The 56269-nt window shown below is 63.1% G+C and carries 53 protein-coding genes and 1 riboswitch (1 of these 54 cut by a window edge); of the genes, 40 read left to right on the top strand and 13 right to left on the bottom strand.

What is annotated here, in order from left to right; all coding sequences use genetic code 11:
• Positions 1-153 precede the first annotated feature (153 nt).
• From MESS4_RS01045 to MESS4_RS01070, 6 genes are all read left to right on the top strand, one after another.
• Positions 154-720, top strand: coding sequence for a sigma-70 family RNA polymerase sigma factor (locus MESS4_RS01045; protein ID WP_006325432.1), 567 nt, complete (start codon positions 154-156; stop codon positions 718-720).
• Positions 717-1385: a hypothetical protein gene (locus MESS4_RS01050; protein WP_006325434.1), complete on the top strand. Its 669-nt coding sequence runs from the start codon at positions 717-719 to the stop codon at positions 1383-1385. The genes MESS4_RS01045 and MESS4_RS01050 overlap by 4 nt, the downstream gene beginning before the upstream one ends.
• Positions 1375-2832: a S8 family serine peptidase gene (locus MESS4_RS01055; protein ID WP_006325441.1), complete on the top strand. Its 1458-nt coding sequence runs from the start codon at positions 1375-1377 to the stop codon at positions 2830-2832. Before MESS4_RS01050 ends, MESS4_RS01055 begins: the two co-directional genes overlap by 11 nt.
• Before the next feature lie 186 nt (positions 2833-3018).
• A complete protein-coding gene (locus MESS4_RS01060) occupies positions 3019-3267 on the top strand; it encodes a hypothetical protein (RefSeq protein ID WP_157385492.1) in 249 nt (82 codons plus the stop codon).
• A gap of 302 nt (positions 3268-3569) precedes the next feature.
• Positions 3570-4586 carry a trypsin-like serine protease gene (locus MESS4_RS01065; protein WP_006325444.1) on the top strand — a complete coding sequence of 339 codons (1017 nt, stop codon included), beginning with the start codon at positions 3570-3572 and terminating at the stop codon, positions 4584-4586.
• A gap of 86 nt (positions 4587-4672) precedes the next feature.
• On the top strand, positions 4673-5029 hold the full coding sequence (locus MESS4_RS01070) for a hypothetical protein (RefSeq protein ID WP_006325445.1): 357 nt from the start codon (positions 4673-4675) through the stop codon (positions 5027-5029).
• A 213-nt stretch (positions 5030-5242) separates the two neighbouring features.
• Here the strand turns inward: MESS4_RS01070 and MESS4_RS01075 are convergent, their stop codons facing one another.
• A complete protein-coding gene (locus tag MESS4_RS01075; protein ID WP_006325446.1) occupies positions 5243-6265 on the bottom strand; it encodes a substrate-binding domain-containing protein in 1023 nt (340 codons plus the stop codon).
• A 27-nt stretch (positions 6266-6292) separates the two neighbouring features.
• Positions 6293-6559: a hypothetical protein gene (locus MESS4_RS33155; RefSeq protein WP_157385493.1), complete on the bottom strand. Its 267-nt coding sequence runs from the start codon at positions 6557-6559 to the stop codon at positions 6293-6295.
• Positions 6560-6628: 69 nt separating this feature from the next.
• On the opposite strand from MESS4_RS33155, the gene MESS4_RS01080 reads away from it, so the two are divergent.
• From MESS4_RS01080 to ugpC, 5 genes are all read left to right on the top strand, one after another.
• Positions 6629-7984: an ABC transporter substrate-binding protein gene (locus MESS4_RS01080; protein WP_006325448.1), complete on the top strand. Its 1356-nt coding sequence runs from the start codon at positions 6629-6631 to the stop codon at positions 7982-7984.
• Positions 7985-8233: 249 nt separating this feature from the next.
• The gene (locus tag MESS4_RS01085) at positions 8234-9247 is read left to right on the top strand and encodes a sugar ABC transporter permease (protein WP_006325449.1); all 1014 of its coding nucleotides are present in this window, start codon (positions 8234-8236) and stop codon (positions 9245-9247) included.
• Position 9248: 1 nt separating this feature from the next.
• Positions 9249-10403 (top strand): carbohydrate ABC transporter permease, encoded by a 1155-nt coding sequence (locus MESS4_RS01090; protein WP_006325456.1) that lies wholly within the window; start codon positions 9249-9251, stop codon positions 10401-10403.
• Positions 10404-10407: 4 nt separating this feature from the next.
• Entirely contained in the window at positions 10408-12072 is a 1665-nt protein-coding gene (locus tag MESS4_RS01095) for an alpha-glucosidase (RefSeq protein WP_006325457.1), read from the top strand.
• Between the two features lie 30 nt (positions 12073-12102).
• Positions 12103-13215 carry a sn-glycerol-3-phosphate ABC transporter ATP-binding protein UgpC gene (gene ugpC, locus MESS4_RS01100; protein WP_006325458.1) on the top strand — a complete coding sequence of 371 codons (1113 nt, stop codon included), beginning with the start codon at positions 12103-12105 and terminating at the stop codon, positions 13213-13215.
• Positions 13216-13307: 92 nt separating this feature from the next.
• Here ugpC and MESS4_RS01105 read toward each other — a convergent pair whose 3' ends face one another.
• Positions 13308-13544 (bottom strand): DUF680 domain-containing protein, encoded by a 237-nt coding sequence (locus tag MESS4_RS01105; protein WP_006325460.1) that lies wholly within the window; start codon positions 13542-13544, stop codon positions 13308-13310.
• Positions 13545-13674: 130 nt separating this feature from the next.
• On the bottom strand, positions 13675-13881 hold the full coding sequence (locus MESS4_RS01110) for a DUF680 domain-containing protein (RefSeq protein ID WP_006325468.1): 207 nt from the start codon (positions 13879-13881) through the stop codon (positions 13675-13677).
• A gap of 507 nt (positions 13882-14388) precedes the next feature.
• A riboswitch (cobalamin riboswitch) is annotated at positions 14389-14593 on the top strand.
• A 112-nt stretch (positions 14594-14705) separates the two neighbouring features.
• Between MESS4_RS01110 and MESS4_RS01115 the strand changes: the two genes are divergently transcribed.
• From MESS4_RS01115 to dhaL (MESS4_RS01195), 16 genes are all read left to right on the top strand, one after another.
• Positions 14706-15953 (top strand): aromatic ring-hydroxylating dioxygenase subunit alpha, encoded by a 1248-nt coding sequence (locus tag MESS4_RS01115; protein WP_006325470.1) that lies wholly within the window; start codon positions 14706-14708, stop codon positions 15951-15953.
• 77 nt (positions 15954-16030) lie between these two features.
• Positions 16031-17131 carry a hybrid-cluster NAD(P)-dependent oxidoreductase gene (locus MESS4_RS01120; protein ID WP_006325471.1) on the top strand — a complete coding sequence of 367 codons (1101 nt, stop codon included), beginning with the start codon at positions 16031-16033 and terminating at the stop codon, positions 17129-17131.
• A gap of 165 nt (positions 17132-17296) precedes the next feature.
• Entirely contained in the window at positions 17297-17725 is a 429-nt protein-coding gene (locus tag MESS4_RS01125) for a PqqD family peptide modification chaperone (protein ID WP_006325473.1), read from the top strand.
• Positions 17726-17786: 61 nt separating this feature from the next.
• Entirely contained in the window at positions 17787-18836 is a 1050-nt protein-coding gene (locus MESS4_RS01130) for a hypothetical protein (protein ID WP_006325475.1), read from the top strand.
• Positions 18833-19582 carry a glycosyltransferase family A protein gene (locus MESS4_RS01135; RefSeq protein ID WP_006325477.1) on the top strand — a complete coding sequence of 250 codons (750 nt, stop codon included), beginning with the start codon at positions 18833-18835 and terminating at the stop codon, positions 19580-19582. The genes MESS4_RS01130 and MESS4_RS01135 overlap by 4 nt, the downstream gene beginning before the upstream one ends.
• A 79-nt stretch (positions 19583-19661) precedes the next feature.
• A complete protein-coding gene (locus MESS4_RS01140) occupies positions 19662-20414 on the top strand; it encodes a glycosyltransferase family A protein (RefSeq protein WP_006325479.1) in 753 nt (250 codons plus the stop codon).
• A complete protein-coding gene (locus tag MESS4_RS01145) occupies positions 20414-21091 on the top strand; it encodes a glycosyltransferase family A protein (protein WP_006325482.1) in 678 nt (225 codons plus the stop codon). The genes MESS4_RS01140 and MESS4_RS01145 overlap by 1 nt, the downstream gene beginning before the upstream one ends.
• Complete coding sequence (locus MESS4_RS01150; protein ID WP_006325483.1) at positions 21091-22581, top strand: nucleotidyltransferase family protein; 1491 nt, start codon at positions 21091-21093, stop codon at positions 22579-22581. Before MESS4_RS01145 ends, MESS4_RS01150 begins: the two co-directional genes overlap by 1 nt.
• 350 nt (positions 22582-22931) lie before the next feature.
• Positions 22932-24410, top strand: coding sequence for a sugar ABC transporter ATP-binding protein (locus MESS4_RS01155; RefSeq protein ID WP_006325484.1), 1479 nt, complete (start codon positions 22932-22934; stop codon positions 24408-24410).
• Complete coding sequence (locus tag MESS4_RS01160) at positions 24379-25491, top strand: sugar ABC transporter permease (RefSeq protein WP_036240403.1); 1113 nt, start codon at positions 24379-24381, stop codon at positions 25489-25491. Before MESS4_RS01155 ends, MESS4_RS01160 begins: the two co-directional genes overlap by 32 nt.
• A gap of 128 nt (positions 25492-25619) precedes the next feature.
• A complete protein-coding gene (locus tag MESS4_RS01165; RefSeq protein WP_006325486.1) occupies positions 25620-26606 on the top strand; it encodes a substrate-binding domain-containing protein in 987 nt (328 codons plus the stop codon).
• A gap of 56 nt (positions 26607-26662) precedes the next feature.
• Entirely contained in the window at positions 26663-27433 is a 771-nt protein-coding gene (locus MESS4_RS01170) for an SDR family oxidoreductase (protein WP_006325487.1), read from the top strand.
• 22 nt (positions 27434-27455) lie between these two features.
• Entirely contained in the window at positions 27456-28448 is a 993-nt protein-coding gene (locus MESS4_RS01175; RefSeq protein WP_006325488.1) for a dihydroxyacetone kinase subunit DhaK, read from the top strand.
• Positions 28449-28459: 11 nt separating this feature from the next.
• Entirely contained in the window at positions 28460-29122 is a 663-nt protein-coding gene (gene dhaL, locus MESS4_RS01180; RefSeq protein WP_006325489.1) for a dihydroxyacetone kinase subunit DhaL, read from the top strand.
• A gap of 245 nt (positions 29123-29367) precedes the next feature.
• Positions 29368-31458 carry a bifunctional sugar-binding transcriptional regulator/dihydroxyacetone kinase subunit DhaK gene (locus MESS4_RS31475; protein WP_006325498.1) on the top strand — a complete coding sequence of 697 codons (2091 nt, stop codon included), beginning with the start codon at positions 29368-29370 and terminating at the stop codon, positions 31456-31458.
• Between the two features lie 63 nt (positions 31459-31521).
• Complete coding sequence (gene dhaL / locus MESS4_RS01195; RefSeq protein WP_006325499.1) at positions 31522-32190, top strand: dihydroxyacetone kinase subunit DhaL; 669 nt, start codon at positions 31522-31524, stop codon at positions 32188-32190.
• 112 nt (positions 32191-32302) lie between these two features.
• Here dhaL (MESS4_RS01195) and MESS4_RS01200 read toward each other — a convergent pair whose 3' ends face one another.
• The 4 genes from MESS4_RS01200 to MESS4_RS01215 all read right to left on the bottom strand — a co-directional run bounded on the left by MESS4_RS01200 (position 32303) and on the right by MESS4_RS01215 (position 35747).
• Entirely contained in the window at positions 32303-33049 is a 747-nt protein-coding gene (locus MESS4_RS01200; RefSeq protein ID WP_006325500.1) for a ferredoxin reductase, read from the bottom strand.
• Entirely contained in the window at positions 33046-33657 is a 612-nt protein-coding gene (locus MESS4_RS01205) for a molybdopterin-dependent oxidoreductase (RefSeq protein ID WP_006325501.1), read from the bottom strand. The genes MESS4_RS01200 and MESS4_RS01205 overlap by 4 nt, the downstream gene beginning before the upstream one ends.
• A 170-nt stretch (positions 33658-33827) precedes the next feature.
• Positions 33828-34547 (bottom strand): MBL fold metallo-hydrolase, encoded by a 720-nt coding sequence (locus MESS4_RS01210; protein WP_006325502.1) that lies wholly within the window; start codon positions 34545-34547, stop codon positions 33828-33830.
• 33 nt (positions 34548-34580) lie between these two features.
• The gene (locus MESS4_RS01215) at positions 34581-35747 is read right to left on the bottom strand and encodes a diphosphate--fructose-6-phosphate 1-phosphotransferase (RefSeq protein WP_006325503.1); all 1167 of its coding nucleotides are present in this window, start codon (positions 35745-35747) and stop codon (positions 34581-34583) included.
• A gap of 324 nt (positions 35748-36071) precedes the next feature.
• Here MESS4_RS01215 and MESS4_RS01220 point away from each other — a divergent pair, with 324 nt between their 5' ends.
• Positions 36072-37271, top strand: a complete 1200-nt coding sequence (locus tag MESS4_RS01220) for an ATP-binding protein (protein WP_006325505.1) — start codon at positions 36072-36074, stop codon at positions 37269-37271.
• 75 nt (positions 37272-37346) lie between these two features.
• Here the strand turns inward: MESS4_RS01220 and MESS4_RS01225 are convergent, their stop codons facing one another.
• Positions 37347-38108, bottom strand: a complete 762-nt coding sequence (locus MESS4_RS01225) for a L,D-transpeptidase (protein ID WP_006325506.1) — start codon at positions 38106-38108, stop codon at positions 37347-37349.
• A gap of 240 nt (positions 38109-38348) precedes the next feature.
• On the opposite strand from MESS4_RS01225, the gene MESS4_RS01230 reads away from it, so the two are divergent.
• The 3 genes from MESS4_RS01230 to xylB all read left to right on the top strand — a co-directional run bounded on the left by MESS4_RS01230 (position 38349) and on the right by xylB (position 42099).
• Positions 38349-38972 (top strand): LysE family translocator, encoded by a 624-nt coding sequence (locus tag MESS4_RS01230; RefSeq protein ID WP_006325507.1) that lies wholly within the window; start codon positions 38349-38351, stop codon positions 38970-38972.
• 267 nt (positions 38973-39239) lie between these two features.
• Complete coding sequence (locus MESS4_RS01235; RefSeq protein ID WP_006325513.1) at positions 39240-40562, top strand: tetratricopeptide repeat protein; 1323 nt, start codon at positions 39240-39242, stop codon at positions 40560-40562.
• Positions 40563-40644: 82 nt separating this feature from the next.
• Positions 40645-42099 carry a xylulokinase gene (xylB, locus tag MESS4_RS01240; RefSeq protein ID WP_006325514.1) on the top strand — a complete coding sequence of 485 codons (1455 nt, stop codon included), beginning with the start codon at positions 40645-40647 and terminating at the stop codon, positions 42097-42099.
• Positions 42100-42293: 194 nt separating this feature from the next.
• Here xylB and MESS4_RS01245 read toward each other — a convergent pair whose 3' ends face one another.
• Positions 42294-42656 carry a nuclear transport factor 2 family protein gene (locus tag MESS4_RS01245; RefSeq protein ID WP_006325519.1) on the bottom strand — a complete coding sequence of 121 codons (363 nt, stop codon included), beginning with the start codon at positions 42654-42656 and terminating at the stop codon, positions 42294-42296.
• Positions 42657-42768: 112 nt separating this feature from the next.
• Here MESS4_RS01245 and xylA point away from each other — a divergent pair, with 112 nt between their 5' ends.
• Both xylA and MESS4_RS01255 read left to right on the top strand, forming a co-directional pair.
• The gene (gene xylA / locus MESS4_RS01250; protein WP_006325531.1) at positions 42769-44094 is read left to right on the top strand and encodes a xylose isomerase; all 1326 of its coding nucleotides are present in this window, start codon (positions 42769-42771) and stop codon (positions 44092-44094) included.
• A 200-nt stretch (positions 44095-44294) separates the two neighbouring features.
• The gene (locus tag MESS4_RS01255; protein ID WP_006325532.1) at positions 44295-44504 is read left to right on the top strand and encodes a hypothetical protein; all 210 of its coding nucleotides are present in this window, start codon (positions 44295-44297) and stop codon (positions 44502-44504) included.
• Positions 44505-44565: 61 nt separating this feature from the next.
• Here MESS4_RS01255 and MESS4_RS01260 read toward each other — a convergent pair whose 3' ends face one another.
• Positions 44566-45546 carry a GlxA family transcriptional regulator gene (locus MESS4_RS01260; protein ID WP_006325534.1) on the bottom strand — a complete coding sequence of 327 codons (981 nt, stop codon included), beginning with the start codon at positions 45544-45546 and terminating at the stop codon, positions 44566-44568.
• Between the two features lie 77 nt (positions 45547-45623).
• Here MESS4_RS01260 and MESS4_RS01265 point away from each other — a divergent pair, with 77 nt between their 5' ends.
• The 7 genes from MESS4_RS01265 (at position 45624) to MESS4_RS01295 (ending at position 53652) form a co-directional block, all read left to right on the top strand.
• Positions 45624-46541 carry a 3-keto-5-aminohexanoate cleavage protein gene (locus MESS4_RS01265; RefSeq protein WP_006325536.1) on the top strand — a complete coding sequence of 306 codons (918 nt, stop codon included), beginning with the start codon at positions 45624-45626 and terminating at the stop codon, positions 46539-46541.
• A 21-nt stretch (positions 46542-46562) separates the two neighbouring features.
• Positions 46563-47192 (top strand): HD domain-containing protein, encoded by a 630-nt coding sequence (locus tag MESS4_RS01270; RefSeq protein ID WP_006325537.1) that lies wholly within the window; start codon positions 46563-46565, stop codon positions 47190-47192.
• On the top strand, positions 47189-48283 hold the full coding sequence (locus MESS4_RS01275; RefSeq protein ID WP_006325539.1) for a carnitine 3-dehydrogenase: 1095 nt from the start codon (positions 47189-47191) through the stop codon (positions 48281-48283). The genes MESS4_RS01270 and MESS4_RS01275 overlap by 4 nt, the downstream gene beginning before the upstream one ends.
• A 4-nt stretch (positions 48284-48287) precedes the next feature.
• Positions 48288-49451 carry an acyl-CoA dehydrogenase gene (locus MESS4_RS01280; RefSeq protein ID WP_006325541.1) on the top strand — a complete coding sequence of 388 codons (1164 nt, stop codon included), beginning with the start codon at positions 48288-48290 and terminating at the stop codon, positions 49449-49451.
• A gap of 186 nt (positions 49452-49637) precedes the next feature.
• Entirely contained in the window at positions 49638-51716 is a 2079-nt protein-coding gene (locus tag MESS4_RS01285) for an acetate--CoA ligase family protein (protein ID WP_006325542.1), read from the top strand.
• The gene (locus tag MESS4_RS01290) at positions 51709-52491 is read left to right on the top strand and encodes a carnitinyl-CoA dehydratase (RefSeq protein WP_006325543.1); all 783 of its coding nucleotides are present in this window, start codon (positions 51709-51711) and stop codon (positions 52489-52491) included. The genes MESS4_RS01285 and MESS4_RS01290 overlap by 8 nt, the downstream gene beginning before the upstream one ends.
• Before the next feature lie 219 nt (positions 52492-52710).
• Positions 52711-53652 carry an alpha/beta hydrolase gene (locus MESS4_RS01295; protein WP_006325546.1) on the top strand — a complete coding sequence of 314 codons (942 nt, stop codon included), beginning with the start codon at positions 52711-52713 and terminating at the stop codon, positions 53650-53652.
• A 4-nt stretch (positions 53653-53656) separates the two neighbouring features.
• Here MESS4_RS01295 and MESS4_RS01300 read toward each other — a convergent pair whose 3' ends face one another.
• Positions 53657-55312, bottom strand: coding sequence for an FAD-binding dehydrogenase (locus tag MESS4_RS01300; protein WP_006325548.1), 1656 nt, complete (start codon positions 55310-55312; stop codon positions 53657-53659).
• An 80-nt stretch (positions 55313-55392) separates the two neighbouring features.
• On the bottom strand, positions 55393-56269 hold the 3' portion of the coding sequence (locus MESS4_RS01305) for a Gfo/Idh/MocA family oxidoreductase (protein ID WP_006325550.1). 110 nt of this gene lie beyond the right edge of the window; only the last 877 of its 987 coding nucleotides appear in the window; its start codon lies off the right edge, out of view — the gene reads right to left on this strand; it ends in the stop codon at positions 55393-55395.

Below are 56269 nucleotides of genomic sequence, written 5' to 3' on the forward strand. Positions count from 1 at the left end.
GCCTGCCGGCACCCGTATAGTGACGGGGAGAAGGGTGACACTCTGGCAACGCTCACTGTCTTCGGCTAGCTTTCGAAAATTCCTTGGCGGAGGATGAACCTTTTGGGGCCGATCAACGACAGAGCAGGCAGGAGCCAGGCGGCTCGAGCGGCCATGACGGCGGCGACGGAGACCGATCGCGCGCTTGTCGACCGGGTCGCGAAGGGCGACCGTGCCGCCGTGCGGCTCCTGTTCATGCGCCACCACGCGCGGGTCTACCGCTTCGTGGCGCGCCAGACGGGATCGGAAATGATGGCCGACGACATCGCAAACGAGGTCTTCCTCGAACTCTGGCGGCAGGCGCCCGGCTTCGAGGGGCGCTCGGAAGTCTCGACATGGCTGCTCGGCATTGCGCGCTTCAAGGCGCTGTCGGTCCTGCGCAAGAAGAAGGAGGACTGGATCGACGACGATGACGCGGCCCAGGTGCCCGACGGCGCCGATACGCCGGAAGTCGTCACCATGAAACAGGACAAGGGCGCCGCCTTGCGACGCTTCGTCGATACCTTGCCGGAAGAACACCGCACGGTGATCGACCTTGCCTATTACCACGGCCAGTCGGTGGCCGAGATCGGCGAGGTGCTCGGCATTCCGGTCGCCACCGTCAAGACCAGAATGTTCTATGCCCGCAAGAAACTCGGCGAAGCCTTGAAGGCCGCCGGTTACGACAGGGGGTGGCCATGAGCGCCGCTGAAAAGATGTCGCGCCGCGACGAAATGGAAACGCTGCTGCCGTTCTACCTGAACGGCTCGCTGGAAGGCTCGGACCTCGAAGCCGTCGAGGAATGGCTGGCGACCGATCCGGCAGCACTTGCTGCATTGGGCGAGACCGAGGCCGAATTCTCCGGCACCGCCGCCGCCAATGAGGCGATCCGCCCGCCGGCCGATGCGCTCAGCCGCTTCGCCAAGGCGCTTGACGCCGAGGCCGGGCCGGCACGCCAGCCAGCCTCATCGTCTTTCCTGGCGCAGGCGTGGAGCCGCTTCATGGCTGTGCCCGCCGGCGTCGCCTGGGCCGCGGCGGCGGCACTGCTTGCCCTGGTCATGGTGCAGTCGCTTGTCCAGCCCGGCGGCAAGGGCGGCGATTTCGAGATCGCCGGCGCGCAAGACGATCTGGCAAAAATGCCTTTCGCGCTGGTCAAGTTCAAGCTGGATGCAAAGATGTCCGACATCTCGGCCTTTCTCGGCCAGAACGAGCTGAAAATATCAGGCGGGCCGACCGCGGACGGCGTCTTCCGCATCGCCATCCCGGCCACGACCGCCGCCGACTATGGAAAAGTGCTCGGCCTTATTGCCGCCCAGCCTTTCGCGGATGCTGTGATCGAGGGAAGGAAACCGGCCAGTGGCGGCTAGAGCGGTCATCGGAGTTGTTGGATTTCTGCTGGCGGCGATCGCCGCCACGCCCGTTTTTGCGCAGGGCACGAACCAGCCGCAGCCGAAAACCGACTGTCTCGACCGGACAAACGCGGCCGGCGCCGACTGCGCCAAGGATGGCACTGGTGAAAAGCCCAGTGCAGGTACCACCGCGACTGGCGCCGTCTTTCTTCCGGCGCTGATCGTCGACCTGTTCCCCAATCCGGCGGGAGGCACTCCCTTGCCGACCCCCGATCCGCGCCGCGATCCGGCGAGCGGGGCGCTGCCGCCGCCAGTCCAACCCGCCGATGCGCAAACAGTACAGGTGGCCGTACCGGGCGGTCCGATCGTTTCGCCGACCGATCTGGTTGCGACCGAGCCGCCGCGCGCCATTGTCGGCGATTTCGTGCCCGACGAGGTGCTGGCGACTGTCGATGGCGATGCCGGCGCGGTCCAGCAGATCGCCGCCTCGTTCGGCCTCGAAGTGCGTTCGGAACGCCAGTCGCGGCTGCTCGGTACCACGCTGGTGCGCTTCGGCATTCCCGACGGCCGACCGGTCGGCGTCGTGCTGGCGCAGCTTGCCGCCGACGGCCGTGCCCTGCGGCGCGAGCCCAACCATGTCTATTCGCTGCAGCAGGCAGCCAGCATCGTCAACTATGCCTTCGAGCGCATCGCGCTCGATGCAAAAGAGGCCAGCGGCGAGAATGTGCGCGTCGCCGTCATCGACACCGGCATCGACGACACCAATCCGGCACTAAGCGGCGTCATCGCCGACCAGTTCGACGCCATGCCCAACGTGCCGATCGAAAAGCGCGATCACGGCACTTCGATCGACGGGCTGATCGCCGGCGTCGGTGCGCTGAAGGGCATGGCGCCGGGCGCCAAGATCTACCATGCCCGCGCCTTCGAGGACGGCAAGTCGACCATGGACGTCATCCTGTCGGCGCTGGACTGGGCGGCAAGCCAAGATGTGCGCATCATCAATATGAGCTTCGTCGGGCCGAAGAACGACCTGCTCGGCGTCGCCTGCCGCAATGCAAGGGCGCTCGGCATCGTGCTGGTCGCCGCCGCCGGCAATAACGGGCCGAAAGCACCCTATGGCTATCCGGCCGCCTTCGACGGCGTCATCGCGGTGACCGCCACCGATGCCAAGGATGGGCTGATGGCGCAGGCCAATCGCGGCGCCTATGTCTTCATCTCCGCCCCCGGCGTCGAGATGGTGGCGCCGAGCGGCGCCGGCTCGGATGTGGTCACCGGCACCTCGTTCGCAGCGGCGATCGTCACAGGTGCGATCGCCAACCTCTTTCATGCCGCGCCGGACCGTTCCGCCGACAATGTCGAGAAGGCACTGGCCGACACCGCCAGGGATCTTGGCCCCAAGGGCCGCGACAATGATTTCGGCTATGGCCTGCTGGATACGAAGGCGGCCGAGGCGGCGAAGGAATAGGCTCTGCGCCTGAAGCTTCTGTTTTATGCATTATCCCAGCACGTTTGGGCGACATGCAATAGGCTCGAACTCGTCGCCGCAGATGGAAGGCGGCTGTTAATCGGAGAGCTACCGATGGGTGATATATTCGTGTTGTAGGCCCGAACAGGGACTGCTTTGCACTGCGCGAAGATGGGAGCGCAAGAAATGCCTGAGCTTCTCGGCCCGAAAGGTCTTCTCACCAACATTCTTGGATTTGGGGTATTCATACCCGCATCGCTATTAATAGTCCTAATTGGATATGTGGTTATGAAAGACCTTCCAATTATGGACAGACAGGGGCGCTACATGAATTTTTTCTTCGAAAATCGAAAGAGAGAATGGAAGGCGATGCTCTCCCTTTGGCTTATCTTGGCCATGCTGTTGGCCGGCACTGCCATATCGTCAAAGTTCTAGACCTGTGTCCGGAACTCGATCGCTCGAAGTGGTTTCGACCCTAAGCCGGCGCACCGGCCACCGATCCCCTGACCACCAGGTCGACCGGCCAGACCTCGCCGCGGGCGCCCTCTTCCAGGCCGGAAATCCGCGCCGCCAGTCTTTTCATTCACTGAGCCGTGACGCCCGTAAGCCATCCGTAAGTCCGGTCCTGTCAGCTTCGCCTGATCGGCAGCGAGAAGACGTTGCGCACCTTTCGATCAGCTTGGCTGTCGAGGATGCGCATTTCGTCGGGGTCTGTCAGAGGCGGATAGGATGCTCCCATGTCAAACCGAAACCTGATGGAAGCAAAAATTGCTTGCATTGCCTTTCTGGTATTTTTGTCGCTCGGCGCCTCAACCGCGCTAGCACAGGAATGTGAAGACACTCCAGAGGGCCGTATCTGCCGTGTCGTTCAGCCCATCAGTGCTGGAACGGAAGTCGACGCGAACACACAGCGCGGACTCGGCCTTGTCACCATCAATGGCTGTTCGGGCACACTTCTCAATCGCTATTGGGTCCTGACCGCGCGCCACTGTGTCACGCAGGCGCCAGCCCCAGGGAGTGCGAGGACTGTAAATAATCCCATTTCCAATCCCCTTGTCCCGCCAGAGCAGGTGAGTGTCCGCGCGGATCCGTGGGCGCCTGGCCGGATGGTCGGCCGCGCATCGCGCATCGTCGATTTCGCGGCGAACCTCAATGCGTTCGCGGCGAACGTGAACACGACGGACATCCGTGACATCGTCCTTGTCTACCTGGGGCGTGCCGATCTTGGCCCCGTGGACAGCCAGCGAATCTACGCTATCGCGCTTGATCGAGGCGGTGGGTCTGTCGTCTTGAGTGGGCGTTTGAGAACGACTGACACGGTCACACAGTACGGCCGCGGCTTTTCCACATTCGCCACCGGCGCGTTTGGCGCTCCTGGAGCTGTGCCTGCGCAGGGTCTCGGCATATACCGCAGCGCGCAGTTCACCCCGTCCGGGATAACGGATTCCGGCTACGCTCTTGCCATGAACCCTGCCACTCAGGTGGGCCATGGCGGAGACAGCGGCGGACCTACCGTGGTCACGGTCAACGGCTTTGGAGTCGGTATTGCCGGCGTGCAGTCTACTTGCGGCCCGCCCGCCCCACCGCAAGGCTGGCTTTGGTCCACCGGCATCAACTTCTGCAATTACGTGTCGACCGAGCCATTCTTAAGCGAAATCATCAGTGCCATCAAAGAGTCGCCAGGCGTGGCTTGTGAAACGTCGGCTGCGTGCTCGTCCATGGAAACAACTAGTCTACTCTTGATGTTGGATTAGACGAATTCCGTTTCGTGTGATCCAGTCTCGTGAGGCTGGAAGACCTTCCAAAGCTTTCGTGAAGCAACGACAATATGGAGATGAACATGTTTGTTAAAAAATTTATTTACGGATTCATGCTCGTTGGAACGGTCGTCTTGGCCGACGCAAAGACAGTAAATGCTGCCCCCCAGTGGACAGAGTGGGGTCAGATCACTTCAATAGAGGCAGGCTGGGTCGCGGACGCAGCATCCCTGAGGCACTCGTCGACAACGATGGTAAACCCAAGTGCATGCCCGACCATCGACTATGGATACATGACGAACCCCGATGATGCGGGGCACAGCTGGTTCCACACCATCGCATTGAGCGCCTTCCTCAATAGGAAGCAAGTCGCCTTTTTGGTCGACGGCTGCTACGCGGATAAACCACGGATCATCTCAATCAAGATCCAAAATCCCTGAGCGACGGCCCGGTGGACATTACTGTGACATGATCCAATCGCCGAATTTTCGATGGCTCATCCGTCGGCAACGATCCAAGGCACCTTACTAGAGCGGTTCATCGTTTCACGGAAACGCCGAACCGCTCTGTCTCTTTGTTGTTGCGCAATTCCCAAGGGAAAGCGCTACGCGCTTTTCCCGGGAAAACCGTTTCACACTTTTCCTGGAATTGCTCTAGGCCGGCGCGCCGGCCACTGACCCCCGCACCACCAGATCGACCGGCCAGACCTCGCCTCGAGCCCCTTCCTCCAATCCGGATATCCGCGCCGCCAGGCGCTCGGCGACGCGCGCGCCGGCCAGGCGGATCGACGAGCGCGTCGTCGACAGCGGCACGGAAAAATTCTCCGGCTTCAGCCAGGGAAAGACGTCGTCATGGGCGATCAGCGACAGGTCGCCCGGAATGGTCAGGCCGAGATCGCGCACCGCGCGCACGACGCCGAGCGCCATGATCAGGCTGGAGCAGGCGATCGCCGTCGGCGCGTCGCCCTGCTCAAGCAGGCGCCTGGTGGCGCGGTAGCCGTTCTCCTCGGTCATGACCACGGAGCAGACATGGCGCTCGCCGAGCGTCAGGCCACTGGCGGCGAGCGCCCGGCGCACGCCGCGCTCGCGGTGGATGGCGAAGGTCTCGCGGTCGTCGCCATTGATCAGCGCCAGCCGCCGGTGGCCGAGCTGGACGAGCAGCCGGGCAGCCTCATGGAAGGCGCCCTCATTGTCGATGTCGGTGAAGGGATAGTCGAAATCGAAGCCTTCGCTGCGGCCATGGACGATGAAGGGGATGCCGAGCGTATTGACCAGCGCCACCCGCCGGTCGGCCGGCCGCGGCGAGGAGATATAGACGGCGTCAACCTGCCGGTTGGCGACGATGCGCCGATAGGTGGTCTCCTGGTCGTCGGCGTCGGCGGGAGACAGCACCAGGTCTAGTTCGTGCGAGCGGGCGTAGTCGCCGAGACCGGACAGGAACTCGACGAAATGCGGGTCGATGTCAACGCTGGTTCCGGTCGGCAGGACATAGCCGATCATCCCGGTCTTGCCGGTCGCCAGCCGGCGCGCGCTCGGGTTGGGGCGGTAGCCATGGCGCTTGGCGGCGTCCATCACCCGCCGACGCGTCTCCTCGTTGACCTCGGGGTAGCCGTTCAGCGCGCGGCTCACCGTGGTCTGCGAGAGCGACAGCATATGGGAGAGCTGCTTGAGGTTCACGGGAGGCCTCCAAGCCTCAAAGCGCTTTCAATTTTGAATTCCGCCCGCAATAAAAGCGGCGGAACCAGCGTCCGACAACCATAAGCAGTGTTGGAACCTGTTTGCAGCAAAAATTTCTGCTGCGCCGCCAAAAAAGCATGTTGCAGCGCACATTTTGTGCTCTTCATCGCAGAAATCAAATCGATTAGCCTGCCGACCCTCTTGACTTCCGGTCGATTCGGTGGCGAGATCAGAAAGGCCAAAGCGCTTTGAGAGACTTTGCGGAAGGTTGCGGTTCCCTTCCGACTGAGTCACAGTCCCGCAGCGCCGGCGGGCGGAATGGAGGTTCCGTCCGGTGTTTGTCACCACTGGGAGGAAATACCGATGAAGAAAATGCTTCTGCTGGGCGCCGCGTTTGCCACGCTCGCCCTGGGCGCACCGGCGCAAGCCGAATTGAAATTCAAGCCGGGCGAAGACCCCCGCTTCAACTGGGCGAATTACGAAGAGCTCAAGAAGGTCGACCTCAAGGGCGAGACGCTGTCGATCTTCGGGCCTTGGCGCGGCGAGGACGAGGGCCTGGTGCGCGGCGTTCTCGACTATTTCTCGGAAGCGACCGGCGTCGAGCTCAAATATTCCTCCTCGGAGAATTACGAACAGCAGATCGTCATCGACACGCAGGCCGGCAGCCCGCCCAACATCGCCGTGCTGCCGCAGCCGGGCCTGATCCAGGACCTGGCCTCGAAGGGCCTGCTGACGCCGCTTGGCGACGACACCGCCAATTGGGTGAAGGACAATTACGGCGCCGGCCAGTCCTGGGTCGATCTCGGAACCTTCAAGGACAAGGACGGCAAGCCGGGCTTCTTCGCCTTCCCCTACAAGGCCGACGTGAAGTCGCTGGTCTGGTACTCGCCGGACAATTTCGAGGAAGCCGGCTACACGGTGCCGAAGACGCAGGAAGAGCTGGCCGAGCTCGAAAAGAAGATCATCGCCGACGGCGGCACGCCGTGGTGCATCGGGCTCGGTTCGGGCGGCGCCACAGGCTGGCCGGCGACCGACTGGGTGGAAGACATCATGCTGCGCACCCAGTCGCCCGAGACCTACGACAAATGGGTGAAGAACGAAATCCCGTTCAACGATCCCGCGGTGGTCAACGCCATCGACATTTTCGGCAAGATCGCGACCGACGACAAGATGGTCGACGGTGGTGCCAAGGCGGTCGCCGCGACCGACTTCCGCGACAGCCCGAAGGGCCTCTTCTCGGTGCCGCCGAAATGCTATTTGCATCACCAGGCGTCGTTCATCCCGACCTTCTTCCCGGAAGGGACCAAAGTCGGCGAGGATGCGGACTTCTTCTACTTCCCGCCTTACGCCTCCAAGCCAGAACTCGGCACGCCGGTGCTCGGCGCCGGCACGCTGGCCATGATCACCAAGGATAGCAAGGCGGCGCGCGCGTTCATCGAATTCCTGAAGATGCCGCTCGCGCACGAGATCTGGATGGCCGAGGGCGGCTTCGTGACGCCGTTCAAGTCGGTCAACAAGGATGCCTATGCCAGCGACGCGCTGAGGAAGCAGGGCGAGATCCTCGCCAACGCCTCGACCTTCCGCTTCGATGGGTCCGACCTGATGCCGGGCAAGATCGGCGCCGGCGCCTTCTGGACCGGCATGATCGATCTGGTCGGCGGCAAGCCCGCCCAGGATGTCGCCAGCGACATCCAGAAGAGCTGGGACGCAATCAAGTAAGCGGCTGGCTTATCCAGCTGAACATTCGGATTACCGATCCTGAATGGATCCGGGCCGCAAGGGCCCGGATCCGACTGGCGGCCAGCGCCGCACCTGATGTCATGAGCACATAGACATTCCGGCATGAGGCGCGACCAGCAAGAGTGGAACCCTGCTTTGCATCCGGTCGCGCAAACAACTTAAATCGGCGCACGATCCCGTCGACAAAGCCATTACCGATTGGCGGATCAAGCGCAGGGGGAGGGACCCATGGCAGCTCAGATTTTCTCGGCCATATTCGTCATCATCGTCGGCGTCGGCGGCTGCGTCGCCTATTTCTGGGGCGCCAACAAGCTGGTGGACATTATTTTCCCGTCGCGCGGCGTCAAGGGCGCAGCAGCTATCGACAACCTGCGCCGGCAAGGAATGATCCGCCCCTGGCTGTTCGTCGGCCCGGCCATGATCATCCTCACCATCTACCTGATCTACCCGGTGGTCGAAACGCTGAGGCTGTCGTTCCTCGATCGCGGCGGCGCCAATTTCGTCGGCCTCGCCAACTACCAATGGGCGTTTGGCGACCGCGAGTTCCGCAACTCCATCCTCAACAACATCATCTGGCTGGCGGTCGTGCCGGCCGCCTGCACCTTCCTCGGGCTGATCATCGCCGTGCTCACCGACAAGATCTGGTGGGGCACCATCGCCAAGAGCCTGATCTTCCTGCCGCTGGCCATCTCCTTCGTCGGCGCCAGCGTCATCTGGAAATTCATCTACGAATATCGCGGCGAGGGCCAGACGCAGATCGGCCTGCTCAACGCCATCATCCAGTATTTCGGCGGCCAGCCGCAGGTCTGGATATCGCTGTCGTTCTGGAACAATTTCTTCCTGATGATCATCCTGATCTGGATCCAGACCGGCTTTGCCATGGTCATCCTGTCCTCGGCCTTGCGAGGCATTCCCGAAGAGACGCTGGAAGCGGCCGTCATCGACGGCGCCAATCCGTTCCAGATCTTCTGGAAAATCATGGTGCCGCAGATATGGGGGACGATCGCCGTGGTTTGGACGACGATCACCATCCTGGTGCTGAAGGTCTTCGACATCGTGCTGACCATGACCAACGGCCAGTGGAACAGCCAGGTTCTGGCCAATCTGATGTTCGACTGGATGTTCCGCGGCGGCGGCGATTTCGGCCGCGGCGCCACCATCGCCATCATCATCATGATCGCGGTCATTCCGATCATGGTCTGGAACATCCGCCAGGCGAACAAAGAGACGGGAGGACATTGAGATGGCTGTCACGACCGGAAAGTCCTTTGTCGGCCGCTTCGGCGTCCATATCGCCGTGCTGATTTTCGTCGCCATCTGGACCGTGCCGACGCTCGGCATTCTCGTCTCGTCACTGCGCGACAAGGATCAGATCATCGCCTCGGGCTGGTGGAACTCGTTCGCCAGTTCCAGCCAGACGGAAGCGGGCCGGCTGCCGCCCGCCTCGGCGCAAGTCGAGAAAGACGGCAAGTTCGTGCTCGAGGGCAACATCTTCGGCGACGGCGCCGCCCGCAACATCAGCGCCTTCGGCGTCAAGTCGGCCGCGCCGACGCAATATCCCGCCGGCACGACGGCCGACCTTGGCGACGGCGTCACGCTTCAGCTCAACGCCGCTGGCGGTTTCGTCATGACCTCGCCAAAGGCCTTCGAGGGCGTGCGCGGCCAGCGCGTCTACTATGCCTCGTCGGCGCCGCCGAAATTCACCACCGACAACTACAGGACGGTGCTGTTTTCGGAAGGCATCGGCCGCTCCTTCATGAACTCGCTGACCGTCACCATTCCGGCGACCGTCATCCCGATCCTGATCGCGGCATTCGCCGCCTACGCGCTGGCCTGGATGCGCTTTCCCGGCCGGGCGCTGCTGATCGCGGTCATCATCGGCCTCCTGGTGGTGCCGCTGCAGATGTCGCTGATCCCGCTGCTGAAGCTCTACAACGGCGTCGGCTCTTTCTTCGGCGTGCCGTCCAAAACCTATCTCGGCATCTGGCTGGCGCATACCGGTTTCGGCCTGCCCTTCGCCATCTATCTCTTGCGCAGCTACATTGCCGGCCTGCCGCGCGAGATCATGGAATCGGCGCGCATCGACGGCGCCAGCGATTTCGAGATCTTCGTCAAGATCGTGTTGCCGCTGTCGTTCCCGGTGCTGGCCTCGTTCGCCATATTCCAATTCCTCTGGGTATGGAACGATCTGCTGGTGGCGATGGTTTTCCTGGGTACCGAGGGGGACCAGATCGTGCTAACCGCCAAGCTCAATGCGTTGCTCGGCTCGCGCGGCGGCGACTGGGAGATCCTGACGACATCGGCCTTCGTGACCATCATCGTGCCGCTGATCGTGTTCTTCTCGCTGCAGCGCTATTTCGTCCGCGGGCTGCTCGCCGGCTCGGTGAAAGGAGGTTGAGACCATGCAATCGGCTCTGAAAGCGACCGCGAAGCCCGACCTCGCCGTCGACCGTGACTGGTGGCGCGGCGCGGTGATCTACCAGATCTATCCGCGCAGCTACCAGGACTCCAACGGCGACGGCATCGGCGATCTCAAGGGCATCATCGGCAGGCTCCCCTACATCGCGTCGCTTGGCATCGACGCCATCTGGATCTCGCCATTCTTCAAGTCGCCGATGAAGGATTTCGGCTACGACGTGTCTGACTATTGCGACGTCGATCCGATGTTCGGCACGCTGGCCGACTTCGATGCGCTGACCGCGGAAGCGCACAGGCTGGGCCTCAAGATGATGATCGACGAGGTGCTGTCGCATACCGCCGACAGCCATCCCTGGTTCAGGGAAAGCCGCGCGAGCCGCACCAACCCCAAGGCGGACTGGTATGTCTGGGCCGACGCCAGGCCGGACGGCACGCCGCCCAACAACTGGCTGTCGATCTTCGGCGGTTCGGCGTGGCAGTGGGACACCAGCCGGCAGCAATATTATCTGCACAATTTCCTGGCCGAACAGCCCGACCTCAACTTCCACAGCCGCGCGGTCCAGGACGCGCTGCTCGACGTCACCCGCTTCTGGCTGGAGCGCGGCGTCGACGGCTTCCGCCTCGACACCATCAATTTCTACTTCCACAGCCAAGGCCTGGAGAACAATCCGCCGCTGCCGCCGGAGGAGCGCAACGACCAGACGGCGCCCGCCGTGAACCCCTACAATTACCAGGACCATCTCTACGACAAGAGTCGCCCGGAAAACCTCGGCTTCCTCGAACGCTTCCGCGCGCTGCTCGACGAATATCCGGCGACGGCCGCGGTCGGCGAGGTCGGCGATTCGCAGCGCGGGCTGGACGTGGTGGCGGCCTACACCGCCGGCGGCAAGCGTGTGCACATGTGCTACTCGTTCGATTTCCTGGCGCCCGAAAAGATCAGCGCGGCCAAGGTGCGCTCGGTGCTGGAAGCCTTCGGCAAGGTCGCCAGCGACGGCTGGTCGTGCTGGGCCTTCTCCAACCATGACGTGATGCGCCCTGCCTCGCGCTGGGCCGCGGACGAGGCCGACCAGACCGCCTATCTCAAGGTGATCTCGGCGCTGCTGATGTCCTTGCGCGGCTCGGTCTGCATCTATCAGGGCGAGGAGCTTGGTCTTGGCGAAGCCGAGCTGAAATTCGAGGACCTGCAGGATCCCTACGGCATCCGCTTCTGGCCGGAGTTCAAGGGCCGCGACGGCTGCCGCACGCCGATGGTCTGGGACGGCGGCGCTCAAAATGGCGGCTTCTCGACGGCAAGGCCATGGCTGCCGGTGCCGGACAAGCACCTTGCGCAGGCGGTCAATGTGCAGCAGGGCGACGACAAGTCGCTGCTCGAACACTATCGGCGCTTTCTCTCCTTCCGCCGCCTGCATCCGGCGTTGGCCAAGGGCGATATCGACTTCATCGAAAGCGAGGGCGACACCGTCGCCTTCACACGGCGCGAGGGCAACGAGCAGATCGTCTGCGCCTTCAATCTCGGCAGCCGACCGGCCGAAATCGATCTCGGCGGCCGCTCGCTGCAGCCCTTGCCGGGGCACGGGTTTTCAGGACAGACTGAAGCCGGCTCCATCCGCCTCGGCGGCTACGGCGCCTGGTTCGGGCGCATCGACTGAATTGCGAGAGGAATTCACTGGAGGGAAATCATGGCCGATGTCACGCTAAGACAAGTGAAAAAGTCATATGGCAACCTGCACATTCTCCACGGCATCGATCTCGACATAAGGTCGGGTGAATTCATCGTCTTCGTCGGCCCTTCGGGTTGCGGCAAGTCTACCTTGCTGCGCTCCATCGCCGGACTGGAGGAGATCACGTCGGGCGAACTCAAGATCGCCGGCGAGGTGGTCAACGACGTGCCGCCGTCGAAGCGCGGCATCGCCATGGTGTTCCAGTCCTATGCGCTCTACCCGCACATGACCGTCTACGACAACATGGCGTTCTCGATGAAGATCGGCAAGGAGAGCAAGGCCGAGATCGACAAGCGGGTGCGTCAGGCAGCGGAGATCCTGCAGCTGACCAAATATCTCGACCGCCTACCCAAGGCGATGTCGGGCGGCCAGCGCCAGCGCGTCGCTATCGGCCGCGCCATCGTGCGCAATCCAAAAGTCTTCCTGTTCGACGAACCGCTGTCGAACCTTGACGCAGCACTGCGCGTCGCGACCCGCATCGAGATCGCCAAGCTCAAGGAATCGATGCCTGCCACAACGATGATCTACGTCACTCACGACCAGGTCGAGGCGATGACGCTGGCCGACCGTATCGTGGTGCTCAAGGAGGGCCATATCGAGCAGGTCGGCACGCCGATGGACCTCTACAAGAAACCCGGCAATCTGTTTGTCGCGCAGTTCATTGGCTCGCCGGCCATGAACATCCTGCCGGCCACCATCGACAAATCGGGCAATCCAACCATCGTCAGCCATGTCGGCGGACGCAAGGCGACGGTGCCGATCGCCACACCGGCGTCAGCGAAGGGCGCATCGGTGAGCTTCGGTGTGCGGCCGGAGGATCTGGTGATCGCCACCGGCGCGGATTACCTGTTCGAGGGAACGGTGGACTATGTCGAGCAGCTCGGCGAGGTGCAGCTGATCTATGTCGACATCGGCCGTGCCGACCTGCCTTTGGTGACCAAGCTGCCTGGCAATGTCGAGGTCAAGCGCGGGACGAAGTTGCGGCTGAGCGCGGATGCCGGCGACCTCCACATCTTCGACGCCGACGGACATTCCTTCGCACTCCACAAGGCGGAAGCAAAGGCGGCCTGACGGCGGCGCGTTCGGATCGAACTGCTGGCGGCAGTGCAAAAAAACAAGAGCGGCGGGCTGTGCCCGCCGCTCTTGTGTATTCCGGTCGGCTGTTATCGGCCGAAGAGGTTGCGGTCGCTGCCCTGAGGGGCGGACTTCTGTACGTCGCCCGACGAATTGAGCAGCTTGTAGACCGGCGAACCGGTGTTGCGCACCGAAGACGTCTGGGTGTTGTCGACGTTGACGGTCGCCTGCTTGTTGATGTCGGTCCCGCCAACATGGTCGTTGGCGGCATAGGCGCTGCCGGCCGCAATCAAAAGCGCGGCGGCAGTAAGAACAATCTTCTTCATTTTTGGTACTCCTGGATTTCATATGCCGGGATTTCGTATCCCGGCAGGGCGGCGGGCAACCCGCCGCTCCCTGTCTGATCGACCATGATCTTGCCGAACCCAAGGTTCGAGACCATGAGCCACGATCGGCTTAGTTATTGCCGAACAGGTTGCGGTCGCTGCCGTGCGTGACAGGCTTTTCGGCAGCCGGTTCCGACTTCTGAGTGGAGGCCGTGTACGAACTGTCAACTGCGGCGGCAGGCTGGTTCGCACCATTGGAACCATAGTTGTCGCTACCAGCGAAGGCGCTGCCGGTGATGGCCAGAAAGGCGGCGGCGGTAAGAGCGATCTTTTTCATTTTTTGGTACTCCAGATATCTTAGTTGTCTGTCCGTCCGGCGGCGTGTCCTGGGAGGAATTCGCGTCGTTCGGACAGCCCCGATGTGGGAAAGCCATCCGGCAGTTTCCAATCACGAAGTTGTTCCGCTTGGACCATGACTCTACACCTTGTAATTGTGCCACGGCCTCCTACTACCGAATTTTTTATCAGTATTATCAATTGGTTATCTTAAATTGGCTTGCGCATCACCAAGTGTGTCGGAGCGCCAGTGTTCACACCGTCCTGCACGCACCGTCAACAGAAACGAACCGTTCGGTTCGATTTTAGAGCCAGCTAATAGTCACCTTTGGAGACTGTTAACCTTTATTGCCCCGTGGCTCGGATTCGATGGTGACGGCAGCCGACAATGGCAGCCGGCAAAATGGGGTTTCAGCCCTGCAGTTACCAGCTTGCAGGTTTCGCCGGCTGTGTCGCGCCGCATGGATACGATGTCGCTTTCATGCCGACAGTCGGCCGGCCGTCGTGATTAGATCATGGCATCTCAGGTGCTGTCTCGTGACGACGAGGCGGAGAATTGGGAAGCCGGTCAAAGTCCGGCGCTGCCCCCGCAACGGTGGTGGAGTTCAAGTCGCAACGGGAGACCACTGGGCCAAATGCCTGGGAAGGTGTCGCGATGAGTCCGCAAGGACAACTCCAGAGCCCGGAAACCAGCCCGAGGTGGTTGAACTCGACTGATCGCGGTGGGCGGTCAAGAGGTGGATAGAGCATGCCGGCCCTTCGCCGGCCTGCAGGCGATCCTTCCTCCATCACCACCAGTTCAGTCCTTAGCCAAGAGGACAGGACATGGATACGCGCAACGACATGCTGAGGCTCTTGCACAGCCGCAGGGAAGGATTTTCGCTGGAGCAGCCTTTCTACATCGATCCTGATTTCTTCAGGCTCGACATGGAGCTGATCTGGTATCGCGACTGGCTGTTCATCGGCCATGATTGCGAATTGCCGAAACCGGGCAGCTACCTCACCGCCCAGATCGGCGACTATCCGATCGTGCTGGTGCGCGACCAGCAAGGCAAGATCAACGCCTTCCACAATTCCTGCCGGCATCGCGGCAGCCGCGTCTGCAACGCTGACAAGGGCACCGCGGCCAAGCTCGTCTGCCCCTATCACCAGTGGACCTATGAGCTGGACGGAAGGCTGCTGTTCGCCCGCCAGATGGCGGACGGTTTCGACAAGAGCCAGTTCGGCCTGAAACCGGTCGCCTGCGAAAGCGTCGGCGGCTACATCTTCATCTGCCTGGCCAAGGAACCGGCGGACTTCGCCCCGATGCGCGCTATGATCGAACCCTATCTGTTGCCGCACCGGCTGCGCGAGGCAAAGGTCGCCTTTGAATCGACCATCGTCGAGAAGGGCAACTGGAAGCTCGTCTGGGAAAACAACCGCGAGTGCTATCATTGCGCCGGCAACCATCCGGAACTGTGCAAGACCTTCCCGGAAGCACCAACGGTGACCGGCGTGCAAGGCGCCGACAGCGATCCGGAGATGCTGGCGCACTGGGCGAAATGCGAGGCGGCGGGCCTGCCAAGCAAATTCCGCATCGATCCGGCCGGGCAATATCGCGCCACCCGCGCGCCGCTGCTGCGCGACGCCGTCAGCTACACGATGACGGGCAAGCGCGCCGTGAAGAAGAACCTTTCCGACAGCGTTGCCGCGGACCGCATCGGCTCGCTGCTGCTCTACCACTATCCGACGACCTGGAATCATATCCTCGGCGATCACGCCGTCACTTTCCGCGTGCTGCCGATCAGCGCCACGGAAACGGCTGTCACGACCAAATGGCTGGTCCACAAGGATGCGGTCGAAGGCGTCGACTACGATCTCGCCGAGCTCACCCATGTCTGGACCGAGACCAACGACCAGGACCGCCGCATCGTCGAGGAGAACGCCTTCGGCATCCTGTCGCCGGCCTATGAGCCAGGCCCCTATTCGGAACTGCATGAAGGCGGTGTCATCCAGTTCGTCGAATGGTACGCCGCCTTCATCGGGCCACGCCTTGCCGAAGGCGACCGGCCGGCGCTGCGCAGCGTCGCCTAGTGCATGTCGCCCAAAAGTGGGCAGCGGTTTTGGGATCACGAAATGCACAAAACAAAAAGGACCGGGGGATGAATGCGATGACCGACCTTGGTCTCTACCGCCATCTCGACGAGATGGCGCCGTGGAACGACCGGCTGCAGGTGCTGGAAGTGATCGGCGTCAGCGACGAGGCGCCTGACGTGAAGACCTTCACCTTCCGCTCCGACAACCAGACCTGGTTCCGCTACAAGCCTGGGCAGTTCGTGACGCTGGAATTGCCGACCGCCGATGGTCCACTGATGCGCACCTATACGCTGTCGTCGTCGCCGTCGCGGCCGTTCTCGATCGCGGTGACGGTAAAAGCGCAGGCCGGCAGCATCGGCACGCGCTGGATGTTCGACAATCTGAAGCCCGGCGTTCATGTGAAGGCCTATGGGCCGACTGGCGACTTTTCGCTGCACAGCCACCCGGCGGCCAAATATCTGCTCATTTCGGCAGGCTCCGGCGTGACGCCGATGATGTCGATGCTGCGCTGGCTGAACGACTGCGCGCCATGGACCGATGTCGGCTTCGTCAACTGCGCGCGGCGGCCCGAGGAGATCATCTTCCGCAAGGAACTCGAACTGCTGGGCAGCCGCATGCCGGGCCTCACGCTCGGCTTCATGATCGAGGAACGTTCCAGCCGCGAGGGCTGGTTCGGCCATATGGGCCGGATCGACGCGATCAGGCTGCCGCTGCTGGCGCCCGATTTCCGCGAGCGCGAAATCTTCTGCTGCGGCCCCGATCCGTTCATGCGCGCTGTGCGGCAGATGCTGGAGGCTGCCGGCTTCGACATGGACAGCTACCACCAGGAGAGCTTTGCCGCACCCGCCGTGGAGGAAATACCGGCTCCCTTTGCCTCGCCGGCGGGAGGCGGGACCGAGATGCCCGCCGCGGCCGCAACGCCGATCCGATTCTCGCTTTCGGATGTCGATGCCGAATGCCTTGCCGGCCAGACCGTGCTGCAGACGGCGCGCGCCTCGGGCGTCAGAATCCCCGCGGCCTGCGAATTCGGCCTGTGCGGCACCTGCAAGGTGATGAAGATCTCGGGCAGCGTCGAGATGAGCCACAATGGTGGCATCCTCGACCACGAGATCGACGACGGCTTCATCCTGGCCTGCTGTTCGAAGCCGCTGACGGCAATCGAGATCGAAGCTTGAAGGGTCTTTCGACCACCTGTCCCGCGCAACTTGTGCCGGGCCGATCCTTGGCCGGCGCTCTATCTTGCCAAGGAAGGGCCAACTGGCTAGATGCTTTGCCAGCGGCGGGGCGGACCGCGACGACCGGCGATTCGCTTTCCGTGCGTCTGAGGCGGGGAAGGAACGATGCAACAATTGGTCTATGCGGTGGCGAGCAAGGACATTGTTTTTGAGTCCTTCGACGGCGAAGCCGTCGTCCTCGACCTTTCGACAGGGAAATATTTCGGCTTCTCCGATTCGGGCAGCAGGATCTGGGAAGCGCTGTCATCCGGTGTTGCCGCCCATGCATTGGTCGGACAGACGGCGGGCGGGGCGACGATAAGATTGGCCGAGCTCGACGGCTTCATTTCACAACTGCTCGAATTCGGCCTGCTCACGCCTGCGGCCGATGCCTCAGCGCAACCCATTTCGGGTGCTTTTCTTGCGGAACTCGCCGGCACCAGAGAGCCCCTCAAGGTCGATATCCATGACGACCTTGCCGATCTCATCGTGGTCGACCCGATCCATGAGGTCGAGGAACCTCTCGGCTGGCCGGCGGTCAAACAGGCGTCCTGAAACACAAGGAGCGGCCCGGTCGCCCCTTCGCCATATCGGGCGATACTGGAACATGTCAGCCATGCCGCGCGTCACCCTCCAATCCCTGTCGGACTATGCCCGCTATGTGCTGGCTGCGGCGGAAAGCGCTGCCGCGGACTATGCCGTCACCACGAAGGTCGACTTGCCGCGACTGGAGCTGACGGCGCATCTGAGCCCTGGCCCGCTGGCGGCGGCAATCGATCAGGCTTTTGTCCGGGCGCCGGATGATCGAACGGCAACAGGCGACTGCCGCATTTTCGTTGCCAACCCCAACATTGAGGGCATTCCCGTCCCGGCGAGCTGGGGCCAGGCCTATTTCACGCATCATGCCTTCGCCACCAGTCTGGCCGAGGCCGGACTGCGCGGCAACCACTACCACGACCTGGATTTCTGGCAGTTCTACGATCCGGAACGCCGCGTCGGCGTGCAGTTGATGGCGTCGCCTGAGGCTTTTCCGCCATGGGAGCCTAGCGCGCCGCTGCGCGCCTTCCTGCATTGGGAATATGCGGCGCGCGGCATGCGGCTGGCCCATGCCGGCACGCTGGGTATCGATGGCAAAGGCGTTCTGCTGGCCGGCTCGGGCGGCGCCGGCAAATCGGGAACGGTCGTCGCCGGCCTGCTCAACGGGCTGGACAGCGTCGGCGACGACTATGTGCTGATCGATGCGGCCGATGGCGTGAGAGCCCATCCGCTGTTTGCCACGCTGAAGCAGGATCCCAAAGGTTTCCAGCGGCTCGGGCTGAAGCACAGATTGACGTCTTATGGTCCGCTGAACTGGCAAGGCAAGCATCAGTTCCGCATCGATGACATCGCGGCGCGGCCCGTGCCCGCAAGTCTGGACATCGTCGCGCTGCTGGTGCCACATATCGGCGGAGGTGAAGCAAGCTCGATCATGCCCGTGTCGCGCAAGGACGCCATGATTGCATTGGCGCCGTCCGGAATCGCTCAGATGCCGGGCGAGCGGGAAAGCGGCTTTCGCTTCTTCAGCGACCTCACGCGCCTGCTGCCATGCTACCGCCTGTCGCTGGGGACGCGACCGGAGGAGATCGCCGGAACGATTTCGGCGTTTCTCGCGCGGGGCACGCCATGAAGGTGAGCGTGATCATGCCCGCCTACAACCGCGAGCGCTACATCGTTTCCGCGCTGCGCTCCCTGCTCAGGCAACGCGACGCCGCCGACCTCGACATCGTCGTCGTCGATGACGGCTCGACCGACGGCACGGCCGACGCCGTGCGCGCGATGATGGGCCAGACGTCGTGCATCCGCCTGTTCCAGCAAGCCAATATGGGCGTCGCCAAGGCGCGCAACACCGGACTGAGGCAGCTGCTGCCGGAGACGCGTTTCGTGTCGTTTCTCGATTCCGACGACATCTCGCCGGCCGGACGCTTCAAGGCCGATCTTGCCTGTTTCGAGGCAGATCCCGATCTGGACCTGACCTATTCGCTGATGACGCTGGTCGACGGTATAGACGACGAGACGCTGGAACCGGCCGCCGACTGCCGCTCGATGGTCGTTCGAGGAGTTTCGCTGGGTGCCGGGATATTCAGCAGGACGCTTGTCGATCGAACCGGCGGCTTCGATGAGGCGTTCAGTCAGGCTGAGGACACCGACTACCTGCTGCGCGTCTTTGAACGCGGTCCCCGATATATGCTGTCCGACACTGTCGCACTCTACTACCGGCGTCACCCTGGCAATGCGACCAGGGAGCCTGGCGTTCCAGTTCGCGAGTATCTGCGTGCGATCCACAAATCGATGCGCCGGCGCAAGGCCGATCCTTCGCTCCACCAGGTCCAAGGTATTTTCGAATTGAAGAGTCCTGCTGATTGGCGGATGTAACATGCCTAACGAGTGGGTTGTCATCGCCGAGAGACATGGTCGGACGCTCAGCCCTGGCGCGTCTGGCCCGGAGTGACGCATGAAGCTGAGCGTGATCATGCCTGTCTACAACCGCGAAAAATACGTCGGTTCGGCGCTGCGTTCGCTGCTCAGGCAATGCGATGACGCCGATCTCGACATCATCGTGGTCGATGACGGTTCGACCGATGCTTCGGCAGCGACGGTGCGCTCGCTGATCAAGCAGGCGCCATGCATCCGCCTGTTCCAGCAAGACAATATGGGTGTCACCAAGGCACGCAATGCCGGGCTGAAGCAATTGCTGCCGGAAACGCGATTGGTATCGTTTCTCGATTCGGACGACATCTCGCCCGCCGGCCGCTTCAGGGTCGATCTTGCCTGTTTCGCGGCCGACCCCGACCTTGACCTGACCTATTCACGGATGACGCTTATAGACAGTATAGACGACGAGACGCTGGAACCGGCCGCCGACAGCCATTCCATAACCGTTCGCGGGATCCATCTGTCCGCCGGCATTTTCGCCCGGGATCTTGTTGAGCGGATCGGCGGCTTCGACGAGGACTTCAACCAGGCCGAGGACACCGACTACCTGCTGCGCGTCTTCGAGAGCGGTCCGAGATTCCTCATGCCCGAAACTGTTGCCCTCTATTACCGACGCCACCCCGGCAACATGACCAAGGAAAAGAATGTGCCCTTTCGCGAATTCATGCGCGCTATCCACAAATCGATAAAACGGCGCAAGGCCAATCCTTCCCTGCACGCCGTCGACGGTATATTCGATTTCAAAGACCTCGCGCATTGGCGTTTCCTGTAATGTCGGGCTACGGCGTCGTTGTTCCAGCCTTCAACGCGGCCACCACCATCGCCGAGACGTTGGGATCGGTCGTGGCTCAGTCGATCAAACCCGACGCCATCGTCGTCGTCGACGACGGCTCGACCGACGACATGGCGGCCGTGATCGATGCGCTGAACCTGAAGGTGCGGCTGCTGCGCCAGGAAAACGCGGGGCCTGGCAGCGCCACGACCAGAGGCATTGCCGCGCTGTCGACGCCGTTCATCGCGACGCTCGATGCCGACGATTTGTGGTTGCCGACCAAGATCGAAGAACAGCTTGCGCATCTCAGGCGATTTCCGCGGACATCGGGCGTTTTTACCCATTGGCGCAACTTCCGCCATGACCGGCCCGATGCGCCGGACGCCGTAACCGTGCCCGGCTGGTCGCGTTCGACAATGATGATCCGCCGCACGGTCTTCGATGCCGTCGGGCCGATCGTCGATCCGCCGGGTGGCCGCGGCGAAATGATCGACTGGATCGCCCGGGCACGCGAGGCGGGCCTGGTTCTCGATATGCTGAATGAGGCGCTGACATTGCGTCGCATCAGGCCCGGCAGCCTGTCCTATGGGCGCGATGCCACGCGCGACCGCGGCTATCTCGAGGTCGCCCGGCTCGCCATGCAGCGCCGGGCGCGAAACAAGGCGGAACCCAATTGATGGCCAGGACGATCCGGCGTATCGGCCGCCGGTTTCCGGACTATGGCTGGTCCTGGCCCACCGGCAAGCTCGACCAATTGCTCAAGGCGGCGCTTCTTCCAGATAAGGAAGCGGCCTGCCAATACGCAATGCGCTGGCTTGACGAGAACGACATCGACCTCGTCTCCTTTCGCGAGCACCGGCTGCTCGCCGCGATTTCCGACAGGTTCGGCAGGAAGCTTGCCGTCCATGCCGCCTATCCGCGCCTTGTCGGCCTGCAAAAGATGCTGTGGACCAAATCGCGGATGGCGATGCGCGAGGCCGAGCCGGCGCTGAAGGCGATGGTGGAAGCCGGATCGGCGGTCATGTTGATCAAGGGCGCCAGCCGCATTGCCGTCAATGCGTCGGCACAGCGCGGCCGGGTGGCGCATGACATCGACATATTGGTGCGCCCGCAGGACATGCTCGCCGCCTTCGACGTGCTACGCGACCGCGACTGGCAGATCGCCACCGGCGTCAGCCCGCAATATCTCAGGGCCAGATTGTCGTCCGTGCGGTCGATGAACTTCTTCAAGGGCAGTTTCGGCGATATCGACCTGCACCAGTTCGGCTACGACGGATCACAATCCAGCTGGGAAGACGATTTGGCGATCTGGCGGCGGGCGATAGCGGCCGAATTCAGCGGCGTCAGCGTGTTTGTTCCCTCGCCGGCCGATCGCATCGCGCTCGCCATCGCGCATGGCGGTCTCGACGCCCACACCCATAGCGACTGGCTGGTCGATTGCGCGGTGGCCATCGATGGCGGCGATGTCGACTGGGATGTGTTCGTCGATATCGCGGCAAAGCGCGGCCTGGCCGTTGCGGCGGCGGTGGCGCTCTCCTATCTCGCACTGGAGATCGGCATTGCAGTGCCCGAGACGCCCCTGGCAAGGACAGTGGCGATGGCGGATCGCGCCGGCCTGTCGCGCTGGTCCTCGGTGCTGCAAGCCAAGCCGCGCACGGATTTCGGCGGTCTCGTCTGGCTGTCGCGCGGATTTGCCAAGCAGCTGCGCTTGAAGCGCAAGAAAGGCCGACTGCGGCAATCGGCGCCTGATATCGTCTGGCGCGGCAAATCGGCCATACACAAGGCGAAGACGGCGCCAGCGCCATTCGTGCTTTCACAGACGATTCCCTATCCCCAGACGGCTCCCTATTTGGAAATGACTGGCGACATGATGCTTGACGTGACGGTCAGGATCGCCGTTCCGCCGGTCCGGCGCCGCATTGAAATGGAGATCAATGCCGCCGGCCGGCATGTCGCCCGCTTGCGGTCCATGGCGATCAGCCGCTCCGGTGGTGAAAGGGTGCTGCACTTTCGCGGCAAGGTGACGCTTGACGGTGCAGGCCAGGCGTTGGTGCTCGAGGCCCGGCCGTCCCGCCAGTTCCGGCAGTGGGACAATGAGGCGACTGTCGCCACCTATGGCGCGCTGCCGTTCCAATTGCTGTCGGCGCGCTTTTCGCCACTCGGCTGAAGCCACCGCACGAGGGAACCCGCAGGTACAGGCAAGTGGCCGGATGATCCGGCGCCGCGTGGCATGCAGTCCCTGCAAATGCTGATGCGGCGCTTTGATCTTGACTTCCAGCAGCACGATCCGATCATGACCGATCCTGCCCCGGCACAATCGTGATAGCCATATCTATTTGTTTTTCAATGGCTTTTCTCGAAAACCGAGCTTCATCTCGATGGGCCATGCGCTAAAACTCTCGACGTGACTTGACATTTGTCGACCATAAATTGACTATTGTCACATTCGATGCCTTGGGCGGAGGTCACCAGCGTCGATCGGCTCCAAGGATTGCCGAATACACGGGAGGAGAGAACGTGGAGCTTTTGCTCGATGTTGAAGGGCTGAAAAAGTCCTTTGGTGGCGTCGCCGCCTTGCGCGACGGCCGCTTTCAGCTTCGTGCCGGCACGGTTCATGCGCTCTGCGGCGGCAACGGCGCAGGCAAATCAACCTTTCTCAGGATATTGATGGGCATCTTCAGCCGCGATGCCGGCTCGATCCGCCGCCGCGGCAAGGAGGTGGAATTCGCAAATCCGGCCGACGCACTGGCCTCGGGCATCGCCATCATCGAGCAGGAACTCAGCCCTGTTCCCCACATGACGGTTGCCGAGAACATCTATCTCGGCCGCGAGCCCAAGGCGCGGTTCGGCGGCATCGATTTCCGCGCGATGAACCGGTCCGCGCAAGGACTGCTGGACGATCTCGAATTCGATATCCGGGCCACGCAGTACATGATGAACCTCTCGGTTGCGCGGATGCAGCTCGTCGAGATCGCCAAGGCGCTCAGTCACGACGCGGAGGTCATCTTCATGGATGAGCCGACCTCGGCGATCGGCGAGCGGGAAGCACAGCACCTGTTCGCCGCGATCCGCCGCCTGCAGGCGCAAGGGCGCGGCATCGTCTATGTTTCCCACCGCCTGTCGGAGATCTTCCAGATCGCCGATTCCTACACGGTCTTTCGCGATGGCGCCTATGTCGGCAGCGGGGCGCTTGCTGACATCGATCGACCCGGCCTGATCCGCATGATCGTCGGCCGCGAACTGTCGGAGGAATTCGCCAAGACCAACACGCCGACATCGGAACCCGGTATCGAGGTTGCCGCGCTCACTTGCCCGAACAAGATCGAGGACATCTCGTTTTCGGTGCACAAGGGCGAGATTTTCGGCATTTACGGCCTGATGGGAGCCGGTCGGACGGAGATCTTCAACTGCCTGTTCGGGCTCGACAGGCCTTCGGCGGGAAGCATCAAGGTCGACGGGACCGAGGTCAGCATTGCAAAGCCTGCGGATGCGATGGCGCATGGTCTGGCGCTGGTCACCGAGGACCGCAAGCTGACCGGTCTCAATCTCGCCGATTCCGTGCGCGCCAACATCTGCATGGCGAGCCTGCCTGAAATGAGCCCCGCCTTCGCCATGGATCGGGCGCGGGAGGCGGACGCAAGCCGCGGCATGCGGGAAAAGTTTCAGATCAAGGCGGCCCGCGACACGATGCCGGTTTCCAGCCTTTCAGGCGGCAACCAGCAGAAGGTGGTGCTCGGAAAATGGTTCCTTCGCAATCCGAAGGTGCTGCTTCTGGACGAGCCGACGCGCGGCGTCGATGTCGGCGCCAAGCGTGAAATCTACCGGATCATCAGCGACTTCGCGGCGTCCGGCGGCACGGTCGTGATGATCTCGTCGGAAATCGACGAGGTTCTCGGCATGTCGGACCGGATCATGGTGATGCGCGCCGGCAAAAGTGCCGGAACCTTCAGCCGGGAGGAAACGGATGCCCAGTCGCTCGTCCATCTATCAACCTGAACAGGGACAGGGTGTTCGCTCAATGGCAGAGGAATCAGTGATGTCGGTTGGCGACAACAAGAATGCGAAGAGCGGGAAGAATGCGAACGGCGGCAAGAATGCAAATAGCTGGTTCGGTTCGGAGCAGCGCCGGCTGTTGATCCAGGAATACGGCATCTTCCTTGCTTTCCTGATCCTGGTAGCGGTTCTCTCGGTCTCCAACGAGTTCTTCCTTACGGCCGGCAACATCTCGAACGTGCTGCTGCAGACCTCGATCAACGGCGTTCTCGCCATCGGCATGACTTTCGTCATCCTGACGCGCGGCATCGATCTCTCGGTCGGTTCCGTCGTCGCGCTAGCCGGCATCGTCAGCGCGAGCTTCGTGACCAGTTCCGCGACCGCCGGGATTGCCGGCGCGCCCTATCCGGTCGCCCTGGGGCTCGGCATCGGCCTGCTGGTCGGCATTGCCTGCGGCGCCGTCTCCGGCGTGATCGTATCGCGGTTTTCGGTGCCGGCCTTCGTGGCGACGCTGGGCATGCTGTCGGCGGCACGCGGAATGACCCTCATCTATGGCGGAGGCCGTCCCGTTCCCGCGCTGACGCCGGCCTTCCGCTGGATCGGCACAGGCAACATCCTTGGCATACCCGCGCCGGTCGTCATTCTGGCTGTCGTGTTCGCCGTCTCCTGGTGGATCCTCAACCGCACCCGTTTTGGCCGCTACATCTATGCCGTCGGCGGCAACCCTCATGCGGCCAGGACCTCGGGCATCAACATCACCCGCACGCAGTTCGCCGTCTATGTCATCTCCGGCGGTCTTGCCGGGCTCGCCGGGATGCTGCTCAGCGCCCGCACCGGTTCCGCCCTGCCCCAGGCCGGTATTGCCTATGAACTGGACGCGATCGCGGCGGTGGTGATCGGTGGAACCAGCCTTTCTGGAGGCGTCGGCCGGGTGACCGGCACGCTGATCGGCGCGCTGATCATCGGCGTCATGAACAACGGTCTCGATCTGATGGGTATCCAATCCTATTACCAGCAAGTCCTCAAGGGCGCCCTGATCGTTGGCGCCGTGATGCTTGATCAGAAAAGAAACTACGGGGCCTAGCGCATCGGACCCAAAGCGGGACCCGGTTCGGGTCTGATGCCTAGGCCCCTTCCGGTACCGGACCTGCAACACGCGCGTCCGTATAAGGCGAACCATGTCGGTCGCTCGCTCAAAGTGGAGGTAACGAAATGAAAAGATTGATGATTGCGCTCGCATCCGCGACCGCGCTGCTGGCCTCGTCGGCCATGGCTCAGGAGAAGGTCAAGATCGGCGCGGCACCTTACGGGCTGAACGCCGAATTCATGCAGATCTGGGCGGCGGCGCTCCAGGAGCATCCGGCCGTCAAGAGCGGTGAAGTCGAACTGACGGTCTTCGACGGCCGTTATGACGCCCTGGTCCAGCAGGACCAGTTCAAGACGATGGCGACGCAGAAATACAACGCCATCATCTTCGCTCCGATCGACGTCGACGCCGGCGCCGCGGCGGTGCAGACGGCCGCCGATGCCGGCATTCCGGTCATCGGCTCGAACACCCGCGTCAATTCCGATCTGTTGACCTCCTATGTCGGATCCGACGACACGATCTCGGGCTACATGGAAGCCAAGACCGTGCTCGACAAGATCGGCTGCAAGGGCAATGTGGTCATCCTCGAAGGGCCGATCGGTCAGTCGGCGCAGATTTCCCGTCTCGAAGGCAACAAGAAGGCGCTTGCCGAGTGCCCGGATGTCAAGATCCTCGAGGACCAGACCGCAAACTGGTCGCGCGCCGAAGCCCAGACGCTGATGGAAAACTGGCTCACCGCCCACCCGAACCAGATCAACGGCGTGATCGGCCAGAACGACGAAATGGCCCTCGGCGCCATCGAGGCGATCAAGGCCGCCGGGCTCGACGTGAAGAGCTTCACCATTGCCGGCATCGACGGAATCACCGATGCGCTCCACGCCGTCAAGGCCGGTGAGATGACGTCGATCCTGCAGGACGCGCGCGCCCAGGCGCAAGGCGCGCTCGACCTTGCCATCTTCGCTGCCAGGAAGGGTGACTACAAGCCGCAGTCCGACATCTGGGCAACCTACAAGGACATGCCGTGGAAAGACGGCAAGGAGAAGATCTACAATGTGCCGTGGACGCCAGTGACGGCGGAAAACGTCGACCAGCTTCTGGCGACGCGCAAATAATCCGGCCGTGGGGTGGGCTTTGCTGGCGCACCCCACGTTCCAACAGAGAAAGAGCCATGACTGATTCAATCCAGGTTGATCTCAATTTTTCGCTGGGCGGCAAAGTCGCCCTGGTCACCGGCGGCGCCTCCGGCATCGGCAGCGCCATTGCCTCGGCATTCGCCACGAAGGGCGCCACTGTCGGGGTGATCGATATCAATGAATCGGTTGCGCGATCGAAGGCCGATGAGCTCGGCAACGGCGCGAAATCCTTCGTCTGCGATGTATCCGATCCGCGATCCGTGGACGCCGTGTTCGCGGCGGCGCAAGCGGCTTTCGGCCATATCGATATCGTCGTCAACAGCGCCGGCGTCGCCGTTCTCGCTCCCGCCGAGGAGCTCAGCCTCGAGGCCTGGGACAAGACCATCGACATCAATCTCAAGGGAACGTTTCTGGTCTCCCAGGCCGCCGGACGCGCCATGATCAAGGCCGGCAAGGGCGGCAAGATCATCAACATGGCCTCGCAGGCAGGCACCGTCGCGATCGACCAGCATGTCGCCTATTGCGCCTCCAAATTCGGCGTTATCGGCCTGTCCAAGACGCTTGCCGCCGAATGGGGCAAACACGGCATCACGGTCAATACGATTTCTCCGACCGTGGTGCTGACCGATCTCGGCCGAAAGGCCTGGGACAACCCGCGCGGCGAGGCGTTGAAGCAGCGCATTCCGACCGGCCGCTTTGCCTTTCCCCAAGAGATCGCAGCAGCGGCGGTGTTCCTGGCATCGAACGGCGCCGACATGATCAACGGCGCCGACCTGCTGGTCGACGGCGGCTACACCATTGTCTGACCGGCGCAAGATTGGAGCAACAATGCAGCGGTTCATCAACAATCCCGACGAGGTCGTCGAGGATACGGTCAAGGGCTTCGTCAAGGCGCATGCCGACATCGTCAGGCTCGCTAGCAATCCCCGCGTCATCGCCGCCCGCCATGCGCCGGTCGGCGGCAAGGTCGGCGTGATCACCGGCGGCGGCTCCGGCCATGAGCCGGCCTTCATCGGCTACACCGGCCGCAACATGCTGGACGCGGTCGCGGTCGGCGAGCTCTTCTCGTCGCCGACGGCAAAGAGTTTCCTTGACGCCGCCCGGGAGGCCAATGGCGGCAAGGGTGTCGTCTGCCTCTACGGCAATTATGCCGGCGACAACATGAACGTGAAAATGGCCATCAAGCTCGCGGCCAAGGAAGACATCGAGATCGCAACCGTCGTCGCCAATGACGATGTCTGCTCGGCGGGACCGGACGAGCGCGAAAAGCGCCGGGGCGTCGCCGGCGAGATCTTCATGTGGAAATGCGCCGGCGCCCTGGCCGCGGAAGGCGCCGGCCTCGAAGCCGTGCAGGCGGTGGCGCAAAGGGCGATCGACAATTGCCGTTCGATCGGCGTCGGCCTCGGCCCCTGCACGCTGCCAGCGGTCGGGCATCCCAATTTCCTGATCGAGCCGGGCACGATGGAAGTCGGCATCGGTCATCACGGCGAACCGGGCGTGCGGGTCGAGCCGCTGAAGCCCGCCGCCGAAATAGCGCGGGACATGGTCAAGATCGTTCTCGATGACCACGGTCTGGCGGCGGGAACCGAGGTTGCGGTGCTGGTGTCCGGCCTCGGCGCAACGCCGGTCAACGAGCTCTACATCCTTAACGATACGATCGAACAGGAGATCACCGGACGCGGCTTGACCATCCACAAGACCTATATCGGCAACTATTTCACCTCGCTGGAAATGGTCGGCGCCACACTCACGGTCATGGCGCTCGACGCCGAGCTGAAACGGCTGCTGGATGTGGATGTCGATTGTCCGGCAAGGCTTTAGGAAACAGGCGAATGCAGCAGTTTGAAAACGCTTCCGCTGGCGACATCGTCCTTTCGCTCGCCGACCGGATCATCGAAAATCGTGCGTATCTCAGCGAGATCGACGGCAAGATCGGCGACGGCGACCACGGCGTCAACATGGCCAAGGGTTTTGGCATGGCGGCGGACAGGATCCGGGGCAACGACATGTCGCTGGCCACGGCCTTCGACACGCTGGGCACGGTGCTGATGACCGAGATCGGCGGCTCGATGGGGCCGCTCTATGGCGTCATGTTCACGCAATTCGCCGAAACGATCGAGAAATCCTCGTCCATCGACGCCCGAACATTCAGCGCCATGCTCAGCAACGGTCTCGACGGCATCCAGTCGATCGGCTCGGCCAAGGTCGGCGACAAGACGCTGCTCGACACGCTCGTCCCGGCCATTCAGGCCTTCGACGCCGCCAATGCCAGCGGCAAGCCGTTCCCGGAAGCCCTGGATGCGCTGGTCGTCGCGGCTGAAAAGGGTCGCGACAGCACCAGGGATCTTGTGGCGAAAATTGGCCGGGCCAGCCGTCTCGGCGAACGCTCGGTCGGTGTCCTCGACGCTGGCGCCACATCCTGTGCGCTGATCCTGAAAGCCCTGGCGCTTGGCGCCAAGCAGAAACTGCTGATATCGGCGACCGCGGGTCGTTGAATTGTGAAGTATGCTCCTCCCGAGCAAAGGCTCCCGGCTGACCTTCCAGCCGGGAGCGAGTTAGATGTGCGCTTTCAGGAGGTTGTCCATTCGGACCGAACCGAAGGTCAGCGAAGCAAAAAGTGGAAACCGGTTTTCGGAAAAGATCATGCTCAAACAATAAGATGGAATCCGACCAAGATTGAGAGTTCTTCCATTTGCGCTCATCTTGGCGATCGATCTTGGATTCGGGGAAACCGGGCAGCATGACCGTCAAGACATTATCGGCGCGGAAGAATGGAACAGCGCGGGCCGAGGCCGGCACCGAACCCATTCCGCTGCGCTACGGCGACGACCCGTATGTCTGGGCCTGCTGGCTCTACTACGAAGATCACATGACGCAAGGCGATATCGCCGAGATCATGGGTATTTCGCGGGCGACGGTGAACAGCTATCTGGCCGATGCCCGCGCCCGCGGCATCGTCAACATCTCGCTCGAGCCGTCACGGCTGAGCTCGCTGTCGATCGCGCAGGAGCTCAAACGGCATTTCGGCCTGCATGACTGTCTCGTCGTGCCGAGCGACGACAATACGCGGCCGCTGATCGATCGCCTTGGCGGAGCGGCGGCGCAGGCGCTTGCCAAGCTTCTTAAATCCGGCGACACGCTCGCCGTCGCCTGGGGGCGAACTGTGCTGGCGATCGCGGAGCAGGCCTCGGTGCCTGGCCTGCAGGACGTCACCGTCGTGCAGGTCACCGGCGGAACCGCCGCCAACTTTGCCTATACGCCGGAGCTCTGCGCTTCGGCCATCGCCGGCGCGATCAAGGCAAGGCTGGTCAACATCACGGCGCCGGCGGTCGTTTCCACGGCCGAGATTCGCGACATGCTGCTTCGCGAGCCGCTGATCGAAAGCCAGTTCGACGCGCTTGCCAAAGCCAACAAGGCGCTGTTCGGCATCTCGTCCTTGCGCCCGAATTCGACGATCCACACCAGCGGCTTCTTTGAATCGGTTTCGCTGCAGCAGTATCTCGCCCGGAATGCGGTGGGCGTCGTCGCCGGCCGCTTTATCGACGGGCAGGGCAATCCGGTGGCCGGCCCGCTCGACGACCGGACCATCGGCATCTCGCTCGATATGCTGAAGACCATCAAATTGCGCATCGCCGTCGCCGGCGGTTTCGACAAGGTGCCGGCAATCCTTGCCGCGCTGCGCGGCGGCTATGTCAATGTGCTCATCACCGATGCAGCAACCGGTCGCGGCATCCTCAATGCCGACGGCGTGACCGAGCTTGACCAGAAGCTCTCGCAACGCCCGAAGATCGACCACCGCGCAACCCTGCCCAGCAACTTCCGCACCCATATCAAGAAGTTCCTCAATGATCCCGACGACGTTGTCGAGGAAATGCTCGATGGCGTGGTCAAGGCCCATGCCGCCTATCTCAGGCCGATCAAGGGTTCGCATCGCGCCCTCGTCGCCCGCACCGGGCCGAGGCCAGGCAAGGTCGGGCTTGTGGTCGGCGGCGGCACCGGGCACGAGCCGTGCTTTCTCGGCTATGTCGGCAAAGGGCTTGCCGACGCCGTTGCCGTCGGCAACATCTTTTCGTCACCGCCTCCCGGCACGATCTTTCAGTGCGCCAATGCCGCATCGGGCGGGCAAGGCGTGCTCTTCGTCTACGGCAATTATGCCGGCGACGTGATGAATTTCGACATGGCTGCCGAAATGGCGGCGGAACACAATATCGAGGTTCGCACGGTGGTGACGACGGACGATATCGCCTCGTCTCCGCTCGAGGACAAGGAAGGCCGGCGCGGCGTTGCCGGCAACTTCTTCATGTTCAAGATCGCCGGGGCGGCCTGCGACCGCGGATCGTCGCTCGACGCCTGCGAGGCCGCGACCCGCAAGGCCAATGCACGAACATTCACCATGGGCGTCGCGCTGGAGCCTTGCTCCATGCCGCAGACCCGCCGCCAAAATTTCGAGATCGGCCCCGACGATATCGAGATCGGCATGGGCATCCACGGAGAACGCGGCGTCATCCGCGACAAGATGATGACTGCCGACGAGATCACCGACCGGGTGATGGACCGTATCTTCTCGGAGATGAAGGCGGCGCCGGGAGATCGCGTTGCGGTGCTGGTCAATTCATTCGGCGCGACGCCTCTGATGGAACTGTACATTCTGTTCAGGCGTGTCGAGCAGCGGCTGAGCGCCAAGGACATCAAGATAGAGGCGAACTGGGTGGGGCATTACTGCACCTCGCTCGACATGGTCGGTGCATCCATATCGGTCTTGCATCTCGACAACGAGCTGACGGAACTGTTGCATCATCCCTGCGATACGGCCGTGCTGCGGATCGGCTGAGGATAAAGGACGGACGTCCCGTGAACGACGGGGCTGCATCCTGCTTGAACTGGGAGGAACACCATGTCGGACAATGCGGCGCGACGCCTGAGCAGGATGTTCTATCGCATATCCATTGCGATCGAGGCGGGAAAGGACCACCTCTCGGACCTGGACGGCGCCATCGGCGACGCCGACCACGGCATCACCATGTCGCTCGGCTTCATGGCGGTGAATGCCGAGCTTGCCAAACTCAACCTCGACGACACGCTGCCGTCGGAGGTTTTCGCGGTTGCCGCGTCAGCCTTTCTCGATGCCGTCGGCGCATCCACGGGGCCGCTCTATGCGACCGCGTTCCGCAGGGCGGCGCAGGCCCTCAAAAAGGATGAATGCCTTTCACCCGCCGACCAGGCGGCGATCGTCGAGGCGATGACGACCGGCATCAAGGAGCGCGGCAAGGGCCAGCGCGGCGACAAGACGATGCTCGATGCCTGGGTCCCTGCAACGGAAGCGGCTGTCAACGCGCGTGCCCGCGCTGCCGGAGGCCCGGAAATGTGGAACGCCATATTGGAGGCCGCCGAAGCCGGCGCGAATTCGACACGATCGATGGTCGCTGCCCGCGGCAGGGCGGCGAGGCTGGGAGAACGATCGCTTGGCCACATGGATCCGGGCGCGGCCTCGGCCGTCATCATCCTGCGGGCGATGAAGGACACATTTGACGAGGGCGAACGGGAAAAGCCAGGCCCACACTGAGGACAGCTCTATCTCCTTGTTTTTGCGCAATTCCCTAGGGAAAGCGCTACGCGCTTTTCCCGGGAAAACCGTTTCACACTTTTCCTGGAATTGCTTCGCTCCGATCGCCCGTTCAAACGCCGTAGCGTTCGGTGCGGATGATGCCTGCCGGAACGCCGGCGTCGATCAGCGCCTGGGCGGCGCTCGACACGAAGGCATTCGAACCGCAGACGAAGGCCAGGCTTGGCGGCTCGGGCAGCCGCATCATCGATTGCACCATCATCTGGGCATCGATCCGCCGCGAATAATCCCGCGGACGCCGGGCCGGCTCGCGCGTCAGCGTCAACACCAGATCGAAGCCGTCCTGGCGGTCGTCGAGGCCGATCAGTTCGTCGCGAAAGATGACCTCGTCCCAGATCCGCGCGGAAAACACCAGCGCCGCGGGCACCAATGATTTGCGCGCGGCGCGATGGCGGATCATCGCCATCAGCGGCACCACGCCGGAGCCGCCGCCGACCAGAAGGATTGGCCCGCCGTCGCCGTCGGACCAGACGAAATGGCCGCCTAGCGGACCGCGCAGTTCAACCTCGTCGCCGACCGCCGCCACCTCGTGAAAGAATGGCGAGACCTCGCCGTCGTCGAGTTTTTCGATCGCCAGCTCGATCGTCTCGCCCGCTTCCGGCGCCGAGGCGATGGAGTAGGAGCGGCGCGCCTGGTAGCCGTCCGGCGCCGTCAGCCTGACGTCGACATGCTGCCCGGCGCGATAAGCGAAGGGCCGCGACGGCTGCAGGAAAAAGCTGGTGACGCGCGGCGTGCGCTTTTCGATGCGGGTGATGGTGACGGTCTGCCAGGGCGACTGCGTCGCCGCTGGCTCACTCATGGGTCGCCCGTATAGCGCTGCTCGCGCCACGGGTCGCCATAGATGTGGTAGCCACGCAATTCCCAGAACCCGGGCTCGTCGCGTTCGGTGAACTGCAGCCCGTTCAGCCATTTGGCCGATTTCCAGAAATAGAGATGCGGCACGAGCAGCCGCGCCGGGCCGCCATGGTCCGCCGTGATCGGCTTGCCATCGTAAAGCAGCGCCACCATCGCCTTGCCGGCGGTGAGGTCCTTTGTCGGCACATTGGTTGTATAGCCGTCGAAGGACAGCGCCAGCGTGAAGGCGGTCGGCGGCTCGATGCCGGCATCGGCCAGAATGTCGTCGACCAGCACGCCCTGCCAGGCCGTGTCGAATTTGGTCCATGCGGTAACGCAATGGATGTCGCGGGTCATCCTGGTCATGGGCAAGGCATTGAACTCGGTCCAATTCCACTTCTTGATCGGCCGCGGTCCGTGTTTCAGCGTGAACGACCACTCCTCGGTGCGCACGCGCGGCGTCGGCCCGGCCGACAGAACCGGGAAGCCTTGTTCGAGATACTGCCCGGGCGGAATGCGCGCGTCGGTATCCGTCGGGGGCTTTCGCCCGGAAGAGAAGCCGCGAGTGACCATCGGGACAATCCGTTTGAATCGGGCCGTATGCCAGCCTTCAACAGTCTTCTCGAAGATGCTCTGGCGGGCAACCGAAATCTTGGCGGACTTCCGGCCTGAACACTCGTCTAGTTTGCCTGCCTGGCACCTTGCCGGCACCCTATTGCCAGCGACGAAGGATGTCGCCGGGTTCAAATGCCATCGGTTCGACTGAGATAGGCCAATGCGATCTCGCGCATCCGCTTGCCGTCGAAGCTCGGCCCATGGCCGCCATGGCCGATGCGGACAGGCAGATCCAGCAGGCGCAGCATCGTCCGGCGGTAGGCGGCGCGGTCGGAATCCGGCAGGTCGTCGATCAGCATGGCGTCGTAGATGGCATCGCCAGCAAAGAACAGGCCATCGCTCTCATCGAACAGGGCAATTGAATCGGGAGAATGGCCGGGCAGATGCAGCACGCGGAATTGCCGGTCGCCGAGATCGACGACATCGCCCTCGTCGAGGGTGCGCGTCAGCGGCGCCGGCGGAATCCGGTAGTCGGCCGCCTTCCAGCCCGGCTGCGGCAGTTTCGAGACGGCGCCTTCGAGCGTGTGAAACATGTAGGCATAGGTGACTTCCGGATCCATGGTTTCGAACGTCGTGGCACTCATGCTCGGTCCTGCCCGCAACGGGAATTCGTGCAGCGAGCCGACATGGTCGAGGTGGATATGGGTGGCGACGACGAGCAGCGGCTTGCCGGCAGGCGTTTCGATCCGCGGCGCCAGCGGGCAAATCCCCATGCCGGTGTCGACGAGCAGATCGGCGTCGCGCCCGCTGAAATGCCAGATATTGGCGCGCACGAAATCATGCACGAACGGCTCGGTGAGCATCGTCGTGCGGGCGTCGACTTCCGTCTTGCTGAACCAGTCAAGCATCACGAGAGATCCGGCATCAGAAAAACGCCGGCATCAGACGAACGGCTTTCCGACTTTGTACTTCTGGGGCACCAGCCGTCTGAGATAGGCCATGCCCGCATCCGAAAGCTGGTTGTCATCAGGTTTCATGAAATCGTCCGGCATGTGGCGCGTCTTGCCGGCGACATTCTGCAGCGGCACTTTCTTCAGCACGGTCTTCTTGCCGTCATATTGCAGCGCCACCGAGCCGCCGCCCTCTTCCGCCACCTTGACGGCGAAAGCGCCGGCGTCGAAGGCTTCCTGCGCGTCCACGGCGCTGATGGCGCCGACATAACCGCGCGGCATGTAGCCGAGCGCGTCGACACGCGCCCGCTTGCCCGGCAGGCCTTCGGCCAGCGCGCGCTCCAGCGCTGCCGGCAGGTCGCTGCCCGAAAGCTTGACGTTGCCATGCGCGTCGCGTTCCAGTTTCTCCGGCGGCACCAGGCTTTCGACCAGTGCCTTGCCGTCGGCGGTGCTGACGCCTTCGGAGACGGCGACGATGCAGCGCTTGTGGCGGTCGAGCGTGGTGCGCACATCGTCGATGAAGGCGGCGGCCGAGAACGGACGCTCGGGCACATAGACGAGATGCGGGCCGCTGTCGGGATCAAGCTGCCAGGCGGCTGCGGCCGCGGTGAGGAAGCCGGCATGCCGGCCCATGACGATGCCGACATAGATGCCGGGCAGCGCGCGAAAATCGAGATCGACGGAGAGAAAGGCGCCGGCGACGAACTCGGCCGCGGAGATGAAGCCCGGCGTGTGGTCGTTCTCCTCGAGATCGTTGTCGATGGTTTTCGGTGCATGGACAAAAGCCATCTTGCCGCCGGCGGCATCGGTCAGGATCTGCTGCGTGCCCGACGTGTCGTTGCCGCCGATATAGATGAAGGCGTCGGCGCCGGCCTTCTTCAGACCAATGAGGATGATCTCGCAATAGGCGGCATCCGGCTTGTCGCGCGTCGAGCCAAGGGCGGCGCTCGGCGTCGCCGCGATCAGCCGCAACCGGTCTTCGGAAATGGCCGAAAGATCGGCATAGTTGCCGTCACGAATGCCGCGCACGCCGTGGATGGAGCCCAGGACCTTGGCGCCGGGATGCCGCTTGCGGATCTCGAGCGCGGCGCCAACCATGGTCTGGTTGATGACGGCGGTGGGGCCGCCGCCCTGCGCGATCACAAACGTTCCGGACATCCTTCATTTCTCCCAAGCAGTGGTCTCGCAGGCACATTCGCCTGTCTTGCGGGATCACGCAACGGGAGAGTCTGGTGTCAAACCCAATCATTCCAAACGACCGAGTTGTCCCCAAGCAGAAGCTCGTTCACGCTCGGCCGAATTCACGCCCATGACCCGAAGCGCACGTTCTGCTGCAATGTGTAGCCCTGCCTCATGGAACAGGAAAAGGTTGATCCTCACAGGTCGCGGCCCTGCGACGGCTGGATGATTGATATATGATTATAAAGAACTATAAGGCAATATAGGAGATATGGGCTATAATCGCCTATAAAGAGGTATACCGTGGACGCCGTTCGAAACCCATTTGCCCCTGGAGCGGGCTCCCAGCCTCCCGAGCTTGCCGGCCGTGACGACATAATTTCGACTGCGAACATCGCATTGCAGCGAGTTCTCGCTGGAAAACCAGCGCAATCGCAAATGCTCCTGGGGTTGCGAGGCGTAGGCAAGACGGTGCTTCTTAACAAGATTGAGGAGATCGCTGAAAGCCATGGTCACCTCACCTCGTTTGTCGAGGCGCCAGAAGATAGATCTCTCGTCGAGCTCTTGTACCCACGCATGCACCAAGTCCTGCGCCGACTGTCCGTTGTGGAGGGCGCGAAGGCAGCGACCTACTCGGCGTTGCGCGCGTTGCGTGCGTTTGCGAGCGCCTTCAAGATTGAGGTGGGCGACGTCGCCATTGCCGTCGATCCAGAACCCGGCGTCGCTGATAGCGGCAACATCGAATATGACATCGCGGATCTCTTTTTGCGAGTGGGGCAGGCAGCCCAGGCAGCCGAACGCGGGTGGACCCTTCTGGTTGACGAAGTGCAGTACCTCTCCGCCGAAGAGCTTGCGGCACTTATTGTCGCTATTCATCGGATCAACCAGAAGTCCCTTCCTGTCCTCTTCTTTGGCGCGGGTTTGCCTCAGATCGCGGCGCTGTCTGGAGATGCGAAATCGTATGCCGAAAGACTGTTTATATTTCCAAAGGTCGATGCGCTTGATATCGCCGCAGCCGAGGAGGCGATCCGACAGCCAATCGAGGCAGAGGGAGAAACAATAGACCAAGCCGCACTCTCCGCTATTGTGCAGAGTACCAAGGGGTACCCGTACTTCCTTCAGGAGTGGGGCTATCAAGCGTGGAACGCAGCACAGGCTTCGCCGATCAACGCTGACAATGTTGTTGTCGCAGCAGTTGCGGCGTTGAAGCGTCTGGACGAGGGATTCTTCAAAGTCCGGTTTGACAGGCTGACTCCGAAGGAGCGCGAGTACGTCATCGCAATGGCCAAGTTGGGGACCGGTCCTTATCGATCCTCGGACGTCGCCGATGTGCTGGGAGAAAAGCTCACGGCCCTTGGACCGAGGAGGGCGACGATCATCAACAAGGGCATGATCTACAGCCCCGCGCATGGCGATATCGCCTTCACGGTGCCGATGTTCGAGGAATATCTGAAGCGCCATTGGATGCAGCGCGACAGCCAGTTGATTGAGTCCCGGCCCTAAAGCATGATCCCGAGAAATGGGATCCGGCTTTCGGAAAAGATCATGCTCAAACAAGAAGATAATGCGGCCGAAGGATCAAACGACGACGACCGGGTTTTTCCTGGAGACGCGGCTGTAGAGGTCGATGATGTCCTGGTTGATCAGGCGCACGCAGCCCGACGACATGGCCTGGCCGATGCTCCACCATTCCGGCGAGCCGTGGATGCGGTAGCCGGTGTCGCGGCCGTCCTGGTAGATGTAGAGCGCACGCGCGCCGAGCGGATTGTCGAGGCCGCCGGGCTGGCCGCCCTGCCACTTCACCAGTTCCGGCTTGCGGGCGATCATTTCCGGCGGCGGCGTCCAGACCGGCCATTCCTTGCCGTACTGGATGTTGGCGCGGCCGGACCAGCGGAAACCGTCCTTGCCGATGCCGACGCCGTAGCGGATGGCATCACCGCCCGGCTGCACCAGATAAAGCTTCCGTTCCTGCAGATGGACGACGATGGTGCCGGGCGCCTCGCCGGTCGGATCGACGACGATCTGGCGGCGGAATTCCGATTTGACCTTGAGATAGGGCACTTCCGGCACGTTGAAGCCGCCGTCGGTGAGCGCGGCATACATGACGTCCGGGCTGGTGATGTTCTTGTCGACGCTGATGCTGGGGCGGATGGGAATCGAGCCCGTGGCCGTATCGTCGAGCTGAAGCGACGGCAGGTCGAGCGTCTGGCTGCAGCCGGCGACGCCGAGCAGCGCCAGCGCACCGGCACCGGTCAACACCGCGCGGCGGGAAAGCTGAATTTCGGTTTCGATTGCGTCGCCCTTGCGCGGCGGCGTCAGACTTTGCGGCAACTCACGCATGGACCCAAACCCTACGCTGTCGGCGGGAAGCACGGTCCGGCCGGATAGCAGGCATTTTCACCAATCATGGTTGAAAAAGCGTGAAGGGCCGTTGATTGGCCTTAAACTGGATTTGCTGTCGCGCGCTCTGACGGGCCGAACGGCAGGCTCTACATTTTTCGACATGACCTCTTTACATCTTCGCGCGCCCAAGGATTTATCCTCTTCTTTAAGCTCAAGTTTAAGCTCAAGGAGACGAACATGTCCTTCGAAAACTGGGCCGCCTTTGCCGCCGCCTCGACCATCCTTCTCGTCATTCCCGGCCCGACCATCCTTCTGGTCGTGTCCTATGCGCTCGGCCAGGGATGGCGCATCGCGCTGCCGATGGCGGTCGGCGTGGCGCTCGGCGACTTCACCGCGATGACGCTGTCGATGCTGGGCATCGGCGCGCTGCTGGCGGCCTCGGCCGCCGTGTTCACGGTGCTGAAGGTGATCGGCGCGGGTTATCTGATCTATCTCGGCATCAAGCTGTTCCGCGCCGGCGGCGCGCTCCGGGCGGAACCGCGCACCGATGCGGTCTCCTCGGCCAAGATGATGGCGCATGCCTGGCTGGTCACCGCGCTCAACCCGAAGAGCATCACCTTCTTCGTCGCCTTCCTGCCGCAGTTCCTCGACCGGCATGCGGATTTCTGGACGCAGATGCTGATCTTCGAGACGACCTTCCTGGCGCTCGCCTTCGCCAATGCCTTCGGCTACGCGCTGATCGCGGCAAGGGCCCGCTATGTGGTGCGCAATCCCCGGGCGATCCGCATCTTCAACCGCACCGGCGGCACGCTGCTGGTCGGCGCCGGCATCGCCACGGTAGCGATGCGCTCTGGCAACTAGACTGGCTTTTCTGAATCAAAGGCCCGCGATTGGGGTCCAGATTCGCTTTCCTGCGTTGAGGATACTCGGACAGACCTCGCGCGACGCGAGGATGGCACGTCCGTGGTCCATGCTTTATGGTCGCATTGGACCTAAGGCGCGCGACGTTTGAACGAATCCATGTGATGCGCTTTACTTTCCTGTTTTGTGTATGTCGCTATCCCAAAACCGCTGCGCACTTTCGCGCGACAGGCATTAAAGTCCGCGAGGCCAACCAAAGGGCATCACATGGCAGTCAGGGACGCATTCGGCCTGACATTTTCAGGCGCAACGGACGCCGGGTTCTCGCCCTACAGCCAGGCTGTCCGTGAGTTGCAATGCTTCATCGGCGACCCGATCGGCTCTGTCGACCGCGCGATCGCTGCAAATCCTGATTTCGTCATGGCGCATGTGTTCAAGGGCTATCTCTTCGGCCTCGCCACGGAGCGCGAGGCGACAGCCGTTGCCAGGACCTGCCATGAGGCCGCTCTGCCGCTTGCCGCAACAACGCGCGAACAGGCGCATGTGGCGGCCCTTGGCCATCTCGCATGGGGTCGCTGGCACGAGGCCTCCCGCATCCTCGAGGACATCGCCATCGACTCCCCGCTCGACCTGGTGGCGCTGTTGACCGGGCACCAGGTCGACTTCTTCACCGGCAATTCGCGCATGCTGCGCGACCGCATCGGCCGCGCGCTGCCCTCCTGGCAGAGCAGCATGCCGGGCTACCATGCCGTACTGGGGATGCAGGCCTTTGGGCTGGAAGAGATGGGCGACTATGCGCGCGCCGAAAAGCTCGGCCGCGCCGCGGTCGAGATCGAGCCGCGCGACGGCTGGGCCCAGCATGCCGTCGCCCATGTCATGGAAATGCAGAGCCGGCAAAAAGACGGCATCGCCTGGATGCGCGCCAACCCCGAGGCGTGGACGCGGGAAAGTTTCCTCAAGGTGCACAATTGGTGGCATCTGGCGCTGTTCCATTACGATCTCGGCGAGACCGATGAGGTGCTGGCGCTTTATGACGGGCCGATCTACGGCGACGGTTCGCCACTGGCGCTCAACATGGTTGATGCCTCGGCGATCCTGTGGCGGCTCCATCTCGGCGGCGTCGATGTCGGCGACCGCTGGGCTGCACTCGCCGCCAACTGGCACAAGGCCGGCGGTGGCAACTATGCCTTCAACGATGCGCACGCGATGATGGCCTTCGTCGGTGCCGGTCTCGAAGCGCCAGCCAGAACCGTGGTCGAAGCGCAGCGCGAAGCCATGCGCGGCGATGACGACAATGCGGCTTTCACGCGGGATGTCGGCCGTCCCCTGACGCTCGCCATCAAGGCGTTCGGCGACGGCAACTACACCGAGACCGTGCGCCTGATCCGGCCGATCCGGGCGATCGCCAACCGTTTCGGCGGCAGCCATGCGCAGCGCGACGTCATCGATCTGACGCTGATGGAGGCGGCGCTGCGTTCCGGCGATGGGGCGCTGGCAAGAGCCTTGACCGCGGAACGCGCGCTGGCGCGGCCCGACAGTCCGCTATCGGCGCTGTTTTCGCGACGCGCAGCCGATTTGTCCGAGAATTGACCCGCGACCGATCTTGCCTTAAAAACTGGTCGAGCCAGATTTTTTCGAGATCCGAAAAAATTAATGGCCGTGGGAGGAAGTCATGTATCTCGGGCTCGATCTGGGCACGTCGGGCGTTAAAGCGCTGTTGATCGATGCCGGACAGACCATCGTCGGTTCCGGCCATGGTTCGCTCGAAGTGTCGCGGCCGCATCCCGGCTGGTCCGAGCAGAATCCCGACGACTGGATCCGCGCCTGCGAAGAAGCGATCGCCGAGCTGAGGGCTTCCCATCCAAAACAGCTTGCGGCGGTGAAGGGCATCGGCCTGTCGGGCCAGATGCATGGCGCCACCTTGCTCGATGCCGGCGACCAGGTGCTGCGCCCCTGCATCCTGTGGAACGACACGCGCAGCCATATAGAGGCGGCCGCGCTCGACGCCGACCCGCGCTTTCGCAAGCTGACCGGCAACATCGTTTTTCCCGGCTTCACCGCGCCGAAGCTCGCCTGGGTGAAGAAAAACGAGCCAGGCGTTTTCGCCAAGGTGGCAAAGGTGCTGCTGCCCAAGGATTTCCTGCGGCTTTGGCTCTCCGGCGAGCATATTTCGGAGATGTCGGATTCCGCCGGCACGTCCTGGCTCGATGTCGGCAAGCGGCGCTGGTCGGCCGAGTTGCTCGCAGCCACATCGCTCGATGAGGACAAGATGCCGTCGCTGGTCGAAGGCACGGCCAAAGCCGGCGCCTTGCGTGGCGAACTGGCCTCGAAATGGGGGATGCAGGCCGGCATCCCGATCGCCGGCGGTGCCGGCGACAATGCGGCCTCGGCCTGCGGCATGGGCACGGTGGGCGAAGGCCATGCCTTTGTCTCGCTCGGCACGTCGGGCGTGCTGTTTGCCGCCAACGCAGCCTACCTGCCCAATCCGGCAAGCGCGGTGCATACGTTCTGCCACGCACTGCCGAATACCTGGCATCAGATGGGTGTCATCCTGTCGGCAACGGATTCGCTGAATTGGCTGTGCGAGATCACCGGGACAGGCGCCGGCGACCTGACCGCCGAACTCGGCGATACGCTGAAGGCGCCGAGCGGTGTCACCTTCCTGCCCTATCTCTCAGGCGAGCGCACACCCTACAATGACTCGGCCATTCGCGGCTCGTTCACCGGGCTTGCGCATGAATCGAGCCGCGCGGTGCTGACCCAGGCGGTGCTCGAAGGCGTCGCCTTCGCCTTCCGCGACAGTCTCGAAGCGCTGAAAAAAGCCGGTACGACCTTGACGCGGGTGACGGCGATCGGCGGCGGCTCGCGCTCGCGCTACTGGCTGAAGGCGATCGCCACCGCGCTTGGCCTGCCTGTCGACATTCCCGCCGACGGCGATTTCGGCGCCGCCTTCGGTGCGGCACGACTTGGCCTGATCGCGGCGACGGGTACCGATCCGCTCGCCATCTGCACGGCGCCAGTGACCGATGCCACGATCGAACCGGAAGCTGCGCTTGGCGGCGCTTATTCTGATGCCTACCACCGCTACCAGGCGCTTTATCCGGCGATCAAGGCTGCGACCACATGAGCGAGGGTGTACCCCCCTCTGGCCTGCCGGCCATCTCCCCCTCAAGGGGGGAGATCAGCAGCGTCGACGCTGCCGCACTTTTTTCATCGTTGGTGATTGGCGAAGGGTTGCGTGACAGCCAATCTCCCCCCTTGAGGGGGAGATGGCCGGCAGGCCAGAGGGGGGTGCTTGGCCGCAACCTCGCCAGGACGTCCTCACTGCGCCGGGACCTTGTCGAGAAAGCCGGTGATGCTTTTCAAACGGCCGTTCTCGATGACGCCGATATCGGTCCCCTCGATCACGGACTCAGTGCCTTCCGGCCCGAGATTCCAGGAGAAGCGGATCGTGTCGGCAAAGCCGTCCGGCTGGCCTTTCAGCGAGAAGCGAAAGCCGGCAAAGCGCTGCTGCACGCCGTCGATGAGGGCGGCGACGCCTTGATGGCCGTCGCCCTGCATGATCGGATCGCGGTAGCTGACATCCTCGGTGAAGGTCGCCTCAAGCAAGGCCTGGCGGCGGGCGGCGTCACTCTCGTTCCAGGCGGTGATGTAGTTACGGGCGATGGTGTTGAGGTCGGTCATGGTCTGTCTCCTTCGTTGGATGGCTTTGACATGACCCTTTTCACCCCAAGGAAGAACGAAACCAATTACGCCTGAGGTAATCAGGCAGAACTATCTCGGAGAGGACAAAATCATGAGCAGCGGATTTTTTGGCGACATCGGCAAGATCAGATACGAGGGGCCGGATTCGACCAATCCGCTGGCCTACCGCTTCTATAATCCGGACGAAATTGTCGCCGGCAAGCGGCTGGAAGACCATCTGCGCTTTGCGGTGGCCTACTGGCATTCCTTCGCCTGGCAAGGTGGCGATCCGTTCGGCGGCCAGACCTTCGATCGTCCCTGGTTCGCCAAGGCTGGTGGCGTCGATACGATGGACCTGGCCAAGCTCAAGGCCGATGTCGCTTTTGAGATGTTTTCGCTGCTCGGCGCGCCGTATTTCTGCTTCCACGACGCCGATGTGCGGCCGGAAGGGAAGGACTTTTCAGAAAGTGCAGCACGCCTCGATGAGATCGCCGACTACTTCGCGGGAAAGATGAAGCAGACCGGCGTCAAGCTGCTTTGGGGCACGGCGAACATGTTCTCCAACCGCCGTTTCATGTCTGGAGCGGCCACCAACCCCGATCCGGATGTGTTCGCCTATGCGGCGGCGACGGTGAAAAGCTGCATCGACGTCACCAAGCGGCTGAAGGGCGAGAACTATGTGCTGTGGGGCGGGCGCGAGGGCTATGAAACGCTGCTCAATACCGACCTTGCCCGCGAGCAGGAGCAGGCAGGCCGCTTCCTCAACCTGGTCGTCGACTACAAGCACCGGATCGGCTTCAAGGGCACCATCCTGATCGAGCCGAAGCCGCAGGAGCCGACCAAGCACCAGTACGACTACGATGTCGCGACGGTCTACGGCTTCCTCAAGCGGTTCGGGCTGGAGAAGGAGGTCAAGCTCAACGTCGAGCAGGGCCATGCGATCCTGGCCGGCCATTCCTTCGAGCACGAACTGGCGCTGGCCAATGCGCTCGGCGTCTTCGGTTCGATCGACATGAACCGCAACGACTACCAGTCGGGCTGGGATACCGACCAGTTCCCCAACAATGTGCCAGAGATGGCGCTGGCCTACTATCAGGTGCTGCTGGCGGGCGGCTTCAAGACTGGCGGCACCAATTTCGATGCCAAGCTGCGCCGGCAGTCGCTCGATCCGCAGGATTTGCTGATTGGCCATATTGGCGGCATGGACGCTTGCGCGCGCGGGCTCAAGGCCGCCGTCCGTATGGTCGAGGACAAGGCGCTGTCTGGTCCGCTCGCCGAGCGCTATGCCGGCTGGAACAGCGCGGAAGCCAAGGCGATGCTGTCGGGCAAGCGCACGCTGGAAGAGATCGCCGAGCGGGTGGTCAAGAAGAAGATCGAGCCGCAGCCACGGTCCGGCCGCCAGGAACTGCTGGAAAACATCGTCAATCGCTACGTCTGAGGAAAAGCTGTTTCATACCGTTCAGGGGCGGCCGGATACCGAACCGTCGCCTGGAACGGCTTTGCGCATGAGGCAGGACCGACGACAAGGTTCTGCCTCGCATCGCCCTTCAATCGCCTCGCTCTCGCCTTCAAACAGCCGTCACGGACCTCGTATAAGGTGGCTCATGGCGGGAATCAGGAAGAAGGAGGCGACCCGATATGCAGCACGAACGCGAAATCGACGCCCTGCTCTCATCTGGCGAAGCCGGTTCGATCATCGACCGGCTGATGGCGCTGCCGCATTCTAAGGAAGGTGCGCGCGGCACGAACGAATGGGATCGCGCGGTCGCCAGCCGTTTCGAGACCCATCTGGCAAGACAGATGCGCTCGCAGATCGACGGCGCCGGCGGCCGCCAGAACGCCGCGTAGTTCATCTTTGTTTATGCATGTCGTTATCCCAAAACCGCTACACACCTTTGGGCGACATGCATTAGGCTCGCCGAAGCCTGACTGGCGCTTCGCCGAAAGCTCTTGAAAACGCTCTGGAAAATGCCGCGGCGGACGAGAAGCCCGTCCGCCCGGCAATATCGGCCATGGCCACGCGCGTGTCGACCACCAGCCGGCGCGCGGCGCCCAGCCGCAGCCTGAGATAGTAGGCGCCCGGCGTCTCGCCGATCGACTTGCGAAAGATGCTTTCCAGGGTTCGCGCCGTCACCCCGGCGCGCTTGGCCACCGCGGCGATGGTCAGCGGCTGGTCGACATGCGCTTCCATCAGCCGGATCGCTTGCGCCAGCCGCGGATCATAGCCGTCGAGACGGCCGAGCGAGACCAGCGGCTGGGCGTCGGTCGCGGCGCGCGCCTGGTCGTAGATGAAGACGCTCGCCACATCGAGCGCCACCGCCATGCCGAGCCGCGTGCGGATCAGGTGCAGCATCAGGTCGAAGGTCGGCGAGGCGCCGCCGGAGGTGAAGACCGGACCGTCGATGACATAGCGGTCGGGGCGGACGTCGACACCGGGAAAGGCCGCGGAAAAATCCTCCATGTCCTCCCAATGGGTGGTGGCGCTGCGCCCTTCCAGCAGGCCGGCGCGAGCCACCAGCCAGGTTCCGGCCTCGACACCGCCGCAGGCACGCGCGGCGCGCGCCGCGCGGCGCAGGCCGGCAAGCAGCGCCGATGTGGCGTAGTTCTGGGTGCCGAAGCCGGCGACGACGACAAGCACGTCGGTTGGTTCGGCCGCATCGAAGCGGCCGCTGACCGCGACCGGCAGGCCGCAAGTGGTGACCGGCGCCTCTCCCGTCACCGAGACCAATTTGAAATCGAACAGTGTCTCGCCGGAAATGCGGTTTGCGGCGCGCAGCGGATCGACGGCCGAGGCCACGCACATGATCGACGAGCCTGAGAACACCAGCAGCGTTACCTTGAGCGGCGAGCGCTCGGCGCGAAAGATATCGGGTTTTTCGCTTTTGATCATATGACCTTCGTAAAACGCAAAACAGTTTCCGGCAAGTCGGGCATTGTTATGATCTGTCTCGATTGGGAGGAAGTTTCATGCCGCTCGCGATGAACCGTGAGGTTTTCATTACCTGTGCTGTGACCGGGTCCGGTGGCTCGCAGGACCGCAGCCCGCATGTGCCGCGTTCGCCCAAGCAGATCGCCGATTCCGCCATCGACGCGGCAAAGGCGGGTGCGGCGATCGTCCACTGCCACGTGCGCGACCCCGAGACCGGCAAGCCCAGGCGCGACGTCAATCTCTACCGTGAGGTAACCGAGCGCATCCGTGCGGCAGACGTTGACGTTGTGCTCAACCTCACCGCCGGCATGGGCGGCGACATGGTGTTCGGATCGCCCGAAGCACCGCTGCCCCTGAATGAAAAGGGCACGGATATGGGCGGCGCCACCAATCGCGTGGAACATGTGCGCCAGTGCCTGCCGGAAATCTGCACGCTGGATTGCGGCACGATGAACTTCGCCGAAGCCGACTATGTCATGACCAACACGCCCGGCATGCTGCGCGCCATGGGCGGCATGATGACGGCGCTCGGCGTCAAGCCGGAGATCGAGGCCTTCGACACCGGGCATCTGTGGTTCGCCAAGCAGTTGGTCGAGGAACAGATACTCAAGCCGGACGCATTGGTGCAGCTCTGCATGGGCGTGCCGTGGGGAGCCCCCGACGATCTCAACACCTTCATGGCCATGGTCAACAATGTGCCGTCGACCTGGAACTGGTCTGCTTTTTCGATCGGCCGCAACCAGATGGCCTATGCAGCCGCCGCGGTGCTGGCCGGCGGCAATGTCCGCGTCGGGCTGGAGGACAATCTGTGGCTCGACAAGGGCGTGCTCGCCACCAATGCGCAGCTGGTCGAACGTGCGGCCAGCATCGTCACCAATCTGGGCGCCCGGATCCTTGGGCCCGAGGAAGTGCGCCAGAAGCTCAATCTGACCAAGCGCGCGCCGATAGCGGCATAAATTATTCGCTGGGAGGTCGACATGACTACCGTCAAATTCACCGCGATGAAGGATGGCGACAAGGACGACTACGAATTCCTGACCGCCCATGAAATCGACTATGCCGCAAAGACTGGCGAGCGGCTGCTCGACGCACTGGTGCAGCTCGACGAGGGCCTGTCGGGCTACAAGATCACACGGCTTGGCCATTCGCTGCAGGCGGCCACCCGCGCCTGGCGCGACGGCGCCGACACCGACTGGATCGCCTGCGCGCTGCTGCACGACATCGGCGATATCTACGCGCCCTACAATCACGACGAATATGCAGCGGCCATACTAAAACCCTTCGTGCGCGAGCAATGCACCTGGGCGGTGGAGAAGCATGGCGACTTCCAGCGCCTCTATTATGCCCACCACCTCGGCGGCAATCCCCATGCCCGCGACCGCTTCGCCGGCCACGCCTATTTCGACGATTGCGACCAATTTTGCGAGCGCTGGGACCAGTCGAGCTTCGACCCCGATTACGAGACGCTGCCGATCGAGTTCTTCCGGCCCTTCGTGCTCGAAGTGTTCGCGCGCAAGGCCTACGACGCGTCCGTGATCCGCACCGGCGAGCGCGTGCCTCTCGTCGATCCAACAATTGCCAAGACAAGAACCGGAGCTTCCGCATGAGCATCATCAACAAGGCGGCCGCCATTGGCGGCGGCGTCATCGGCGCCGGCTGGGTGGCGCGGCTGCTCTTGAATGGCATCGACGTGTCGATCTTCGATCCCGATCCCGAGGCGTCACGCAAGGTCAGCGAGGTGATGAAGGGCGCGCGCCGCGCCTACAAGCAGATGCTGCCCGGCGGCCTCCCGAAAGAGGGCAAACTGACCTTCTCCAAGACCATCGCCGAGGCGGTGGCCGATGCCGACTTCATCCAGGAAAGCGTGCCGGAGCGGCTCGATCTCAAGCACCGGGTGCTGGCCGAGATCGATCTCCACGCGCCGGCCAACGCCATTGTCGGTTCATCGACCTCCGGCATCAAGCCGACCGACATGCAGGTGGCGATGAAGAAGCATCCCGAGCGGCTGGTCGTCGGCCATCCGTTCAACCCGGTCTACCTGTTGCCGCTGGTCGAGATCGTCGGCGGCGAACAGACCTTTCCCGAGGCGATCGAGGTCGCCAAGGAGATCTATGCCTCGATCGGCATGAAGCCTGTCGTCATCCGCAAGGAGATCGAGGCCTTCGTCGGCGACCGCCTGCTCGAAGCGGCATGGCGCGAGGCGCTGTGGCTGATCAAGGACGGCATCTGCACCGTCGAGGAACTCGACGACATCATGCGCTATGGCTTCGGCCTGCGCTGGGCGCAGATGGGCATGTTCCAGGTCTATCGCGTCGCCGGCGGCGAGGCCGGCATGCGCCACTTCATGGCGCAGTTCGGGCCGTGCCTGAAATGGCCGTGGACCAAACTGATGGATGTGCCGGAGTTCAACGACGAACTGGTCGATCTGATCGCCACGCAGTCGGACGACCAGGCACATGGCCTGTCGATCCGCGAGCTGGAAAAGATTCGCGACGACAATCTGGTCGCCATCATGGATGCACTGTCGAAGCAGAACAAAGGCAAGGGCTGGGGCGCCGGCGCCCTGCACAAGGACTATACCAGGCAATTGGCTAAACTGGCGGCGAAGAAGCCCACCGCCTCCAAGGCGGCTGTCAAGGCCAAGGCCTCAAAGGCGGCGAAGAAGGTCGAGAAGCCGAAGAAAAAGAAGAAGGGCTGAAGCCATGGATTTCGGTCTTTCGGAGGAACAGAAGCTCATCGTCGAGACGACGCGGGCGTTCGTCGAGAACGAGCTTTACCCGCATGAGCTCGAGGTGGAACGCACCGGCGTGCTGCGGCGCGAGCTGATCGAGGAGGTCAAGGCCAAGGCGATCGAAGCCGGTCTCTATGCCGCCAACATGCCGGCGGATGTCGGCGGCGCGGGGCTGGATACGGTGACCTGGCTGCTCTACGAGAAAGAGCTCGGCCGCGCCAATTACGCGCTGCACTGGACCTGCGTGGCGCGTCCCTCCAACATCCTTCTGGCCGGCACGCCGGAGCAGCGGGAAAAGTATCTGTTCCCTTGCATTCGCGGCGAGAAGTGGGATTGCCTGGCGATGACCGAGCCGGGCGCCGGCTCCGACCTGCGCGGCATGAAGGCAACGGCGGTGCAGGACGGCGACGACTGGGTGCTGAACGGCACCAAGCATTTCATCAGCCACGCCGACCTTGCCGATTTCGCCATCGTCTTCATGGCTTCGGGCGAAGAAGAGACGCCGCGCGGCAAGCGCAAGAAGATCACCGCCTTCTTCGTCGACAAGGGCACCAAGGGTTTTACGGTGCGCGACGGCTACCGCAACGTCTCGCATCGCGGCTACACCAACGCCATCCTCGAATTCGACGATTGCCGCTTGCCGGCGAGCCAGGTTCTGGGCGAGGTGCACAAGGGCTTCGAGGTCGCCAATTCATGGCTGGGCGCGACGCGCCTGCAGGTCGGCGCCACTTGCCTTGGTCGGGCCGAGCGGGCGCTTGGCCACGCCATCGAGTATGCCGCGCAGCGCCAGCAGTTCGGCCAGCAGATCGGCAAGTTCCAGGGCGTGTCGTTCAAGCTCGCCGATATGGCAACTGAACTGAAAGCGGCCGACCTGATGGTGTTCGAAGCCGGCTGGAAGTACGATCAGGGCACCGTCACCGATCAGGACATGGCCATGGCCAAGCTGAAGGCCACAGAAATGCTCGCCTTCGTCGCCGACGAGGCGATCCAGATCCATGGCGGGATGGGGCTGATGGACGATCTGCCGCTGGAGCGCATCTGGCGCGACGCCCGCGTCGAGCGCATCTGGGAAGGCACGTCGGAAATCCAGCGCCACATCATTTCGCGGGCGCTGCTGCGCGCGGTTGGGGGTTGACCAGCGCAATGTTTGCATTCCTTCCCACCCCCCTCTGTCCTTCCGGACATCTCCCCCTCAAGGGGGGAGATCAGCCGGCACTTTCGATTTCGCCAATCGCCACCGTTGCAGGACTTGGGCCAACGGTGAAGCTGCCCATCTCCCCCCTTGAGGGGGAGATGCCCGGCAGGGCAGAGGGGGGTGTTCATGCACAAGCTTGAACGCCTTCTGCGGCCGAAGTCGATCGCCGTGTTCGGCGGCGCGCAGGCGGCCGCCGTCGTCGCGCAATCGATCAAGATGGGCTTTGCCGGCGAAATCTGGCCGGTCCACCCGACCAAGGACGAGGTCGCCGGCCGCAAGGCCTATCGCTCCGTGGCCGATTTGCCCGGTGCGCCCGACGCAGCCTTTGTCGGCGTCAACCGGCATCTCACCATCGAGGTGGTCAAGGCGCTGGCCGAACGCGGCGCCGGCGGCGCGGTCTGTTTTGCCGCCGGCTTCCTCGAGACGGAAGCTTATGACGAGGACGGCGAGCGGCTGCAGGCCGAGTTGGTCGCCGCCGCCGGCCAGATGCCGATCATCGGGCCGAACTGCTACGGCCTGATCAACTATGCCGACGGCGCGCTGTTGTGGCCGGATCAGCATGGCGGCATCAGGCTGGCCGAGAGCGGCAAGGGTGTGGCCATCATCACCCAGTCGTCCAACATCGCCATCAACATGACGATGCAGAAACGCGGCCTGCCGATCGCCTTTCTGATGACGGCCGGCAATCAGGCACAGACCGGGCTTTCCGAAATGGCGCTTGGCCTGATCGAGGACGACCGCGTCACTTCGCTCGGGCTGCACATCGAGGCGTTCGATTCGGTAGCCGGCTTTGAAAGACTGGCGGCGCGGGCGCGCGAGTTGAAAAAGCCGATCATCGCCATGAAGGTCGGCCGCTCCGAACAGGCGCGGCAAGCGACGGTGTCGCATACCGCATCGCTGGCCGGCTCCGACGCCGCCTCCGGCGCGTTCCTGAAGCGGCTCGGCATCGCGCGTGTCGATTCCATCCCCGCCTTCATCGAGGCGCTGAAGCTGTTGCACGTCACCGGCCCCCTGCCCGGCTACCTTCTGTCGTCGATGAGCTGTTCGGGCGGCGAGGCATCGGTGATGGCCGACAGCGCCGAGGGCCGCTGGGTGAATTTCCCCGTGCTCACCGACAAGCACCGCGCCCATGTCAAGTCGACGCTCGGCCCGCTGGTCGCGGTCGCCAACCCGTTGGACTATCACACCTTCATCTGGAACAACGAGCCGGCGATGACCGCCACCTTCACCGCCATGGTGTCGGGCGGCTTCGACCTCAACATGCTGGTGCTCGACTTCCCGCGCCCCGACCGCTGCTCGGTCACCGACTGGTGGGCGACGCTGCGCGCCTTCGAATCGGCGCTGAAGACCAACAAGGCGCACGGCGCGATCGTCTCTTCGCTGCCGGAGAACCTGCCGGAGGAATACACCGCCGAGCTGATGGCGCGCGGCATGGTGCCGTTGTTCGGTATTTCCGAGGCTCTGGACGCCGCCCAGGCGGCCGCTTTCATCGGCTGGGCGTGGCGCGAGCCGCAGGCGCAACCCATCGACACGTCAGCCTCCGGCGCGCCGGCCGGCGATCATGTCACGCCCGACGAGGCCGAAGCGAAAGCGCGGTTGATTGGGGCCGGGCTTTCCGTCCCCAAGGGCGAACGCGCCGGCAATGCGGTCGAGGCGGTGATTTCCTCGATGGCGCTCGGTTTTCCGGTGGCGCTGAAGGCGCTGGGCGTCACCCACAAATCCGAACTCGGCGCGGTGCGGCTCAACCTCAAGGATGCCGAATCCGTCAGTGCTGCCGCCCATGATCTCTTGCCGCTCGGCTCCGGCCTCTATGTCGAGCGCATGGTGCGCGACGGCGTCGCCGAACTGATCGTCGGCTTCACCCGCGACCCGATGTTCGGCGCGGTGATGACGCTTGGCACCGGCGGTGTGCTGGTCGAGCTGCTGCGCGACAGCGTCACGCTGATGCTGCCGGCGACCCGCGACGATGTCGAGGCGGCGCTGCGCGGCCTGAAACTGTTCCCGCTGCTCGAAGGCTATCGCGGCCGGCCCAAGGCCGATGTCGCGGCGGCCATCGACGCCATAGCGGGCATTGCCTCCTTCGTGCAGAAGAATGCCGGCGAGATCGAGGAACTCGACATCAATCCGCTGATCGTCTGCGCGCAAGGCAAAGGCGCCTGGATCGCCGACGCGCTGCTGGTGCTGGGAGAGAAGAAGCATGTCTGACGTCATTTCGACCCGCCGCGAGGGCACGATCCTCGAAGTCACGCTCGACCGGCCCAAGGCCAACGCCATCGACCTGAAGACGTCGCGGCTGATGGGCGAAACGTTCAAGGCATTCCGCGATGACCCGGAGCTGCGCGTCGCCATCGTCAAGACCGCCGGCGACAAGTTCTTCTGCGCCGGCTGGGATCTCAAGGCCGCGGCCGGCGGCGATGCGGTCGACGGCGACTATGGCGTCGGCGGGTTCGCCGGGCTGCAGGAGTTGCGCGACCTCAACAAGCCGGTCATCGCCTGCGTCAACGGCATGGCCGTCGGCGGCGGCTTCGAACTGGCGCTGTCCTGCGACTTGATCTACGCGTCGGACCATTCCTCCTTCGCGCTGCCCGAAATCCGCGCCGGCACTTTGGCCGATGCGGCGACGATCAAATTGCCGAAGCGCATCCCCTATCACGTCGCCATGGACCTCTTGCTCACCGGCCGCTGGATGGATGTCGCCGAGGCGCATCGCTGGGGCCTGGTCAACGAAGTGCTGCCCAAGGAAAAGCTCGAGGAGCGCGTCTGGGAGATTGCCCGCCTGCTCGCCGGCGGCCCGCCGCTGGTCTTCGCGGCGATCAAGGAGACGGCTCGGATTGCCGAGGCACTGACCTTCCAGGATGCGATGAACAAGGTGACGCGCCGGCAGCTGTCGACCGTCGATGCGCTGTACGGCTCCGAGGACAATATGGAAGGTTTTCGCGCATTCGCCGAAAAGCGCGACCCGGTGTGGAAGGGAAAGTGACACCGCGGAGATGATGGCGTTCCGTCACACCCCCCTCTGTCCTGCCGGACATCTCCCCCGCAAGGGGGGAGATTGGCAGCTTCAGGCCCGGCGCCTTTTCTCCAACGCTGAAAATTGGCGAAAGCAGGCGCGACATCCAATCTCCCCCCTTGCGGGGGAGATGGCCGGCAGGCCAGAGGGGGGTGTCCAGGCTCAACCTTGGCAGCCCATCCAGCACCCATGACCGACTACGCAAAGCTCATCGACGCCGAGACCTGGGCCTTCATCGAGCGGACCAATTCCTATTATCCGCCGGATACGATCGACTACACGATCGCGCAGCAGCGCGATATCTACGACCGCATGTGCCGCGAGTTCTTTGCCGGCTATCCCCATGGTGTCACCGCGGAAACCAGCGCCATCGCCACGCCTTCGCACGCCATCCCGATCCGCATCTACCGGACGCCGGCGCCGGAAGCGGCGGCGATGGTGCTGTATTTCCATGGCGGCGGGTTTATCCTCGGTGGGCTGGACAGCCATGACGACGTCTGCGCCGAGCTTTGTGCCCGCACTGGCTTTGAGGTGGTTTCGGTCGACTACCGGCTGGCGCCGGAACACCTTCACCCGGCCGCCTTCGATGATGCCATCAGCGCCTTCGAATGGGCTGCTACCACTTACAAGCGGCCGATCCTGCTGTGCGGCGACAGTGCCGGCGGCAATCTCTGCGCCTCCGTCAGCCATGCGACGCGCGGCCATGCGCGCAAGCCGATCGGCCAAATTGTGATCTATCCCAGCCTCGGCGGCGACCGCTCGCAAGGGTCTTACGTCACCCATGCCGAAGCGCCGATGCTAACCATGCGGGACCTCGAATTCTACAAGACTATCCGCACTGGCGGTGTGGACCGAACCGGCGACATCACGCTGTCACCACTTGCCGACGCCGATTTTGCCAATCTGCCGCCGAGCGTGCTGATCACCGCCGAATGCGACCCGCTGTCGTCCGACGGCGAGGCCTATCGCGACCGCATCCTGGCGGCGGGCGGGCACGCCACTTGGTTCGAGGAGCCGGGGCTGGTGCATGGTTATCTCAGGGCCAGGCATACGGTCGGCCGGGCACGATCGAGCTTTACCCGGATCGCCGAAGCGGTGTCGGCTCTGGGACGGGGCGAATGGATCTGGTGAGGGGCTAACCTACGGTGCGCGCCGCCCGGCCGGCGCTGCGGCCGGAGAAAATACAGCCGCCGAGAAACGTGCCTTCCAGCGCCGCATAGCCATGCATGCCGCCGCCGCCGAAACCTGAGACCTCGCCCACGGCATAGAGCCCTTCGACCGGCTGGCCGTCGGCGTCCAGCACACGGCTGTCGAGGTCGGTCTGCAATCCGCCCAACGTCTTGCGGGTCAGGATGTTGAGCCGGACCGCGATCAGCGGACCATTCGCCGGGTCCAACATTTTGTGCGGCCTTGCCATGCGGATCAGCTTGTCGCCGAGATAGGCCCGCGCGCCGCGCAGCGCGGTGATCTGCATGTCCTTGGAGAATGGATTGTCGAGCTGCCGGTCGCGGGCGCGGATCTCGCGCTCGACCTGGGCCAGCTCAAGCAGCGGCTCGCCGCCGGCCAGCGCGTTCATGCGGGCAACCAGTGCCGGCAAATCAGGCTCGACGATGAAATCCTCGCCCTTCTCCATGAATGCCTTGACCGGGCCAGGAATGCCTGACGTGGCGCGGCCGAGCACCTGGCGCCAGCTCTTGCCCGTCAAATCGGGGTTCTGCTCGGAGCCCGACAGCGCGAACTCCTTCTGGATGATCTTTTTGGTCAGGATGAACCAGGAATAGTCGAAGCCCGTCGCCATGATGTGGCTGAGCGTGCCTAGTGTGTCGAAGCCGGGATAGAGCGGCACCGGCAGGCGTTTGCCGCGTGCATCGAGCCACAGCGAAGACGGGCCGGGCAGGATGCGGATGCCATGGCCGGTCCACAGTGGCGCCCAGTTCTTGATGCCCTCGACATAGTGCCACATGCGGTCGCGGTTGATGACCCTGCCGCCGGCTTCCTCGGTGATCGCCAGCATGCGGCCGTCGACATGGTCGGGAACGCCGCTGATCATGCGCCGCGGCGGCGCGCCCAGCCGCTGTGGCCAGTTCTTGCGGACAAGCTCGTGATTGGCGCCAATGCCGCCGGAGGCGACGATGACCGCTTGCGCCTTCAGTTCGAAATCGCCTGAAATGTCGCGCGAGCTCTTGCGGCCACGTTCGACATCGCTTGGCGCGAGTATGTCGCCGCGCACGCCGGTTACAACGGCGCCCGCCCGGAGCAGTTCGTTGACCCGGTGACGGAATTTGAAGCGGATCAGCCCTTGGCTTTCGGCCTCGCGCACGCGCTGGACGAAAGGTTCGAGCACGCCGGGGCCGGTGCCCCAGGTGATATGGAAGCGCGGCACGGAATTGCCGGGACCGACGGCATTGCCGCCGCCGCGCTCGGCCCAGCCGACCACCGGAAAGAATTTTATGCCACGTTCGATTAGCCAGGAACGTTTCTCGCCGGCGGCAAAGCCTATATAGGCCTCGGCCCAGCGGCGCGGCCAGAAATCCTCCGGCCGGTCGAAGGCGGCGGTGCCCAGCCAGTCCTCCAGCGCGAGGTCATGCGAGTCGCGGATGCGCATGCGCCGCTGTTCGGGCGAATCGACGAGGAAGAGGCCGCCGAACGACCAGAACGCCTGGCCGCCAAGCGATTGCTCCGGCTCCTGGTCGAGGATAATGGTCTTCTTGCCGGCTTCGGCGAGTTCCGCCGCGGCGACCAGCCCGGCAAGGCCGGTGCCGACCACGATCACGTCCGCATCGTCAGGCATTTTGTTGGACCATGACCTTTTCCGAAAACCGGTTCCCACTTTTCGCTGACGCGGACCTTCGGTTCGGGATCATGGTCAGCCTAAACCTGCTCCCAGCCTTCCTTCTCGCCGGCGCGGAAGATGGCGTCGATGACCTTCTGGTTGAGCACGGATTCTTCCAGCGTGAAGACGCGGTCCTTGCCGCCCTGCGCCGCCCGCGCGAAGGCCTCGACCTCCAGCCGGTACTGCTGCGTGCCGGGGAAGCGGAACACCTGCGCCTCACTGTGGTTCTGGTTGTGCAGCTCGATGCGATGATGGTCGTAGAGCCCCGCATTGAACGGCGAGAACACTTCGATAAAACCCTTCTCGCCGTGGAACACCATCACCTGCCGCGCCGCCATTTGCGTCGACAGATAGAAGGACAGTTCGAAGTCGCCGAAATCGGCGCGGATCGAGGAATAGATGTCGGTGCCGAATTTCTTGTCGCGCTCGATGGTCGCTTGCACCCGCAGCGGCTCCTTGCCCGTCGAAAAGCGCGTCGACACCGTCGGATAGACGCCGATGTCGGGCAGCGCGCCGCCGCCAAGGTCGAGCTGGTTGCGCATGTTGGTGGGATCGACATTGTAATAGGAGAACGCGCCCTGGACATGGCGCAGCCGGCCGATGGCGCCGCTGGCGATGAGTTCGCGCACCTTGATCCATTGCGGATGGTAGATGACCATGAAGGCCTCGCAGACCAGCACCTTCCTGGCGTCACGCAGCTTGATCAGCGGCGGAATGTCCTTGGCATCGAGCGCCAAGGGCTTTTCGACCAGGACATGTTTTCCCGCCTCGATCGCCTTGGCCGTCCATTCGACATGCTGCGAGGTCGGCAATGGGATGTAGACGCCATCGACCTCCTTGGAGGCGAGCAGTTCCTCATAGGAGCCAAAGGCATGGCGCGCACCGAAGCGCTCGGCCAGCGCACGCGCTTTCGAC

Source organism: Mesorhizobium sp. STM 4661 (assembly GCF_000359125.1).
Classification (GTDB): Bacteria; Pseudomonadota; Alphaproteobacteria; order Rhizobiales; family Rhizobiaceae; genus Mesorhizobium.

What these genes read in the sequence shown, in the direction of transcription:
- MESS4_RS01045 (WP_006325432.1), top strand. Translation starts at nt 154, where the DNA reads ATGACGGCGGCGACGGAGACCGATCGCGCGCTTGTCGACCGGGTCGCG.
- MESS4_RS01050 (WP_006325434.1), top strand. Translation starts at nt 717, where the DNA reads ATGAGCGCCGCTGAAAAGATGTCGCGCCGCGACGAAATGGAAACGCTG.
- MESS4_RS01060 (WP_157385492.1), top strand. Translation starts at nt 3,019, where the DNA reads ATGCCTGAGCTTCTCGGCCCGAAAGGTCTTCTCACCAACATTCTTGGA.
- MESS4_RS01065 (WP_006325444.1), top strand. Translation starts at nt 3,570, where the DNA reads ATGTCAAACCGAAACCTGATGGAAGCAAAAATTGCTTGCATTGCCTTT.
- MESS4_RS01070 (WP_006325445.1), top strand. Translation starts at nt 4,673, where the DNA reads ATGTTTGTTAAAAAATTTATTTACGGATTCATGCTCGTTGGAACGGTC.
- MESS4_RS01080 (WP_006325448.1), top strand. Translation starts at nt 6,629, where the DNA reads ATGAAGAAAATGCTTCTGCTGGGCGCCGCGTTTGCCACGCTCGCCCTG.
- MESS4_RS01085 (WP_006325449.1), top strand. Translation starts at nt 8,234, where the DNA reads ATGGCAGCTCAGATTTTCTCGGCCATATTCGTCATCATCGTCGGCGTC.
- MESS4_RS01090 (WP_006325456.1), top strand. Translation starts at nt 9,249, where the DNA reads ATGGCTGTCACGACCGGAAAGTCCTTTGTCGGCCGCTTCGGCGTCCAT.
- MESS4_RS01095 (WP_006325457.1), top strand. Translation starts at nt 10,408, where the DNA reads ATGCAATCGGCTCTGAAAGCGACCGCGAAGCCCGACCTCGCCGTCGAC.
- ugpC (WP_006325458.1), top strand. Translation starts at nt 12,103, where the DNA reads ATGGCCGATGTCACGCTAAGACAAGTGAAAAAGTCATATGGCAACCTG.
- MESS4_RS01105 (WP_006325460.1), bottom strand. Translation starts at nt 13,544, where the DNA reads ATGAAGAAGATTGTTCTTACTGCCGCCGCGCTTTTGATTGCGGCCGGC.
- MESS4_RS01110 (WP_006325468.1), bottom strand. Translation starts at nt 13,881, where the DNA reads ATGAAAAAGATCGCTCTTACCGCCGCCGCCTTTCTGGCCATCACCGGC.
- MESS4_RS01115 (WP_006325470.1), top strand. Translation starts at nt 14,706, where the DNA reads ATGGATACGCGCAACGACATGCTGAGGCTCTTGCACAGCCGCAGGGAA.
- MESS4_RS01120 (WP_006325471.1), top strand. Translation starts at nt 16,031, where the DNA reads ATGACCGACCTTGGTCTCTACCGCCATCTCGACGAGATGGCGCCGTGG.
- MESS4_RS01125 (WP_006325473.1), top strand. Translation starts at nt 17,297, where the DNA reads ATGCAACAATTGGTCTATGCGGTGGCGAGCAAGGACATTGTTTTTGAG.
- MESS4_RS01130 (WP_006325475.1), top strand. Translation starts at nt 17,787, where the DNA reads ATGCCGCGCGTCACCCTCCAATCCCTGTCGGACTATGCCCGCTATGTG.
- MESS4_RS01135 (WP_006325477.1), top strand. Translation starts at nt 18,833, where the DNA reads ATGAAGGTGAGCGTGATCATGCCCGCCTACAACCGCGAGCGCTACATC.
- MESS4_RS01140 (WP_006325479.1), top strand. Translation starts at nt 19,662, where the DNA reads ATGAAGCTGAGCGTGATCATGCCTGTCTACAACCGCGAAAAATACGTC.
- MESS4_RS01145 (WP_006325482.1), top strand. Translation starts at nt 20,414, where the DNA reads ATGTCGGGCTACGGCGTCGTTGTTCCAGCCTTCAACGCGGCCACCACC.
- MESS4_RS01150 (WP_006325483.1), top strand. Translation starts at nt 21,091, where the DNA reads ATGGCCAGGACGATCCGGCGTATCGGCCGCCGGTTTCCGGACTATGGC.
- MESS4_RS01160 (WP_036240403.1), top strand. Translation starts at nt 24,379, where the DNA reads ATGCCCAGTCGCTCGTCCATCTATCAACCTGAACAGGGACAGGGTGTT.
- MESS4_RS01165 (WP_006325486.1), top strand. Translation starts at nt 25,620, where the DNA reads ATGAAAAGATTGATGATTGCGCTCGCATCCGCGACCGCGCTGCTGGCC.
- MESS4_RS01170 (WP_006325487.1), top strand. Translation starts at nt 26,663, where the DNA reads ATGACTGATTCAATCCAGGTTGATCTCAATTTTTCGCTGGGCGGCAAA.
- MESS4_RS01175 (WP_006325488.1), top strand. Translation starts at nt 27,456, where the DNA reads ATGCAGCGGTTCATCAACAATCCCGACGAGGTCGTCGAGGATACGGTC.
- dhaL (WP_006325489.1), top strand. Translation starts at nt 28,460, where the DNA reads ATGCAGCAGTTTGAAAACGCTTCCGCTGGCGACATCGTCCTTTCGCTC.
- MESS4_RS31475 (WP_006325498.1), top strand. Translation starts at nt 29,368, where the DNA reads ATGACCGTCAAGACATTATCGGCGCGGAAGAATGGAACAGCGCGGGCC.
- dhaL (WP_006325499.1), top strand. Translation starts at nt 31,522, where the DNA reads ATGTCGGACAATGCGGCGCGACGCCTGAGCAGGATGTTCTATCGCATA.
- MESS4_RS01200 (WP_006325500.1), bottom strand. Translation starts at nt 33,049, where the DNA reads ATGAGTGAGCCAGCGGCGACGCAGTCGCCCTGGCAGACCGTCACCATC.
- MESS4_RS01205 (WP_006325501.1), bottom strand. Translation starts at nt 33,657, where the DNA reads ATGGTCACTCGCGGCTTCTCTTCCGGGCGAAAGCCCCCGACGGATACC.
- MESS4_RS01210 (WP_006325502.1), bottom strand. Translation starts at nt 34,547, where the DNA reads ATGCTTGACTGGTTCAGCAAGACGGAAGTCGACGCCCGCACGACGATG.
- MESS4_RS01215 (WP_006325503.1), bottom strand. Translation starts at nt 35,747, where the DNA reads ATGTCCGGAACGTTTGTGATCGCGCAGGGCGGCGGCCCCACCGCCGTC.
- MESS4_RS01225 (WP_006325506.1), bottom strand. Translation starts at nt 38,108, where the DNA reads ATGCGTGAGTTGCCGCAAAGTCTGACGCCGCCGCGCAAGGGCGACGCA.
- MESS4_RS01230 (WP_006325507.1), top strand. Translation starts at nt 38,349, where the DNA reads ATGTCCTTCGAAAACTGGGCCGCCTTTGCCGCCGCCTCGACCATCCTT.
- MESS4_RS01235 (WP_006325513.1), top strand. Translation starts at nt 39,240, where the DNA reads ATGGCAGTCAGGGACGCATTCGGCCTGACATTTTCAGGCGCAACGGAC.
- xylB (WP_006325514.1), top strand. Translation starts at nt 40,645, where the DNA reads ATGTATCTCGGGCTCGATCTGGGCACGTCGGGCGTTAAAGCGCTGTTG.
- MESS4_RS01245 (WP_006325519.1), bottom strand. Translation starts at nt 42,656, where the DNA reads ATGACCGACCTCAACACCATCGCCCGTAACTACATCACCGCCTGGAAC.
- xylA (WP_006325531.1), top strand. Translation starts at nt 42,769, where the DNA reads ATGAGCAGCGGATTTTTTGGCGACATCGGCAAGATCAGATACGAGGGG.
- MESS4_RS01255 (WP_006325532.1), top strand. Translation starts at nt 44,295, where the DNA reads ATGCAGCACGAACGCGAAATCGACGCCCTGCTCTCATCTGGCGAAGCC.
- MESS4_RS01260 (WP_006325534.1), bottom strand. Translation starts at nt 45,546, where the DNA reads ATGATCAAAAGCGAAAAACCCGATATCTTTCGCGCCGAGCGCTCGCCG.
- MESS4_RS01265 (WP_006325536.1), top strand. Translation starts at nt 45,624, where the DNA reads ATGCCGCTCGCGATGAACCGTGAGGTTTTCATTACCTGTGCTGTGACC.
- MESS4_RS01270 (WP_006325537.1), top strand. Translation starts at nt 46,563, where the DNA reads ATGACTACCGTCAAATTCACCGCGATGAAGGATGGCGACAAGGACGAC.
- MESS4_RS01275 (WP_006325539.1), top strand. Translation starts at nt 47,189, where the DNA reads ATGAGCATCATCAACAAGGCGGCCGCCATTGGCGGCGGCGTCATCGGC.
- MESS4_RS01280 (WP_006325541.1), top strand. Translation starts at nt 48,288, where the DNA reads ATGGATTTCGGTCTTTCGGAGGAACAGAAGCTCATCGTCGAGACGACG.
- MESS4_RS01285 (WP_006325542.1), top strand. Translation starts at nt 49,638, where the DNA reads ATGCACAAGCTTGAACGCCTTCTGCGGCCGAAGTCGATCGCCGTGTTC.
- MESS4_RS01290 (WP_006325543.1), top strand. Translation starts at nt 51,709, where the DNA reads ATGTCTGACGTCATTTCGACCCGCCGCGAGGGCACGATCCTCGAAGTC.
- MESS4_RS01295 (WP_006325546.1), top strand. Translation starts at nt 52,711, where the DNA reads ATGACCGACTACGCAAAGCTCATCGACGCCGAGACCTGGGCCTTCATC.
- MESS4_RS01300 (WP_006325548.1), bottom strand. Translation starts at nt 55,312, where the DNA reads ATGCCTGACGATGCGGACGTGATCGTGGTCGGCACCGGCCTTGCCGGG.